The organism is Vibrio sp. 970 (assembly GCF_033339075.1).
The window spans coordinates 57,672-114,486 of sequence record NZ_JAWOTW010000014.1; the positions used below are offsets into that span (position 1 = coordinate 57,672).

63 protein-coding genes and 4 pseudogenes (2 of these 67 only partly in view) are annotated in these 56,815 nt (G+C 42.9%); 35 read left to right on the top strand and 32 right to left on the bottom strand.

Going from position 1 to position 56,815, the window contains the following annotated elements; all coding sequences use genetic code 11:
* From R7Q11_RS18770 to R7Q11_RS18790, 5 genes are all read right to left on the bottom strand, one after another.
* Positions 1-233: the 5' portion of a hypothetical protein gene (locus R7Q11_RS18770; RefSeq protein ID WP_158159328.1), read on the bottom strand. The gene continues 181 nt to the left of window position 1, outside the view; the window shows 233 of its 414 coding nt (coding positions 1-233); the start codon lies at positions 231-233; its stop codon lies off the left edge, out of view.
* 73 nt (positions 234-306) lie between these two features.
* The gene (locus R7Q11_RS18775; protein ID WP_069516203.1) at positions 307-639 is read right to left on the bottom strand and encodes a hypothetical protein; all 333 of its coding nucleotides are present in this window, start codon (positions 637-639) and stop codon (positions 307-309) included.
* A 289-nt stretch (positions 640-928) separates the two neighbouring features.
* Entirely contained in the window at positions 929-4,015 is a 3,087-nt protein-coding gene (locus R7Q11_RS18780) for a type I restriction endonuclease subunit R (RefSeq protein ID WP_158159329.1), read from the bottom strand.
* An 82-nt stretch (positions 4,016-4,097) separates the two neighbouring features.
* Positions 4,098-5,429: a restriction endonuclease subunit S gene (locus tag R7Q11_RS18785; protein ID WP_158159330.1), complete on the bottom strand. Its 1,332-nt coding sequence runs from the start codon at positions 5,427-5,429 to the stop codon at positions 4,098-4,100.
* Entirely contained in the window at positions 5,419-6,960 is a 1,542-nt protein-coding gene (locus R7Q11_RS18790; RefSeq protein WP_158159331.1) for a type I restriction-modification system subunit M, read from the bottom strand. The genes R7Q11_RS18785 and R7Q11_RS18790 overlap by 11 nt, the downstream gene beginning before the upstream one ends.
* A 539-nt stretch (positions 6,961-7,499) precedes the next feature.
* Between R7Q11_RS18790 and R7Q11_RS18795 the strand changes: the two genes are divergently transcribed.
* Positions 7,500-8,831 carry a Fic family protein gene (locus tag R7Q11_RS18795; RefSeq protein WP_213869207.1) on the top strand — a complete coding sequence of 444 codons (1,332 nt, stop codon included), beginning with the start codon at positions 7,500-7,502 and terminating at the stop codon, positions 8,829-8,831.
* Positions 8,832-8,896: 65 nt separating this feature from the next.
* On the opposite strand, the gene R7Q11_RS18800 is transcribed toward R7Q11_RS18795, so the two are convergent.
* From R7Q11_RS18800 to R7Q11_RS18870, 15 genes are all read right to left on the bottom strand, one after another.
* Positions 8,897-9,394, bottom strand: coding sequence for a hypothetical protein (locus R7Q11_RS18800; RefSeq protein ID WP_042522736.1), 498 nt, complete (start codon positions 9,392-9,394; stop codon positions 8,897-8,899).
* Between the two features lie 13 nt (positions 9,395-9,407).
* Positions 9,408-10,016: a hypothetical protein gene (locus R7Q11_RS18805; RefSeq protein ID WP_017635635.1), complete on the bottom strand. Its 609-nt coding sequence runs from the start codon at positions 10,014-10,016 to the stop codon at positions 9,408-9,410.
* A 9-nt stretch (positions 10,017-10,025) separates the two neighbouring features.
* Positions 10,026-10,694: a hypothetical protein gene (locus R7Q11_RS18810; protein ID WP_104968932.1), complete on the bottom strand. Its 669-nt coding sequence runs from the start codon at positions 10,692-10,694 to the stop codon at positions 10,026-10,028.
* A 21-nt stretch (positions 10,695-10,715) separates the two neighbouring features.
* Positions 10,716-12,290, bottom strand: coding sequence for a hypothetical protein (locus R7Q11_RS18815; RefSeq protein ID WP_225466628.1), 1,575 nt, complete (start codon positions 12,288-12,290; stop codon positions 10,716-10,718).
* Positions 12,283-12,714, bottom strand: coding sequence for a DNA-directed RNA polymerase subunit alpha C-terminal domain-containing protein (locus tag R7Q11_RS18820; protein WP_054577210.1), 432 nt, complete (start codon positions 12,712-12,714; stop codon positions 12,283-12,285). Before R7Q11_RS18820 ends, R7Q11_RS18815 begins: the two co-directional genes overlap by 8 nt.
* A 46-nt stretch (positions 12,715-12,760) precedes the next feature.
* Positions 12,761-14,410, bottom strand: a complete 1,650-nt coding sequence (locus tag R7Q11_RS18825; protein ID WP_053307363.1) for a hypothetical protein — start codon at positions 14,408-14,410, stop codon at positions 12,761-12,763.
* A gap of 281 nt (positions 14,411-14,691) precedes the next feature.
* Entirely contained in the window at positions 14,692-15,042 is a 351-nt protein-coding gene (locus R7Q11_RS18830) for a hypothetical protein (RefSeq protein ID WP_033905455.1), read from the bottom strand.
* On the bottom strand, positions 15,042-15,593 hold the full coding sequence (locus R7Q11_RS18835) for an N-acetylmuramoyl-L-alanine amidase (RefSeq protein ID WP_050550060.1): 552 nt from the start codon (positions 15,591-15,593) through the stop codon (positions 15,042-15,044). The genes R7Q11_RS18830 and R7Q11_RS18835 overlap by 1 nt, the downstream gene beginning before the upstream one ends.
* A 233-nt stretch (positions 15,594-15,826) precedes the next feature.
* Positions 15,827-15,988, bottom strand: coding sequence for a hypothetical protein (locus tag R7Q11_RS18840; protein ID WP_155396901.1), 162 nt, complete (start codon positions 15,986-15,988; stop codon positions 15,827-15,829).
* A 230-nt stretch (positions 15,989-16,218) separates the two neighbouring features.
* On the bottom strand, positions 16,219-16,974 hold the full coding sequence (locus tag R7Q11_RS18845; protein WP_033905458.1) for a hypothetical protein: 756 nt from the start codon (positions 16,972-16,974) through the stop codon (positions 16,219-16,221).
* A 9-nt stretch (positions 16,975-16,983) separates the two neighbouring features.
* Positions 16,984-17,268, bottom strand: a complete 285-nt coding sequence (locus R7Q11_RS18850; protein ID WP_033905459.1) for a PAAR domain-containing protein — start codon at positions 17,266-17,268, stop codon at positions 16,984-16,986.
* A 6-nt stretch (positions 17,269-17,274) separates the two neighbouring features.
* Positions 17,275-18,045, bottom strand: a complete 771-nt coding sequence (locus R7Q11_RS18855; RefSeq protein WP_033905460.1) for a hypothetical protein — start codon at positions 18,043-18,045, stop codon at positions 17,275-17,277.
* Positions 18,042-19,019, bottom strand: a complete 978-nt coding sequence (locus R7Q11_RS18860) for a hypothetical protein (RefSeq protein WP_213892705.1) — start codon at positions 19,017-19,019, stop codon at positions 18,042-18,044. The genes R7Q11_RS18855 and R7Q11_RS18860 overlap by 4 nt, the downstream gene beginning before the upstream one ends.
* Complete coding sequence (locus R7Q11_RS18865) at positions 19,012-19,773, bottom strand: hypothetical protein (RefSeq protein ID WP_213892703.1); 762 nt, start codon at positions 19,771-19,773, stop codon at positions 19,012-19,014. Before R7Q11_RS18865 ends, R7Q11_RS18860 begins: the two co-directional genes overlap by 8 nt.
* 2 nt (positions 19,774-19,775) lie before the next feature.
* Positions 19,776-20,315 (bottom strand): hypothetical protein, encoded by a 540-nt coding sequence (locus R7Q11_RS18870; protein WP_213892701.1) that lies wholly within the window; start codon positions 20,313-20,315, stop codon positions 19,776-19,778.
* A gap of 547 nt (positions 20,316-20,862) precedes the next feature.
* Here R7Q11_RS18870 and R7Q11_RS18875 point away from each other — a divergent pair.
* Complete coding sequence (locus R7Q11_RS18875; RefSeq protein ID WP_170890808.1) at positions 20,863-21,753, top strand: LysR family transcriptional regulator; 891 nt, start codon at positions 20,863-20,865, stop codon at positions 21,751-21,753.
* A 4-nt stretch (positions 21,754-21,757) separates the two neighbouring features.
* Here R7Q11_RS18875 and R7Q11_RS18880 read toward each other — a convergent pair whose 3' ends face one another.
* Complete coding sequence (locus R7Q11_RS18880) at positions 21,758-22,168, bottom strand: hypothetical protein (protein WP_017065034.1); 411 nt, start codon at positions 22,166-22,168, stop codon at positions 21,758-21,760.
* 52 nt (positions 22,169-22,220) lie between these two features.
* Complete coding sequence (locus tag R7Q11_RS18885) at positions 22,221-23,894, bottom strand: amidohydrolase (RefSeq protein WP_213892699.1); 1,674 nt, start codon at positions 23,892-23,894, stop codon at positions 22,221-22,223.
* A gap of 211 nt (positions 23,895-24,105) precedes the next feature.
* Between R7Q11_RS18885 and R7Q11_RS18890 the strand changes: the two are divergent.
* From R7Q11_RS18890 to R7Q11_RS18915, 5 genes and pseudogenes are all read left to right on the top strand, one after another.
* Positions 24,106-24,273 (top strand): annotated as a pseudogene (locus R7Q11_RS18890) (IS481 family transposase); the annotation flags it as partial.
* A gap of 124 nt (positions 24,274-24,397) precedes the next feature.
* Positions 24,398-25,069 (top strand): hypothetical protein, encoded by a 672-nt coding sequence (locus R7Q11_RS18895; protein WP_033905380.1) that lies wholly within the window; start codon positions 24,398-24,400, stop codon positions 25,067-25,069.
* A gap of 1,370 nt (positions 25,070-26,439) precedes the next feature.
* Entirely contained in the window at positions 26,440-26,652 is a 213-nt protein-coding gene (locus R7Q11_RS18905) for a cold-shock protein (RefSeq protein ID WP_053307303.1), read from the top strand.
* 278 nt (positions 26,653-26,930) lie between these two features.
* Positions 26,931-27,080, top strand: coding sequence for a hypothetical protein (locus R7Q11_RS18910; RefSeq protein WP_193838005.1), 150 nt, complete (start codon positions 26,931-26,933; stop codon positions 27,078-27,080).
* A gap of 13 nt (positions 27,081-27,093) precedes the next feature.
* Positions 27,094-27,297, top strand: a complete 204-nt coding sequence (locus R7Q11_RS18915) for a hypothetical protein (RefSeq protein ID WP_054579159.1) — start codon at positions 27,094-27,096, stop codon at positions 27,295-27,297.
* Positions 27,298-28,088: 791 nt separating this feature from the next.
* Here the strand turns inward: R7Q11_RS18915 and R7Q11_RS18920 are convergent.
* Positions 28,089-28,298, bottom strand: a complete 210-nt coding sequence (locus R7Q11_RS18920; RefSeq protein WP_017634146.1) for a hypothetical protein — start codon at positions 28,296-28,298, stop codon at positions 28,089-28,091.
* A gap of 160 nt (positions 28,299-28,458) precedes the next feature.
* Complete coding sequence (locus R7Q11_RS18925) at positions 28,459-29,520, bottom strand: LacI family DNA-binding transcriptional regulator (RefSeq protein WP_017634145.1); 1,062 nt, start codon at positions 29,518-29,520, stop codon at positions 28,459-28,461.
* A gap of 231 nt (positions 29,521-29,751) precedes the next feature.
* On the opposite strand from R7Q11_RS18925, the gene R7Q11_RS18930 reads away from it, so the two are divergent.
* The 9 genes and pseudogenes from R7Q11_RS18930 (at position 29,752) to R7Q11_RS18970 (ending at position 41,290) form a co-directional block, all read left to right on the top strand.
* On the top strand, positions 29,752-31,854 hold the full coding sequence (locus R7Q11_RS18930; protein WP_017634144.1) for an alpha-galactosidase: 2,103 nt from the start codon (positions 29,752-29,754) through the stop codon (positions 31,852-31,854).
* Positions 31,855-31,984: 130 nt separating this feature from the next.
* On the top strand, positions 31,985-33,706 hold the full coding sequence (locus R7Q11_RS18935; RefSeq protein WP_017634143.1) for a solute:sodium symporter family transporter: 1,722 nt from the start codon (positions 31,985-31,987) through the stop codon (positions 33,704-33,706).
* A 128-nt stretch (positions 33,707-33,834) separates the two neighbouring features.
* Positions 33,835-34,845 carry a UDP-glucose 4-epimerase GalE gene (galE, locus tag R7Q11_RS18940; RefSeq protein ID WP_053307373.1) on the top strand — a complete coding sequence of 337 codons (1,011 nt, stop codon included), beginning with the start codon at positions 33,835-33,837 and terminating at the stop codon, positions 34,843-34,845.
* Between the two features lie 83 nt (positions 34,846-34,928).
* A complete protein-coding gene (locus tag R7Q11_RS18945; RefSeq protein ID WP_017634141.1) occupies positions 34,929-35,981 on the top strand; it encodes a UDP-glucose--hexose-1-phosphate uridylyltransferase in 1,053 nt (350 codons plus the stop codon).
* Between the two features lie 112 nt (positions 35,982-36,093).
* Complete coding sequence (gene galK / locus R7Q11_RS18950; RefSeq protein ID WP_017634140.1) at positions 36,094-37,254, top strand: galactokinase; 1,161 nt, start codon at positions 36,094-36,096, stop codon at positions 37,252-37,254.
* A gap of 771 nt (positions 37,255-38,025) precedes the next feature.
* Positions 38,026-38,928, top strand: a complete 903-nt coding sequence (locus tag R7Q11_RS18955; protein ID WP_053307308.1) for a homocysteine S-methyltransferase family protein — start codon at positions 38,026-38,028, stop codon at positions 38,926-38,928.
* On the top strand, positions 38,915-40,450 hold the full coding sequence (locus tag R7Q11_RS18960; RefSeq protein WP_017634138.1) for a BCCT family transporter: 1,536 nt from the start codon (positions 38,915-38,917) through the stop codon (positions 40,448-40,450). The genes R7Q11_RS18955 and R7Q11_RS18960 overlap by 14 nt, the downstream gene beginning before the upstream one ends.
* A gap of 274 nt (positions 40,451-40,724) precedes the next feature.
* A pseudogene (locus tag R7Q11_RS18965) lies at positions 40,725-41,007 on the top strand (type II toxin-antitoxin system Phd/YefM family antitoxin).
* A pseudogene (locus R7Q11_RS18970) lies at positions 41,004-41,290 on the top strand (type II toxin-antitoxin system RelE/ParE family toxin). Before R7Q11_RS18965 ends, R7Q11_RS18970 begins: the two co-directional pseudogenes overlap by 4 nt.
* A gap of 127 nt (positions 41,291-41,417) precedes the next feature.
* Here the strand turns inward: R7Q11_RS18970 and R7Q11_RS18975 are convergent.
* Together R7Q11_RS18975 and R7Q11_RS18980 are read right to left on the bottom strand one after the other, a co-directional pair.
* Positions 41,418-41,735: a CcdB family protein gene (locus R7Q11_RS18975; protein WP_017634137.1), complete on the bottom strand. Its 318-nt coding sequence runs from the start codon at positions 41,733-41,735 to the stop codon at positions 41,418-41,420.
* A complete protein-coding gene (locus R7Q11_RS18980; RefSeq protein ID WP_025998575.1) occupies positions 41,735-41,980 on the bottom strand; it encodes a type II toxin-antitoxin system CcdA family antitoxin in 246 nt (81 codons plus the stop codon). The genes R7Q11_RS18975 and R7Q11_RS18980 overlap by 1 nt, the downstream gene beginning before the upstream one ends.
* Before the next feature lie 180 nt (positions 41,981-42,160).
* Between R7Q11_RS18980 and R7Q11_RS18985 the strand changes: the two genes are divergently transcribed.
* From R7Q11_RS18985 to R7Q11_RS19020, 8 genes are all read left to right on the top strand, one after another.
* A complete protein-coding gene (locus tag R7Q11_RS18985; protein ID WP_213892697.1) occupies positions 42,161-42,502 on the top strand; it encodes a type II toxin-antitoxin system HigB family toxin in 342 nt (113 codons plus the stop codon).
* Complete coding sequence (locus tag R7Q11_RS18990; protein WP_025998577.1) at positions 42,468-42,881, top strand: type II toxin-antitoxin system HigA family antitoxin; 414 nt, start codon at positions 42,468-42,470, stop codon at positions 42,879-42,881. The genes R7Q11_RS18985 and R7Q11_RS18990 overlap by 35 nt, the downstream gene beginning before the upstream one ends.
* Before the next feature lie 26 nt (positions 42,882-42,907).
* Positions 42,908-43,324 carry a hypothetical protein gene (locus R7Q11_RS18995; protein WP_054579164.1) on the top strand — a complete coding sequence of 139 codons (417 nt, stop codon included), beginning with the start codon at positions 42,908-42,910 and terminating at the stop codon, positions 43,322-43,324.
* A 319-nt stretch (positions 43,325-43,643) separates the two neighbouring features.
* Positions 43,644-44,819, top strand: coding sequence for a HEPN-associated N-terminal domain-containing protein (locus R7Q11_RS19000; protein ID WP_225466629.1), 1,176 nt, complete (start codon positions 43,644-43,646; stop codon positions 44,817-44,819).
* A 134-nt stretch (positions 44,820-44,953) separates the two neighbouring features.
* Complete coding sequence (locus tag R7Q11_RS19005) at positions 44,954-45,430, top strand: GNAT family N-acetyltransferase (RefSeq protein ID WP_225466630.1); 477 nt, start codon at positions 44,954-44,956, stop codon at positions 45,428-45,430.
* A gap of 148 nt (positions 45,431-45,578) precedes the next feature.
* Positions 45,579-46,082 carry a hypothetical protein gene (locus tag R7Q11_RS19010; RefSeq protein WP_146441433.1) on the top strand — a complete coding sequence of 168 codons (504 nt, stop codon included), beginning with the start codon at positions 45,579-45,581 and terminating at the stop codon, positions 46,080-46,082.
* Positions 46,083-46,095: 13 nt separating this feature from the next.
* Positions 46,096-46,221, top strand: a complete 126-nt coding sequence (locus R7Q11_RS19015; protein ID WP_257969135.1) for a hypothetical protein — start codon at positions 46,096-46,098, stop codon at positions 46,219-46,221.
* A gap of 122 nt (positions 46,222-46,343) precedes the next feature.
* Entirely contained in the window at positions 46,344-47,006 is a 663-nt protein-coding gene (locus R7Q11_RS19020) for a hypothetical protein (protein WP_104034889.1), read from the top strand.
* 170 nt (positions 47,007-47,176) lie between these two features.
* On the opposite strand, the gene R7Q11_RS19025 is transcribed toward R7Q11_RS19020, so the two are convergent.
* Together R7Q11_RS19025 and R7Q11_RS19030 are read right to left on the bottom strand one after the other, a co-directional pair.
* Entirely contained in the window at positions 47,177-47,476 is a 300-nt protein-coding gene (locus tag R7Q11_RS19025; RefSeq protein ID WP_015296889.1) for a type II toxin-antitoxin system RelE/ParE family toxin, read from the bottom strand.
* 7 nt (positions 47,477-47,483) lie between these two features.
* Positions 47,484-47,726: a type II toxin-antitoxin system Phd/YefM family antitoxin gene (locus tag R7Q11_RS19030; RefSeq protein ID WP_213892749.1), complete on the bottom strand. Its 243-nt coding sequence runs from the start codon at positions 47,724-47,726 to the stop codon at positions 47,484-47,486.
* A 230-nt stretch (positions 47,727-47,956) separates the two neighbouring features.
* Here R7Q11_RS19030 and R7Q11_RS19035 point away from each other — a divergent pair, with 230 nt between their 5' ends.
* The 5 genes from R7Q11_RS19035 (at position 47,957) to R7Q11_RS19055 (ending at position 52,453) form a co-directional block, all read left to right on the top strand.
* Positions 47,957-48,610, top strand: a complete 654-nt coding sequence (locus tag R7Q11_RS19035; RefSeq protein ID WP_213892753.1) for an AbiV family abortive infection protein — start codon at positions 47,957-47,959, stop codon at positions 48,608-48,610.
* A gap of 218 nt (positions 48,611-48,828) precedes the next feature.
* Positions 48,829-49,353 (top strand): hypothetical protein, encoded by a 525-nt coding sequence (locus tag R7Q11_RS19040; protein ID WP_005487922.1) that lies wholly within the window; start codon positions 48,829-48,831, stop codon positions 49,351-49,353.
* Between the two features lie 483 nt (positions 49,354-49,836).
* The gene (locus R7Q11_RS19045) at positions 49,837-50,232 is read left to right on the top strand and encodes a hypothetical protein (RefSeq protein ID WP_213892757.1); all 396 of its coding nucleotides are present in this window, start codon (positions 49,837-49,839) and stop codon (positions 50,230-50,232) included.
* 215 nt (positions 50,233-50,447) lie between these two features.
* The gene (locus R7Q11_RS19050; protein WP_213892759.1) at positions 50,448-51,362 is read left to right on the top strand and encodes a hypothetical protein; all 915 of its coding nucleotides are present in this window, start codon (positions 50,448-50,450) and stop codon (positions 51,360-51,362) included.
* A gap of 164 nt (positions 51,363-51,526) precedes the next feature.
* A complete protein-coding gene (locus R7Q11_RS19055; protein ID WP_213892761.1) occupies positions 51,527-52,453 on the top strand; it encodes a hypothetical protein in 927 nt (308 codons plus the stop codon).
* Positions 52,454-52,580: 127 nt separating this feature from the next.
* Here R7Q11_RS19055 and R7Q11_RS29850 read toward each other — a convergent pair whose 3' ends face one another.
* Together R7Q11_RS29850 and R7Q11_RS19060 are read right to left on the bottom strand one after the other, a co-directional pair.
* A complete protein-coding gene (locus R7Q11_RS29850) occupies positions 52,581-53,072 on the bottom strand; it encodes a transposase (RefSeq protein WP_346014765.1) in 492 nt (163 codons plus the stop codon).
* Positions 52,954-53,772 carry an IS4 family transposase gene (locus R7Q11_RS19060; protein WP_346014764.1) on the bottom strand — a complete coding sequence of 273 codons (819 nt, stop codon included), beginning with the start codon at positions 53,770-53,772 and terminating at the stop codon, positions 52,954-52,956. The genes R7Q11_RS29850 and R7Q11_RS19060 overlap by 119 nt, the downstream gene beginning before the upstream one ends.
* A 156-nt stretch (positions 53,773-53,928) precedes the next feature.
* Here R7Q11_RS19060 and R7Q11_RS19065 point away from each other — a divergent pair, with 156 nt between their 5' ends.
* The 3 genes from R7Q11_RS19065 (at position 53,929) to R7Q11_RS19075 (ending at position 55,033) form a co-directional block, all read left to right on the top strand.
* A complete protein-coding gene (locus R7Q11_RS19065) occupies positions 53,929-54,324 on the top strand; it encodes a DUF3465 domain-containing protein (RefSeq protein WP_017634120.1) in 396 nt (131 codons plus the stop codon).
* Between the two features lie 192 nt (positions 54,325-54,516).
* On the top strand, positions 54,517-54,771 hold the full coding sequence (locus R7Q11_RS19070) for a type II toxin-antitoxin system Phd/YefM family antitoxin (RefSeq protein WP_017634119.1): 255 nt from the start codon (positions 54,517-54,519) through the stop codon (positions 54,769-54,771).
* Positions 54,764-55,033, top strand: coding sequence for a Txe/YoeB family addiction module toxin (locus tag R7Q11_RS19075; RefSeq protein WP_005464459.1), 270 nt, complete (start codon positions 54,764-54,766; stop codon positions 55,031-55,033). The genes R7Q11_RS19070 and R7Q11_RS19075 overlap by 8 nt, the downstream gene beginning before the upstream one ends.
* Before the next feature lie 158 nt (positions 55,034-55,191).
* On the opposite strand, the pseudogene R7Q11_RS19080 reads toward R7Q11_RS19075, so the two are convergent.
* Together R7Q11_RS19080 and R7Q11_RS19085 are read right to left on the bottom strand one after the other, a co-directional pair.
* A pseudogene (locus tag R7Q11_RS19080) lies at positions 55,192-55,469 on the bottom strand (type II toxin-antitoxin system RelE/ParE family toxin).
* The gene (locus R7Q11_RS19085; RefSeq protein WP_136976191.1) at positions 55,466-55,750 is read right to left on the bottom strand and encodes a type II toxin-antitoxin system RelB/DinJ family antitoxin; all 285 of its coding nucleotides are present in this window, start codon (positions 55,748-55,750) and stop codon (positions 55,466-55,468) included. Before R7Q11_RS19085 ends, R7Q11_RS19080 begins: the two are co-directional and overlap by 4 nt.
* Before the next feature lie 245 nt (positions 55,751-55,995).
* Here R7Q11_RS19085 and R7Q11_RS19090 point away from each other — a divergent pair, with 245 nt between their 5' ends.
* The 3 genes from R7Q11_RS19090 to R7Q11_RS19100 all read left to right on the top strand — a co-directional run.
* Entirely contained in the window at positions 55,996-56,253 is a 258-nt protein-coding gene (locus R7Q11_RS19090; RefSeq protein ID WP_017634117.1) for a type II toxin-antitoxin system Phd/YefM family antitoxin, read from the top strand.
* Positions 56,241-56,543 (top strand): type II toxin-antitoxin system RelE/ParE family toxin, encoded by a 303-nt coding sequence (locus tag R7Q11_RS19095; RefSeq protein WP_182033403.1) that lies wholly within the window; start codon positions 56,241-56,243, stop codon positions 56,541-56,543. Before R7Q11_RS19090 ends, R7Q11_RS19095 begins: the two co-directional genes overlap by 13 nt.
* A 168-nt stretch (positions 56,544-56,711) precedes the next feature.
* A protein-coding gene (locus R7Q11_RS19100; RefSeq protein WP_170960352.1) for a hypothetical protein crosses the window boundary here: on the top strand, positions 56,712-56,815 show its start. The gene runs 382 nt beyond the window's last position; the window shows 104 of its 486 coding nt (coding positions 1-104); it begins with the start codon at positions 56,712-56,714; the stop codon falls past the right edge of the window.

The window sequence follows — 56,815 nt, forward strand, 5'->3', positions numbered from 1 at the left end:
TCTTTTCCAAGGGGCATATAGCTCTTTATAGTATTAGTCTCCGTTTTTCCGTATCCAGAGATATTAATTTTACTTCCAACCTTAGATATCATTTCCTTTTTTGAGAATGTGGTATCTGTACATGTTAGGTAAAAATCTTCAGTAAGGAATTCATTGGCATAAGAACATGGTATGGAAACTATTGTCGCAACTAGAAGTAACACTTTATTCTTAATTTTTTTCACTTTATTCATACGACTATCTGTTTTGTTGTGAAGCAGCTACAGGTTTAAGCTTGCGGTAAGGATACAGTTTAATGAATTGCTATTACTTCTTACAATCGACCTGATTTGCTCTCATTAAAAGACCATTTTCAAATTCTGCCGAATAAGCAACCGTCTTATCTAAATGAGTCTGGTTCCATAGCCTAACATGAATCTCTACGTTAGCTACTGGCTTAAATACGCCTGTTACAGAATAGCTATCTTTATCAACCACCTTAAATTTGACTGGTTTGCCTCCCATTTCAGTAACTAACCAATCATCAATTACAAACATTGTTCCATTGTCAGTTTGACACGATAAGGGGGTATTATTATCTTTAGCTTGGGTGTGCATCGCCGTAAATAACGCCAATGCCAACACAATGATTATTCTCATGTTTTTACTTTCAAAACCAACCTACAAGCCTATTGAGTCATCATAATCGCATTAGGTTTAATAAGTCAAACTGTAAAGGATGGTACGGTTGTAGTCGGAGACCATGGCATGCACTGGTGCAGAAACGCTTTAGAGTAGTAGCACTAAGTCGCTTTTGTCCCCAAGCTAGGCGTCGTGAGACGTCTCTGGACAATTATCATTTGCCTTTTTAGATAATCTGGCTGATCACACATGAGATAAATTATTGCACCACCTTTGTAGGACCAAGGTGGCACTCATTAATAATTGCTTATGGGTTTACCAGCTCTGCTTGTTCTAAAACAAGCTCGACAGCTTCCGCCTGTTCATCAGGCGGGTAGCCAGTACGTTTAAGTATCTGCTTAATCTTGAGGCGCATCTTGGCTCGAAGGTTTTTTCGCTTGGCCCAGTCTGGTTGTGCACTCTTACGAATTTCCTCAGCAAGCTTTCTAGCAATAGTCAGAATGTCTTTCTGCTGCATTGCTTCACGAGCAGAATCATTAGCGATTAGCGCATCAAAGAAGGCCAGCTCCTCTTTGGTTAAATTCAGCTCTTCACCGCGATCTGCTGACTCCCGTAACTCCTTAGCCAGCTTAATCAGCTCTTCAATAACTACGCTGGTCTCAACCGAACGGTTACGGTATTTATCAAGGGAGTTACGTAGCATCTCAGAGAACGTCTTGTAAGCGACAGCGTTCTTAACCGTGCGCGTCTTTATCTCATCTTGAATGAGCTTTTTGAGCATCTCTACTGCTAGGTTCTTGTGCTCACTTTTTTCGACTTCTGCAAGGAAATCGTCATCGAGAATGCTAATGTTTGGCTTGTTCAATCCTGCGGACTGAAAGACATCTACAATCTCACCAGAAACGATAGTTTCAGACACAACTTGCCTCAATGCCGTTTGAACATTTTCATCAGACATGCGCTGTTTTGAGGTGGTCGATTTCTTAATGGCTGCGCGTAGTGTTTCAAAGAAGGCGATCTCTTCTTTGATATCTTTGGCCTCATCCATGCTGCTACATAGGCTGAATGCTTTAGATAGAGACAGGGCCGCTTTATCGAACCGTCTCTTACCATCTTCAAGGTTAAGAATGTGGTTCATGGCACCTGCAAGCAAGCCAAGAGTATTAGTTCGATAGTCGCTGTAGTCGAAGCCGTGCATGATCCCACGGCAAATATCTAGCTTGGTCATGGTCACAGCCAAAGCTTCAGCTAGGTCAATTGTCGGAGAGCCGTTACCGCTTGCTGTGTAGTTCGCAATTGCATTGCGAAGCTCAGGCGCGATACCTAAGTAATCGACAATCAAACCACCTTCTTTATCGCGGAATACACGGTTAACACGAGCGATAGCCTGCATCAAATTATGGCCTTTAAGCGGCTTATCGATATACATGGTATTCAAACAAGGCGCATCAAAACCTGTCAGCCACATATCGCAAACAATGACCAGCTTCAGTTCATCTTCAGGGTCTTTAACTCGCTTAGCGATCTTCTTCTGAATTGGTTTTTTATGGATGTGCTTTTGGTACTTGGCTGGGTCATCAGATGTGCCTGTCATGATGACTTTCATGCAGCCTTTCTCTGGGTCGTCGTTTGCCCAATCAGGCTTGAGTTCAGCAATCTTATCGTAGACCTGAACACACGCCTCACGACTAATACAGACCATCATCGCTTTTGAAAGAGACGTCTCTTCGCGAGAGGCAAAATGCTTCAATAAGTCGCGAACCAGGCGATCTACACGGTCTTCAGCACAAACTAGAGCCTCTAATGCCGCATTTCGAGTTTTGGCCTTAGCTTGATCATCTTCATCATATTCAGCAACCAACTCATCAACTTTGGAGTCTACGTCTTCCTCATTTGTACTCTTGCTCATATCAAGCTTGATTAGACGGCTCTCATAATAAAGCGGTTTGGTTGCACCGTCTTTTTGGGCCTGCTCGATGTCATAGACAGAGACATCGTCACCAAAGACGACACGAGTATCCTTGTCTTCCATTTCAATCGGCGTACCAGTGAAGCCAATGAAACCTGCATTGGGTAAAGAGTCCCTAAGGTGCTGAGCGTAGCCATATTTCATTTCACTAGTTTTCTTGTCTACACGAGCTTTTAAACCATACTGTGAGCGGTGTGCTTCATCTGCTGCAACGACGATGTTATAGCGATCTGTGAGTGGCTTACAGCGAGTCTCTCCCTTGGGCGGAGCAAATTTCTGCATGGTTGTGAAGATGATGCCGCCAGATGGGCGATTATTTAATAGCTCTCTCAGTTCATCTCGATCTTTGGCTTGAACAGGAGTATCACCAAGTAGCTCTGCATTTTCAGCAAATGTTTCGAATAGCTGCTCATCAAGGTCATTACGGTCAGTCACGACAACTATTGTTGGGTTGTTCATCGATGGCGATGCCATCAGCTTGGCGCTGTAAAATGTCATCGAGAGTGACTTACCAGAGCCTTGAGTGTGCCAGTAAACACCGCAACGTTGGTCGCCATCATGGCGAGTCGCTCGAATCGTACTTTCAACAGCAGCGCGAACACCATGAAATTGGTGATAACCAGCGATCTTCTTAATGACCTTCTCATTATCGACTTCGAATGAGACATAGTATTGAAGATAATCGAGAAGAAGCTCTTGATTGAAGAATCCACGAACCATCACCTCAAGGGCCAATGTATCGACAGTGTCATCACGAGAGCCGTCAATCGTTCTCCAAGGAGTAAATCGGTCTCTATTGGCCGTTAGTGAGCCAATGTAAGCTTCAGTCCCATCTGAGATGATTAGGGACTCGTTAAAGACAAATAGATCTTTGATGGCTTGCTTGTACGTCTGAACTTGATTGTACGCTCGCCATACATCGGCTTTGGTATCGGCAGGATTTTTGAGTTCAAGAAGTGAAATAGGTAAGCCGTTTAGAAATACGACGATGTCTGGTCTGCGGTTATCGATCTCACCATTGGTGACACCGTTGACTGAAAATTGCCTTACGGCCAACCAGTTATTGTGCTCATTATTGAAATCAACCAGCCTGACCTTATCCCCTACAGGGTGCCCACGTTCGTCTTCATACTCAACTTGAATGCCTTCGATGATTTGACGATGGAATGTGTGGTTAGCACGTTCAACAGACGGAACTGTATTGAGCAAGATACCAATGGCGGTATCGATACATTCTTCTGGCAAGTGTGAGTTGATATTCAGCAGAGCTTGGCGGAGCCGAGGTTTGAGAACGACGTCAGAGAGCGACTCTCGCTCTGGTGTACTACCTTTCGGTTCTAACTCACTGCCGTTTAACGTTTGGTAGCCGAGGCTTCCAAACCAGACCATACAATGGTCTTCTAGCATTTCTTCCGTTATTTTCATTTTATATCCATTCTTATTTATTGTTTTTGTTATGAATATGATTAAGCCAGTCCGAACCCCAATGCAGGGCTCGGACTTCCAGTTATACCGCTTCTGCAAGCTCCTGTGCTACTTCACCTACAGAAATTTGACCAGAGACCAACTTCGGCAATAGCCTGTCACGTAGTCTCGTTAACGTAATGTTCTGTCGAGCATTTATTTCGCTCTTTTCAAGTAGAGGGGCTATTAGCTCATTGTATGCATTGGCTATTTCGCTTCCACTGAATGCAAAAGAGTAAGTGTCAAAGGTGTTAGTCGTAATCGTATCAAAAACAGCACCATGAACATTTTGCTTTAATGTCGAAATCGCTTGTTTGAGGTTGAAGTAATTAAAGTAATCACCTACTTCAGTTCCTCTTACCCCATAGCAAGATTGATTCATACACATATCGGTTGCAACTAAGGCAAGCTTACCAACAGTACCACGAGCGGTGATAATTGTAGTTCCGCGAGGAAGTAGCTTTGTCGAAGATTTTTGCAAGCCAAGTTCAGTAATTTTCTCTTCAGTATCAATAACAAAAACCTCTCCATTTTCTGGAGCATCTTTCATTGAAAACCAAGGTATTTCACCGTTCCAATAACTAGGTTCAGAACGCTTAGGCGTTCCACCTCCAGTCAGTTTCACTACTTTTGAAAGCGGAGTTACTTCCCACCCCTTCGGAATCATCCCCAGCTCAGAATCTTCAAACTCGCTTGGGAACAAAGCTTGGATTTCAGGCGACAAACCATCGAAAGGCAGACCTTCCTTGTTCGCCTTCACTGGATCAAAATCGATAAACCAAGACTTAAAGATGCGCTGGGCGAGCTTTTCTAAGGTCTGGTTCATGGCTTTGTTGTTGTTTATTTTTAATTCAAGATCATAAAGATAGCCAGCAATTTTTTTTTGTATGTTGATTGGTGGAAGATTAACAGCGTAGTCCATAATTTTTGTTGGGGAGGTATGCTTTACGCTTGTCCCTGTAGATGAGGCTAATACTTCATGTCTATATGATGGTGTTCTCATCAGAAAATAAAGGAACAGCTTGTCTATTTGTTTCTCATCTTTGATATCAACTAATCCAATTCGCTGGTTATGCAAATAGGTAAAACCGTCGTCAGGAATTAATGCAGAATAGCCAAGGGTGTCACTATCTTTACTCAAGTCAGTCATGGTGACTACTAGCTGACCAGGAGAGAGCTGATAACCTTCAGGTATATCTCCTGAATGAAACTTCAATTTTGATGATTTAAAGCCTCCACCAATTGCAAAGTTGCCAGGAGTAACCAGTATTTCTGATGTAGGGTAATCAACCATGGAAGAGCCTTTGAAAGCATAGCCATGCTTGATCGTTATTAATTCACTTAGCTTTACTTTTTTCCCGCATTCAGATTTCATAGCCAACCTCCTCAAGAGATTTGGCAATTCTTTTATCAAGAGTAATTGATGTAGCTATCTGCGCTGAAAGTTGCTCTGTTAGTGTTGCCATATCCTCTTGGTATGACGCTTCATCTTCTTCTACTTCAGCGGCTCCCACATATCTACCAGGAGATAGGTTAAAGTGCGCTGATTCTATATCTTTCAATGTGGCTGATTTACAGAAACCAGGGATATCTACATAAGACTTTACAGAAAATTCTGTTTTAGCCCATGCGTGGTAGGTTTGAGCGATCTCATCGACATGTTCTTGATCGAAAACTCTTTGTGCACGAGACTCTAGACGGCCCAGATGACGAGCATCGATGAAGAGAGTTTCACCTTTACGCTTCTTGTTCTTGTTGAAGATAAACAGACATGAAGGAATCTGAGTGTTAATGAATAGCTTCGGCGGTAGAGCAACCATACACTCAACCAGATCATCTTCAATGATGGCCTTACGAATGTCACCTTCAGTATTCGCTGTAGATGTCATGGCACCATTCGCCATGACCACACCTGCACGACCAGTATCATTTAGGTGGTAAAGCATGTGTTGGATCCAAGCATAGTTAGCGTTGCTATCTGTTGGCGTTCCCCACTTCCAACGAACATCATTTGCTACTTTGCTTGCGCCCCATTTCTCTTGGTTGAACGGCGGGTTCGCCAGGATGTAATCTGCACGAACATCTTTATGTAAATCGTTCAGAAGTGTATCGGCATTCTCAGCCCCCAAATCGAAATCGATACCACGGATAAGCAGGTTCATCGCTGCCATCTTCCATGTGGTGTATGTGTATTCTTGGCCGTAAACGCTGATGTCACCGCGCTCACCACCATGGCTTTCCATGAACTTTTCAGACCATGCAACCATGCCGCCAGAACCAATCGCTGGCTCGTATAGAATACCTCGCGTCGGAGCGATGATTTCAACAAGAGTTTTTACGATGGACTCACATGTGAAGAAGGCACCTGCATCTGAACCTTCTGCAAGAGCAAATTTACCCAGGAAGAATTCATACGCCATACCTAGAACATCAGCAGAGCGATGCTCTTTGTTGTTAAAGCTCAGAGTGCCAAGCAGGTCAACTAGCTCACCCAGTTTGCTTGATGGGATTTTGAGTAGACCAAACCCACGGTAAAGCATGCCTTTTAGATCAGGGTTGTTATCTTCGATTGCCTTAGAGGCATCATCCAAAATCTTCGCAAAGTTTGGCTGTTTTGCATTGGCTACAAGATATTCCCAACGAGCCACTTCTGGAACCCAGAAGATGTTTGCTGCTTCATACAGATCAGGATCGTCGATATCCATTTCGAAGAACTCGTGGTCTTCGTCTTTAATCCATTCTTGAGCATCGCTGCGGAACTCGCCAAAAGAGTCACTTACGTACTTAAAGAAAAGAAGTGCCAGTACAGGGTGTTTGTATTCTGATGGTTGCAACGCACCACGCAACGCCACGGCTGATTCCCATAGCGTTTCAAAAAAAGCTTTATCGCCAACATTTCTAACCATTTTTCTTGTTCTCATCGTAATTTGGTATTAATCAATTATCATACCAAACCCTACTTTTATACGCCATTTACAAGGCAAACCAGAATGAAAAAGTAACTACTCAAAGAGTTTCAAACTATGGCGCTGGGATACTGTATCCATCCTCTTGATAGGGATGATTAAAAAGAACTAACTTAGCTGGCTCTAAGTACATCATTTATCATTAGTAAGACTAATCGAAAATTTATCCTATCCAAACATAGGTAGTTTCATTCGAAAATGATAATGGGGCACTTAGAAGTGTTACGAAGTGAATTTGAGAGTGACTTCCTGAAAAGCCAACTATTCGAAAGGTTTTGAACTTTACTGTCTACCGACAGTTGTTGATCACTGGCAGAGAATATTGATCGATTGGGATGGAAGTTAAGGGGACAACTGTATTATTGAAAGTATTCAGCAAAGCATTGCACCCCTTGTAACTACCAGATAGATAAGCGATTGACTCCCGCTGCCTGTGTGTAATACTGGATTCATTAAACATTTTGAAAAAGTTTCACGGCATGAGCAAAAAGATTGCGGGGGTTAGCCTCCCACCAGCAAAACCTACTGATTTTATTAAAGTAGTAGAGCTAATCGACAAGCTAGACCCAATTAAATACGGGTTTGATAGTAGCGGTAATTACTTGCACTGGAATGACTTCCAGTACCGTTCAAAAGAGTTTAAAGGCGACCAAAAGAGCTACGCTTGGCATGCCCTAAAAATCAGACGTGGCCTTAACGACATTTCGCTTGTTGATGAAAAGGGCAATCCGTTCCAGCTTAGTGCCGCCAGTCTCGACGCTAAGCTATTCCGCATCGATAAACAGCTTAAACTAGAAGATTTGTCGCTATCTGCTCAAGATAAAAAGGCACACCTAGTGAAAAGCGTGATTATGGAAGAAGCCATTAGCAGCGCTCAATTGGAGGGAGCGGCCACAACGCGCAAGGTGGCCAAGGAAATGCTTGAAACAGAACGTGAGCCGCAAGATGACTCCGAACGGATGATTATCAATAACTGGCGTTTGATCATGATGGCCGATGAACTTAAGGATGTAGAGCTCACACCAGAATTGATTAGCGGGTTTAATGGCATCGCCACCGATGGAGTGTTAGAGAATGAGCACGTTGCTGGCCAATACAGAACGGATGCAGTCATGGTTAGGGACGTGGCCACTGGCGATATTATTCATGAAGCGCCAGAACATGAGCACGTTTTGAAGCTCATTGAGCAACTATGTGACTTCGCCAACACCGACCATACCACCAGCACCAATTTTATTAACCCAATCGTTAAGGCTTGTATTCTGCACTTTATGATTGGCTACATTCACCCATTCATGGACGGCAACGGGAGAACGGCTAGGGCGCTTTTCTACTGGTTCATCCTTAAGCGTGGTTATGAGAACTTTAAGTACGTCTCGATCTCTGCACCACTTAAGAGCGCGCCAACCAAGTACATTAGAAGCTACGTTTACACCGAAACGGACGACAATGACTTAACGCACTTTGTGGACTACCAGCTAACGGTCATCATCAATGCGATTGAGCGCTTTAACGAGTACATCAAATCTAAGATTGAAGATACGAGAGAGGTGCGCGAGCTGCTAGACGAGTCCAAGCTTAAGAGCGTGTTGAAACTGCCGCACATTGTGATTCTGGCCAAGGGATTAGAAACAGCCGGACGTGTCTTTTCTGTTAAGGAAATCCAGTCTGATTTTGACGTGTCTCATACCTCTGCGCGCAAGTATCTTGAGAAGCTGGTGGAGCTGAAATTGCTGTTCAAATCAAAGGATGGCAACGAGAATACCTACATTGCACCAGCCGACTTGAAAGATAGGCTAACCAAAGCTTAAGAGCATCAAAAAAGCCGCCAAACTGGCGGCCTTTTTGTAGGGAATAGAATAGGACTGGTTGGCGATTAGAAATCTACCCAGTTGTATTGCAGTGTGATAGCTGGCTTAACAAGTGCTGCTGAATCTTCTGTCGATAGGTCGATCACGTCTGAACGTACTTTTACGTGCTCCAAGCGGAATCGATGCGAGGTTGCACCCTTACCCTTAGTTGATTCAGGCGTAGACTCGATAACGACAGTGACCATTTTCTTTTCACGAACGATCTCACGTAGCATTTCTAGCACTGTACCTGTGATCGTTTCTACGCACGTCACCGCGATTTCGCCTTTGTTCTCAAGCGCACCATTTTGGATGTAGCCCAAGCCCATTTGGCCAAAATCTTCTACGTCTGCACGACCCATTGCTGGAAACTGAGTAGAACGCACCAAAACGCTAAGATTAGGGTATTCTTCGATTTTCATCTCGAACTCTGTACCCATCATCTTTTCGCCAGCTTGGACGTTCTTAGTGAATTTCTGTTTTAAGAAATTCATATCGCCTTTTGCGTTAAATGCTCCGGCCATAATTACACCTATTCTATTGGAAGTGATTCGGAATCTGTGACTGATTAATCATTTGCTTAGGAGCGGCAGTAATAGTTACCGTATTGTAAGCGAAATTCCCGTCTCGCGTCTTAGGTGCGTTAATGTCATAACTCACCTCGCTAATACGCATAGGTAGATTGAGCGCTTTGCCAATCTTGAATCTCGCATCACTTGGAACACGGCCACCAAGGCCATCGGAACTGACTGGAACAGTATTTTGCAGCTCGGGACTTATCATCTGAGCCAGGTATTTAATGGGATCATTAACCTCTGATTTGGCATTGGTGAACGCGACAAATTTCAGCGTTGCTGTGATTTCTGGCGGTTCGTTTCCTTGCCAAACTTGTTGACTGTTCCATAGTGTCTTACTCGTCTTATCCGACACGGTTTGCGCGACTGAGGACGTTTTATCTAGGGCATTGATGTTACCCACGGAATCGCCCTCAAACGGCGCTTCCCATATCGCTCTAAAGGCAAGCTGACACTCATCAGTCATGTAACCAATGACCGTAACCTCTTGACCGCCTATGACTTGTGTAATGGCGCATTTATTGTGGATAGATACGCCATCATCATTAGGTACGCCGACAATTACAGCCATTGCTTACCCTTACTTGTCCATACCGCGAGAATCGCGCATGCGGTTAGACTTTTTGCGAGCTGCTTTAGCCGCTGAGCTGTGAGCTTTCGCGCGCGCTTTCTTAAGTGCTGCTTTTTGTGCTGCACTCATACGGCGCTTACGGCGATTGGTTTTGATGTAAGTTACCTTGCCGTCACGGATCACTTTCTTAAGCGCTTCGAGCATCATTGATTCACGAACGGCGAACTCTGCGATCGCTTCGTCTGAGTCCACGTTGTCTAGGCCACGCTCTAGGGATTCAAAGATGCGATCTGCCGCTTCTGGATCTTCCAGTGCCTCTCGCATGTCGCCATCTTTAGGCTGGCCAACTTGAGCAATAAACTCACTAGCCGCTTCCTGTAGCGATTCGTAGAGCGCTGCTTGGCCATCGGTTAGCTCGGTATCGTCATCGCCACCAGCCATGCCAAATAGCATTGCGTCTAGGTTGTCGATTGAGCTGTCACCACCATTAACCCACTGAACACAAGCCGCTGCTGCGTCTTGGCGAGCAATGATGGTTGATGCACGGTTGATTGACTCAAGAAGTTGGTCTTCTGTTACAGACTCAAAAAATGCAGTTTCAGTTTGTTCCTGCTCGGCCACTTGTGGCATCACAAATGGGCGAGCAAGAACAGAACCCTCAGAAAACATTGATTTCATTCTATTCTTGCTCTTTGTTCATTAACGGATTAGTACAGGTTCACCAAGGATTCGACGTGCGGAGCCAGTTGGACAGAACGACCAAGTGACTTTCCAGTAGTCGATTTCGACTTGCTTGATTTCCAGTGTCCAAGCGCTTTCGCCGTCTTGATCTGGATTACGAGGTGTCACTAGCGCACCAACGGCTTCATAGCCCTCTAGGATGCTGGCCATACCGTCAGTTAGCCCCTCAAGCGTTGCACCGTCAGGTTGGTGTTTTAGGCGATTACCTAGTGCGTAGAAGTCGCGTGAGATAGCGTCAGCAATAGACACGATTTGCTCAAAACGTAGGTAGTTTTCAGCCGCAGATGACGTTAGAGAGTCATCAATGAATAGGTTGCCGTTTTCGTCTGTGCCTAGTTTGTTTAGACGTGCCTTGTACATTTCTTGGTAGTTAGGCTCGCCAGCACCTTGGATTGGTTTTAGGCTAGTACGCTGAATAACAGCACGCTCAACACCTGCTGGTGTGTAGTGCCAACCGCCGACTGGAGAGGTTTTAGCAACACCAAGCGCTTTAGCTGCAAAGCCGATACCCGAGCCGCCCCATACCGCCATGTTGCCGTAGAAACGACACTTAGCGAGGTAAGGCATATGCACGAATGAAGCGCGATGGTTGTTGAAGTTCAGACCTTTTTTGAACTCCAATGCCGCTTCGTGCGTTAGGCGAGGATCAATATCGAAGTAGCCAGAAATGCGTTTGTCTTTACAGATTTGCGCTAGGTCAGTGATTACCGCTGTTTCGTAGCAGCCCAAACCACAAACGTAGTTATAGCTGTAAACGGTAGTGCGTAGTGCTTTCACTGCTTTCTGGTAATCGTCAGCCGTAATGTCGCTAATATTGCCGTTGGTCGCGCCTGTGAATTTGGTTTTCGCAATTGTAGTAACTTCGCGTTTCGCTACTTCTGCATCGATGCGACAAGTTAGGTACTGCGAACGTTCTTCAAGAACAGTCTCGATAAACGCAGCGCTACCCATTTGGTCTACTGCTGTAGGCTCTAGGGATACAACCCATTCTTCTAGCACTACAGAGCCACCAGCCGCCTGTTCTTCCTCTAGGGTAAGAGTGAACATGCCAGCGCCGTAAGTCGCTTCGTCTGCTTTCGCAAGCGTGATAGAGCGGTTATCGGATTGCGCACCGTCTTTGATAGCGATCGCTAAAAATTCGCCATCTTCAAGTGACAGGTCAGCCGAGTAGTTGATCGCTTCGTTAGTGATCGTCACTTCGTCTGCTGGTTTGGTTAGCTTGATAGCTGGATAGGTTGCCGTTTTTGGTACGACACGAACCACAAGGCCATTACCGCCGCGCAAGGCTTCATCAAGAACGCGCATGCCGTCAGCCAATTTGCCAAGGCTTGAGTGGTAAGGCTTACCTAGCTTGTCTAGGAAGTTAGCCGCCGTTACCGGAATCACTTCGAACGGCTTACCTTTTTGAGACACAATCACACCGCCAAACACTAGCTGGTTAGAGCCAGTGCCTTGCTTAGTTGTCGAGTCAACGTTAATTGGCGAAACCGCAACTTGTGAGACGTTATCCATTGAAAATTCAATCTTACTCATCTTCTGTCTCTTTCAGCGTTAGATCCTGTGCTGCAAGCTGGTCTACAATTTCTTGCAAACCCGCTTGAGCAATACCTTTCACCGCAATCACGTTGTCTTTCGTCATTTCGGTTAGTTGCTCAACCGTTGTCACACCGTGGTTAATCAGTGCTTTTTCAACGCTCGCGCTAAGCTCAAGCGCGGATAGCGCTGTGCCTTTGTCGCTGGTGGCTGTGTCTGGTTTCGTTTGAACTTCTGGTAGAACCGTTGGCTCAAGGCGAACCGAAACGAGGCCGTTTGGATAGGCCGCTTCCACTTCGTGTTTGAAGCGGTTCACGTTGAAAACTGAGAGAGGGAAATCTTTGGCCAGTGGCGGCATAACGCGACCCTGAACCGTGATTTCCTTTGGTGTGTGGTTGGTGATTAAAACGATCGTTTCTTTCATCGAATCCCCCAAGAGCGGCAGCCCGTAAGACTGCCGCTTACTTGCCTTATGCCGCTGCTGCTACAGGAGCTTCATCGATAAGTTTCACGCGGTAGAAGTAGTCTTCTCCGTCGAATGGATGGATTTCGCCGTAGGCCAGTTCGTATAGCGTGTTAGACGCTACTAGACCTTTACCGATTGGATGCGTGTACATGGTTGCTGCGATTGCATCACCTGCTACGTAGCCCGCTTCTGAGTGAGAAGAACCGCGACCGTAACAAAGCATGTCGTTCGTACCGATCACTACCGGACACTCGAACACTTTCCACATGCCGAACAACTTACCTGCGTAGTGGATAGCGTTTTTCTGTTGGTAGTTAGCCGGAGCTACGAAATATGGAGCACCTAGTGACTTAAGGATTGTTGACGCGCCAGTACCAGCAAAGATACCTGTCATGCCAGTTGTGCGAGTCGCTTGTAGGATCTTCGTAGAAACGTTTAGAAGAACTTCGTTTAGACGTTCACGATGTAGACGCCAATCTTCACCAGCCGCTACGTAGATATTGAATGTTTCTTCGCGCGTACAAGCAAAGTCCATATCTACTAGGTGGCGAGTCGCTTTTTCCGATGCCAATGTGTTGCGCATGTGGCTCATCTGTAGAGATTTCAGATCTTGGCCAAACTCGCGTTGCATTGTGAACATCGCTTGAATAGTCGCGTCTGCTGCGATTGCGTTTTGACGTGGGCGCAGTATACGAGAGTCCATATCATGGTCGATCGTTGGGATAAGGTCAGGGCGTCTTTCAATGTCTACTTCGAACTCGATGTGCAGAACCGTCCCTGCTGGTAGGGCTGATGTTGGAGTGACGGTAACTTTGCCTTTTGCATGGTCTATCTGACAGTTAATAACCATACCATTGTGAGTACCTGTCATTATTTGACTACCGTTGCTGTCTAGGTCGCGAGCCACACGTTTATGGTTAATAAATAGGGAAACAGATGTCTTCGTGAATGGGATTTCAAACTTGGTGTGTTGTAGGTCAGTCTTAGAGTCAAAGACGTGAGTTGTCTTAGTACCGTCAGGCTGTTGTTCGTCTGCGAACTTGTAACGTTGACGCATTGATGAGTATTGGCCAACCGTTGCTTGGTCGATCTCAGTACCCGCTGCGAAGTCACCGAAGTTTGAACCAGTGCGGCGGTACACTTTGAAGATCTCAACTTCGTTAGCGCCCGCAGGGATCATCGTTACAGCGTCAAGTGTTGCTGTCTCAAGAAGAACTGGAAGCACTAGGCCAACCATCTTCGCACGGATTTCAACACCCTCAGATGTTGATAGAGATTGACCGATCGACTCAAGCATCATTGCGCCTGTTGAGCCATCACGCTTAGCACCCTCTAGCATCATCATGTTACGCATAGTTGCGTGAGCTGATGCCATTAGCTCATCGCTAGGTAGGTGGCCGTAAGTATTTTCGTATTCACGCACCGCAGACTGCATGCCTGATACGATGCTAACCGCTGTTTCTTGAGACACTGACTCGAACATAGGCTCATTCGCAATGGCTGACAAAATAGCCGCGCCACGAGAATCGTCGTCAGTTAGAAATATGCCTGTTTGTGAATCGAATTGGGATTCGACACACAGATTATGCATTGCTTGAGCGCCTAAATGAATCGCCTCAATGCGTTTGTTGAAGTTAGAACGTTTATCTGCCATGTAAATAAACCTTAGTTATTAATTGAGTGTGTTCGGAATAGTTAAGCCGCAGGAAAGCGGTAAAAATTCGCTCAATTTCGGATAGTAGTTAAGATTTATTGCGAAAAAAATAGGGGTAAAATTGCATTTAAATTATTGTTATATAATGAATTTATTTCTTTTTGTGTGCTTTTGTGGGAATGGTAACGACAGGGGATTTCTATGTCGTTGATCGTGCATCTTTTTTGAGAGAAAAGGGGATAGGAAAGGGCATCTAAAAAAATTTAAAAAATTTTCAGTTGTTATAGGGTTCCTGCCAAAAAGCCGAACACGTTGCTTAGTAGCTCTTGTGTGTCAGTCTCTAAGCATGGAAGGTCAACACCATAGAAAACGGCCAAAAAGTCACGAACAATGAGTTGATAAACGACCACCAGCGCGATGCTCCATATCATCGCGGCGCGTCCAGTACGTACCAATGTGTTAGAGCTGGCCGCTTCAAGCTCTGCCAGTTTGTAGGCAAACTCTTTGCGTTCTTCGTCACTGGTAAACACACGATCACCAAACTCGGTCAGTTCGTGGATAATGCCACCTACTTTCTCGCTGGTGGCGCTATTAAATAGACTACTTGTAAACACTTTTGCTAGTCCCATCATTAGTTGCTCTCTTTAATGTGTTCTGCGAACGCTTCTGCCAGTGCTACGGCTAGCTTTTCGCGCAGTCCCAATCCCTTTTGTAACGACTCGTCGTTAGACAAAAAGAACGGCTCCAAAATCACGGCTGGCATTTTGGTTTTCATCAAGAAACGCCAACCGCGAGTATCAGTACCAGTGTTCGAGATAGGCTTAAGGCCACGATCACGCTGTCCGATAAGTCCAGCCACCGCTTTTTGTAGGCGCTGAGCAAGTGCTTGACTCTTGTCCGACTTATGCCAATGCAATGTCTCTGAACCTTGAACTGACTTATTGGCCACGCTGTTACAATGTAACTCGATGGCATAGTCAGCGCCCGATTCGTTCACATCACCGATCATCCGTGAGTAGGTGTCTCGATACATGATCACTGGAAGAATGTCTCGCTTATGTAGCTCGGCGGCCAATAAGCTGGCTAGGGGATGATTATAGCCATACTCATTCATTCCGAATGTTTCGTTGTAAGCGCCGCCATCTTTAAAACTATGGCCAACAACAATACAGACTTTTTTCATTTTATAAATTCCCAAACTTAGCTTAACTAATATGTACTTAGGTATTGACTATGTTCGGAATAGGAAATATATTTGCTTTACCAGATCGGCATCCCAATCGACTGGTGTCAACTAACGTTGAAACTTCATTTTTAACCTTTGTAATAGCTTCTTGCGCCGCGAACACTTACCTCGCGGCTTTTTTTTGCCTGCAATTTAGAAAAAAACCAGCGCGAACGCTGGCTTTGCTTGGATTATGGTCGGTTTTGAACGGGCTCTATCTTGTTTGATTTGAAGTAATCAAGAACAGGATTAACTCGATAGGGTTCTACGTGGAAGCTGGCCATCACCTGATCTTTACGCATCAAGTAAAACTGATTTCCGCTGTATCGCACCGCATCAAATATCACGTTCATTCTGCACCCATCGTACATGTACTCTCCCTCAACACTGAGGCTTTTGCGTATCACAAAGGATAGTCGCGCCTTGGTGGATTTAAGCTCGTTTCGAGTTCTAAATAGGTTAATTGCTAGTACGATGATAAGCGACATTAATCCGCATAGTTCATATGCGTTTAAATAAACTGAATAACTCATTTTGTCTTTTTTCTAGTGCGAATAGGAAAGAGATTATCAACAAAAACATTCTACAGTCTAAATACCTCCGCTGTCGCGTCTTTGATGCTCGTTTTTTTCGTCTGGTTGCTACAAATGGTAAATGAAATCGCCTTAGTGAAGTAGCCTAACGCTAAGGTGCGTTCCTCTTTCGACGCAATGATCATTGCGTCAATCACCGTGCTTGAGCTGGTCACGCCACCAGCAAGGGGAGACATGATCTCGTTTAGCGCATTCGCTTGGTTTTCTAGTTCCGGCGGCAAGTCTGGTGGCGGTAAGGTTGCACCGTTATCTGACTCACTGCCGCTTGTTGGTGGCGTTAATGCAGTATTGATTTGCGCCATAAGAGATACGGCTGCATCCACATGGCCGGAAAGACCGTTGATCACTGCCTCAAGCGCTTTCAGTTCTTCCTTGCTGGTAATTGGCAAGATACTCGGAGCGGGTACGTTGTCCTCTGTACCATCAACCTTGTGTTTGATGTTCACACCAATAGACACTTGTTCGAGGTCGGTTGGATCGGTGATCAACACTAGGTGCTCATTCCATTGCGTTAACGTGGCCACCGTTGCGCTCACTGAGTCATTCAAACCCTTAAGCGTTACCACTAACTGCGATGCGCCTTGGTAGTCCTCAATATCCTCGCTCACGCAGCCTGATAGCTTCCCTGACAAACTTTCACACTTCACCTTAAGGGATTTGCCTCGGGTAAGGTTCTCCGCTTCCTTAAGGCCGCCTACGTCTAAAAACTGGCGAAACTGTTCGATTTGCTCTTGTGTGTCTAACATCAAATTGCCTCAATCAATCGTCACCAAGTCGTTACCGTTTACCAGCGTAGCGCCACACCCAAGGGCATCGCCTACCACGGCGACCGGAACGCCATTAACAGTAAGTTTTGAACTACCAGTAATAACGCCTACGTGCGGCGGGTTATCTGGTTTTACGTGCATGACGGATATATCGCCCGTACCTAATACATTGATTCCATTCACGGTCAGTAGTGGCTGGCCAGAAACAAAAACACCTGGACTAAAGCCACCATGACCACTATCCACACTCCCTACAATTCCTACGGCTGGCATAGTGCATTACCCTAATGTAAATGGAGCTGCGGCAGCCTTAACAGCGAACTGGCCACCAGCATCGATATTGACGTTACCACTCGCTTTAATGGTCACTTCATTGCCCTCTAGGTTGGCTTTACCGGAGGCTTTTACGGTTGCATTACCACCCGCTTCGATGTTCGCATCGCCTTTCACTTTGATAGTTAGTGCGCCTCCGATTTGCTCCAATGTGTTCCCTGTTGAGCTGCGAAACGCATTGCCCTCGACGTGGATAACACATTGGCCATCTGGTGTGATTTCAATGGCCGTGCCGCTTTGGGTATGCGTTACTGAGTAGCCGCCTTGATGCGTGATGAGCTCGCGCAAACCAAATCGCACAAAGAGCGCATCTTTGCGGTCATAGGCTGGTGGCTCGGGTTCACCCTCGGCTCGTTTAGGCTGATAGGCTTCTCCGTTCACCTCGCTTGGTAGGTACGACTCATAGTTAGGCGCGTAGTAAAGCGATCCGGTAATACGGGGATAACGGGTATCACCATTACGAGGAAAATCCACCCAAACCAGATCCCCTTTTTCCACTGGCACTGCATGGCCACCACTCGGTTTTGCACCTAATGGCAGTAGAAACTCGGCAAAAGGTAAATCCTTATCGGGGATTGCATCCCAATAACCAAGCAAGCGAACGGATACCATGTACAAGCCTTTCGGATGGACAGGATTGACCACCTCGGCCTGATAGCTACCAAACAAGCGGTTAGTGACGTTGGTGCGTGTTCTGTTCTCTGACGAATCGCTCATAGGTTGCGTACTCCCAACTCGATACGACACTGATACCGGTTCCCACGTTGGCAATGGGCGACACGGTTCATGATTTGTTTCTCTGGCATGGACTCATCCAGCTCGGTAGCGGGTAGCCGTTTATGGAATAACACTGAGCACACTGAAAGAGGCGCAAAGGCGGTATTTCCGGTGAGCTCCACATCCAAAATAGGGATGATGGCCATGTGTTGATTATTCAGCGCCTTGGCTTGTGGAACGCTGACCATGACCATAGCGCCCGAACGTTGGCCACCTTGGAAGCCCTCGACGGTATCCCACGAGGCATAGTTACGGTTAAGAACGCGCTCAAACAGGGCTTCCTCTCCGATAATGGAGTAGTTCGCAATGCTGTGCTCTGCTTCCTCTGGATTCGACTGTTCCAGCTTGAATTGCTCGCTCATATCCATGTTCTTGAGCGACTTAAAGTGCATAACACCACGGCAGATAAACGCCACTGAGCCGTAATCTCTGGCCATTGTTCGAATTAAGCGAGACTTAGTACCACCAGCATTTAAATGGTACGTAGCGCCACGCTCAAAGCTGTCACATTCGATTTTTAGCTCGGGTAACAGCTCGGCCAGAATGTCTTTAGGCTGCATTTCAACAAAGAATCGAGGCGTTGTGACTGGCTCTTTAAGTAGGTGCGCATCCTTTTGGAATGCTTGAACGGTAAGCATACCGTCAGCGCTGGTGGACTTGGCCACAATGAATTTTTCAATCCAAACCTGATCGCCTCGCTCGTTCACATCGGCCATCGTGACCTCGATCTCTGAACCGCGCTTAATCCCGTAGTCATCCCGATAAACGGCAGCCTGATCCATGATTTCCATAACTAGCTTGTTGCCGTCCATCGAAGCACACTCAATGTAGGTAAACGAATGAATGTGCTCGATAGGGATGTCATTTTCGTTGGTGACAACTTTTTGGGCGAGAAAGTATTCTTTATTACTCAATGACTCGGCCTCCCATACCAATCGCGCCCCGACGGACAGTGATCGACTCGGCCTCATAAACCTCTGCAATCACTTCAAAAGAGATTGAGGAAGCAAACAGGCGAGTATTTTCATGGTCTACTTCGGCGGGTTCGGTCATCGCATCTTTACGGCCACGTATCTCGATGCTGATTTCCATTTCAGTACCCGCGAGCATGGTTTTCGCTCTGAATACATGCTTACGCTTGCCCTTGGTATGACGTAGCCAAACCATTAAACCTAGCGCTAGGCGGCTAAGGGTAGACTGGTTCCAAGTTAGGGCATTAATGCGGTAGGTAAGCGCGACAAAGGACTTATTAATCACGGCATAAGGCTGGCCTTGTTCATTGGCCAGTTCGCCATAGTCAGCAATATCGACGTACTCCGCGCCATCAACAAACCCAATCACCGGATCGCGCGTGATATAGCAAACAGGCAAAAGCTCATTACGGTTTGCTTTCACCTTGCCGCCTAATTTGGCTGTTAACTTAGATAGGAATGACACTGGATCGGTAAAGTTGCCATAATAAATCTTTCTCGACTTATCACGGCCAACAAAGCGAGAAAACTCACTGTTCTCTCGCCGTTTAGTGTCAGTCACAAGTAAAGAATCAAGCACGTTCTGGAAAAAGGCAGCCACCGCACGGTCAATGTCGGTTAACTCTGTGTGTTCCACCTTGCCATCGAATGTCACTACATCGCATGGGATTTCAAAGAACGTCTCATCCAGTTGCATGATTAGTCCTCCAAATCGTCCAGCTCGTAATACTTACGGCCTTTAACGATAGTGATGCACTTATCGCTTCGGTGTAAGGTCACATCGAACTTGTGGAAGTTGCTCGTTAGGATAGGTAGGTAAGCCGATACAGGCTCATTGCGTTGGTAGCCGTCTCGCGTTTTACGGCCTTTACCGGAACGGTTGCCCTCATAGATTTGGATGACCGCGCAATCAAAATCAATCTTGGCCATGTCTGCGATCGCTGCATCAAGATCTTTGTACATGTTAAGTACGTTCGCACACAACATGACGCAAAAACGGCGCTTTGAGCTGTCAATTTCGGCAATATTGTTCACTACGCCTTTGGTTTTTGAGTTCGGGTCAAAGTGAGTGACCGTCATGCTCTGCTTGTGGTAGTTAGTAAGGTATTCTTCTGTTAGGTCTGGAAACTTACCGCAACCAAAGTTAAGAATGTTGTTCGCGTATGACCAGTTAGGTGTCAGTTTTCTCAGGCGCTTTGCACTGACTGGAACTTGCTTTCGGCTAGTCTGTAATGTCATGCCCACTCCATGATTGGAGCGGCGCTTTAAGGATGGGGTGGAGTAGGGCTAATATTAACGTTAAAGCTCGATTACGTCACTGTCTTGTAACGTTTCTTTGGATTCTAGCTCAGGCGAACTTTATGGTAATGTTTATCTGTACAATTCAAGGTAATTAGGGGGCACAATTTGGTTAACTCATTACTGCCCCAAAACAATTTAGAGTGTTTGCTTAGTTTAAAAATGTTATTGGTGATTTACTTTATCTTTTTTCATATATGTCTTTAATACATTCTTTTTTGGGTTAGAACGGTATGCTTTCTTCGAATAGGGCTTGTTTTTCGGGTGCTACGCGCTGAGCATAGTAATTCAAGATAGGTGGGCGCGGAGAATTTTCTATTAATATTTTTTTATCTTCGAGTAGAATTATTAATTCTACATATGTCTTAATTGAGAAAGAACAAGGACTTATTGTGTAATTTGGCTGAGCTGAGATCTCAAGAAATGAGTCACGCATTGAATACATACAGGAATTAGTCAAAGCACCATCAACTCTAAGTATTGGTCTATGAACACACTTCATCTAAAAGCACTGTTATTAGCCGTAGAAACTGGATCGATTTCTGCCGCGGCACGTAAACTGGGTAAAAAGCAATCTCAGGTTAGTCAATGGATTTCTGATCTGGAAATCGATCTAGGGGTTAACTTCTTTGACCGAACAGGAAATAAAACCACTTTGAGTAAAGACGGGGAACGTTTACTTCCCCATCTTACTCATACACTGAGCCACCTTGATAAGTTTGTCCAAGGTGCTGAAATGCTTATGCAAAATGAGCCGACTGTACTGACCATAGGGATTGAAAACTACATCCCTGACATTGTGTTTACGCAACCTCTAGCCTCTGTTTTAGATTTACCCCATTTGAGTGTTGAGGTCTATCGCGATGAAAGAACCCAACTGGAGCAAGACTTAGGCGATGGTCATGTAGACGTCATAATTACCCATGAGTCGGAAACTATTCATCACAAGCATTTCGATTATTGCCGTCTAGGGTACTATAGAGAAATTCTAGTCTGTAGTCCTGACCATCCACTGGCTCAGTTATCTCACGTTACCAGTAAGGACTTGAGTGAATACCGCGAGTTAGTATGGGGTGAAGTAAGTAGCGAAGACAACGATGGTTTTAGCCCGTGTTACTGTGTGTTCTCAGATATCGATCCCCTCATAGCTATGCTCAAACACAATAAGGGATTTGCGTTTTTACCAGAGGAGTGTGTTAGCACGCAAATCGAAAACGACCTACTGGTTGCTCTCAATTGCGACTTCGAACTCTCTGGCATTGACCGAAAAGTTGAGCTGTGTTGGCGCAACGGACTAACCCTTTCTGAGGGTGGGAGTATGGTAATTAAAGCCTTTAAACACTACCATCTTCTGCCCCAGAAACACCAATACAAGTAGCGAATTAGTCAGACGCTGCGATAAGCGCATCCCACCAATCATAGATATACAGGGAGGCGTAAATAGGTAATAGCGCCCATAGCAATGGATCGTCCCATACCGTTGATGTGGTGCCAATAGCCGCTATCGCCAAGATCATAAGCTCAGAAATACCAGTAAAGAGAAGTAGCTTAGTGAAGTGAACCAGAATTCGCTGAATCTGATTAGCAAGCTGAGTTTTCTGGTATGTCGCTTCAAACACGCCAATAATACCAGCAGCCATCATGAGCCCAATAACGGCTAAAATCGCCGACTGATTACCATGTTCCATATCGCGCATGCTATCGAAGGTGCAGCTAAACAGTACCGGGACAAGGATCACCAGCAGTATTAGTTGTTTCAGGCTCACTTCAATATAGAAACGTTTACGTAGCACTCTTACCTCCGTGGAAAAAATAAGGTGCCGGAAACATCCTGCACCTTTTTAGTTACTCTTCTGAGTCGAAAACTATATCACCCTGTAACATTGTCATTAAGATCTTAGTGTCGGCAATCTCACCTACCCGCAAGCGGGTAATATCATGTTCCAAAATGGCAAAGTCTGCTGATTTTCCGACTTCTATCGAACCTGTAATATCACTGATTCCCAAACTTTCTGCGGCGTTGGTTGTGTACGCATCAATCGCTGAATGAATATCCGGCAATCCCGTTTTACCCATTTTAAGGCTATTGGCGATACCAACTAACGGATTGATATCATGCACATTCCAGTCACTACTCAAGGAGACGTTAGCCCCTGTATCAAAGATGGCTTTCAGGTTCATCATGGCTCTGGTGCGTTTAGCACCAAGAAAAACTTCTGCCCATTTGTGATCATGGTAAGCCACATAATCAGAGCCAACCTGAAAATCTGCCGTTACATTCAGCTTGGCAAAACGCGGGACATCTTTTGAGTTCACCAGCTCCACATGAGTTAGTGTATAAGGTTTATCTGCGCCTTGACTGCGAACATATTCGATAGCATTCAGTGACTCACGAATACCTCCATCACCTATAGCATGAATATGAGCGCTATAACCAATTTGATTTAACTCATCAAGCCAGATTTTCATTTGCTGCGGTGGAATATAGTTGATGCCGTATGGCTCGTCAGGAATATAGGTGTCTAGATACGGAGCCAGTGTTTTTGCAGTTCCGTTAATGAAAATACCATCGCTATACATTTTCACCTGATCCACCAGTAGCAAACGAGATTTGTCGCTGGATTGAATTTTCTTTAAAAATGTAAGCTGGGGTTCCATGGAGTCGGCCGGGTAAATCCACGGGCGAAGCGATACACGAGCCGTTAAGTTTCCTTTTTCTTCAGCTTGTTTCCACACTTCATACCAGCCACGTTTCCAATATAATCGACCGTCACCAATTGTGGTTATACCATGAGCGGCCGCTTCTTCAAGGCCTGCCATTAAGCCTTCGTAACTTTGATCAAATTGGCTCTCTAAGCTGTTCCATGCTATCTCCATAACAATATCGCCCGCATTATCAAGCAAAATGCCATTGAGTTCTCCAGTTTCATCGTCTTTAAGAATCTTGCCGCCTTGCGGTTCTTGGGAGTATTTGGAGATGCCTGCTTGCTTAAGGGCTGCTGAATTCACCCACATGGAATGGGAAGTCTGCTCCATAATCACCACTGGTTGATCCGGGAAAATACGGTCAATCACTTCTAAAGGTGTATAACGGTTGTCTTCACTTAGGATTGCATCAAGAGAAAAGCCATAACCCATTAGCCATTCGTTCGACTTAGCTTGCTTACGACACGCTTTTAGATAGGGGGTCTGCTCTTCCAGTGAAGCATCCATATTCAGCTCACAATTGCCCCCTGCCTCCGAAGCCGCTTCAAACACATGGTTGTGGTTATCGATAAAACCCGGCATCACAAAAGCTTGTTCAACATTGATAATGTTAGTTGTCGAGGTCCGATAGGCATTGACTTCGGGTGTATTACCAACATACAAAATATTACCATCGTAAATCGCGATAGCATCTGCATCGTCGTAACCGTAAATCTTGGCGTTAGTGATAATCACATCCGCTTGTTCAGCAGCAAGAGAAATTGGACTCATGGTTAAGCTCGCTATTAATGCAAGTGAGTAAACTCGGTTCATATATTGATCCTTTAATGTCCCACAATATCTGTGAGTATAGGAAGTAGGTGGTTTGAAGAAAGTCTACAGTAGTCAAAAAATAGATGAAAAATAGTGAGTATTAGAATCTTGGGATAGTCTGCACAAATCAGATTTCAAGTTACTTATTCTTATATATTGCACTCTTGTTAAAGCAATTAATCTAACAAAGTATTGTCCAAATAACGTTTAGAAAAAACTGTATGGTTCGATGGAGGAGTTACAAAAAGATCTGGACGAATGGATGGACTACAACAATCATCGTACTTATCAAGGAAAAATGTGCTGTGGCAGAATGCCAATAGAAACATTAGAGGATGGGAAATCAATCTGGGCTAAAAAGAATTTAGCCCAGACGTAATTTGACAGGTACTGAATCGAAAAGTGGGTAACTGTCAGATCATGTCTGAACTATTACAGTTTAGTTGATCACTACAGTGCTAGCTGTTACTTTCCTTCTATTATTCCTGATTATGGTTTTTTTGTTGAAAACAGTTCTGTCAATTATTGCCTTTGTCGCTTCCTTATTTTCATCCGAACTCTTGGCCGCTGAAGTCGCTATAGGCATACAAGCCACAATGAATAGTATCGATATTCAAGAGTCCAAGGATAACGAAAAAACAATTGCCCGCATGACCAGCGACATAAAGTATTATCCGACGGTATCACTCCTGTCGGACGAGTACTATTTTAGCAAAGATTCTAACGTTGGTGTTCAATTACAATTTGATTGGAGTATATTCAAAGTTGATAAGCAAGAAGTCGGCGGGAATGATACTGGCATTGATTTGGGAACATCCATATCGGGCTACGCCCTATCGGGTGTACCGGTCCTCTTTTACCACTTTAACCGGCACAACCGTAATGAATGGAATGTAAAGTTAGGAACAGGATTGGGACTTGGGTATTTAAAGCTCAAGGGGGATTATCAGATCACAGATGTGACACATCCCGATTACAGTAAGAAAAAACAAGTAAGCATGGATGAAGTAGGGCTTGCGGTCGGTGTCTACCTGGAAGCAAATAAAGGAAATCATGTTATCTCGGTTTACAACTTTAGTCCTGTTACCCAAAGTGGTACCTCACAATTGGAAGAATATAATTTTTTCTTATCTTATAAGTATCGCGTTAATATTGATGGCCTACTTTACCCCTGAACTGCCACAGTCAGACTGGGCACTTCATCAAGCGATATTTTGCTGTTCAGTGTCAACTGGGTTTAAGCACTCTGTCTTTTCGTCAGATTATAATCAACCGTAATGTACTCAAAGGCCGTTTACCTTGTCTCATATCTGAGCGGTTCGTATTGGATCGCTTCAACTTTGATCGAATGGAAGAAACTCTCAACATTAGCTGAACAGCTTGTTTTTTTCTGCTGAGATGTTGTTATTTGGAATATGGAATAGTCTGAGTATGAAAGTTCTCTTTATGCTCATGGTTCGGAGAGCTTTAAGCAATTTAATGAAGAACTGGGGGAGAAGAGTTTTCGTGAATGATTGAAATGGTTTTTTGAATACTCGGTGCGAGAATCCAAAAGTTCACGATAGTTCCATCAACAATTGTTCAGGATTTTCACGGTACTAAAGTACGCTTCATTACACGCTCTCAAGTGAGTGAGTTTGTTGCGGAAACAACATGCTAACAAACTTGTTTAAGAGCGATTCGCAATGTGTAGCATTTTTCGTTTGCTTTGGCTGTAGTGTGTACGGCACAGTATTTTAGGTTAGTGGTCTGCATTACTCACCACTTAACACGGCGTTATAAACCCGAATGCTCCACGTTTAGTAGACACTTTACTAAGTTAGATCTAGGGTCTACTTGAGAGGTGATTTACGGCTAAACAAATCGCAGCGCTCTTCTTTTCAACAAATATACACAGGGGTAGGTTTTCATTATTGATCCACATACAAACTGTCCAAATTCCTATTAACAGGTGTGATAATAGTAGAAACTTAACCAACGAAGAATGTATGGTCGTCCACTCATCGGTTGAACTGCTATAATTTCCTTTAAAATCAGACAAATAAAGTCTAGTTTAATACTCGATTCTTGTGCTCATATGTTGGATAGACTATCGCTAAGTAGCGCATGATGGTACACCAATTACTAGCTCTATTGACTTCTGCAATTCATTCTTTGCCTTTAAGTCAATAAGGTTCGTGTTGACTTGTTTATGCCTCTTTCAAAGTTAAAAACAGGCTTTATTGTTGTATCGAATATCTGTTTGCAATAATTACTCTAATGATACCATAGATTTTAATCTGACGTACCATTTTTCACTATGATTTTTCCGTTAAGTGATTGATTTAATACATAATAAAATTTATATCAAGAAATGCATATCTATTATGTACACATAGTGTATAGTATCCGAAGCTCAAACAGTGAGCTATTGATAATACATTTAGTTCAAGATCTTCTCAGTTTTTATTCGATTAAGTTCGTCATATCTATCCTGCGATACCTTTTTCTTCATTCCTTATTTAGTAGCTTTCTTTTTTATTAATTCAATGTATCGAGATATATTATGTCAAATAAAACAACTGGATCAGTAAAATGGTTTAATGAAACTAAAGGTTTTGGATTCATCACTCCAGATAACGGTGGTGCTGACCTTTTTGTTCATTTCAGATCAATTTCTGACGAAGGTTTCAAAACATTATCTGAAGGCCAAAAGGTTTCTTTTAATGTTGAACAAGGTAACAAAGGCCCACAAGCTGACAACGTTACTTTAGTATAAGAGTTATTTAAAAGATCTCTTCGTTAGTCGAGGTCTTTTTTGTTTAATTTTAATAATCAGCCCGATGACTCTAAAAACTAATCTAAAATAATATTGGTATTTCTTGGTCTGCTACCAGAAAATAGGTAAACAATGATGTACTAAAAATCCATGCTCTTACTAGGTTAAATACCAGCTTCTTTGACCTCTATTTTCATTTTTTGAACTTGAAAATCAAAGATTCATACGTGAGGTTTTGGAGGCATTTTCGTACTCATATCAAAGAAGGAGGATATCCTTTGAAAAAACCATCGATTAAGAGTAACTCAAGAATGATGAAAAATAAAAGCTCTAGTACAAATGATAATTATAATAGTATTCATAAAATTAGAAAAAAAATTGAAGATATATTGTTAGAACGAGAAGAAAAGAAACTTTGGGATTTATAAGGTAAGTAGTTATATGAGAAAACCAGTAAGAAAGAAATCGATCAAAAAAACGCAGAAAAACAACTTCGAAGAACGATTTTCTATGATGGTAAAAGAATACCAAGAAGCTAAAGAAACGCTAGAATCTATGGAAGAAGGTTCAAAAGAATATATGGTTCAAAATAAGTTATGCGATAAATTATTTTCAAATGCTGAACGATACATTAATAAAAACTAACCATTTGAAATAGTTTCTTCTACTCTATATCAAATTTACCCAAACTTTTTCTAATAATAATTACGATCTATCTTACCTCATTTGGTATCGTGTCTTCAGTGTTACATTGTGTTGAACATAGAGTTGGCTTTGTTACTAATTTATAAAGAAGGGTTGTTGCCTCATCAGTGCAGGTTACTTAATCGGCGGGGTCTACCACGTTTGTCTTGCTTCCAGTTAGTTATTTAATAACCGGAGGTTAATGAGTGTAGTCGATCACAGCGTAGCTTCTTGATTGAGATCCATCAATTTAAATAACAAAGTCTTGCGATACTTACAATAATTAATAATGTGCTAATTTAACTAGTGCCGTTACTCACTTTTGTCTATTTTATGCTGACCTATGTAGTATCATCGTCTCTTTCATAGTCAGCATGGATAAGGTGCGAAATTTAGTTAACCATCAAAATAGGATTATATATGAGTAAGCTATCCAAACCGATACAAAAGCAGAAAAAACCTGTTCTTAATCCGAAAGGAAAAAGGGCTAAGGAACAAAAGAAGTGGGATAAGGAATGGTGATTGTGAGTTCAAGAAACCTTTCTGAACTTATAAATACGACACTCCTCATACATTCTGAAAAACTGAGTAACTTGGACAGAGATATGCTTTCAGGTTTACTCGATCAACTTAACCGTAAACAGGCTTTGACAGACAAACAAATTAAACTGTGTCAAAGGCTAATACGAAAAACTAATCAAGCCTGTGTATTTATTGATACATCTCAAACGAACTTTGATTGTTAGGCAATATCAGTTTTCAATGTTATCAAGCCAGCTTTCATCTAACGTTAATCGAGTTAGGACTTGATCCATTAAATCTTTGATTTCAATTTGGTCAGTCCCCTTTGGCGCATGATGCTCTGCCGAGCGTTTAGCGTTGGTTAGGTTTTTCATAAATATCGTTTCTTTATCTATCACGGTATGTTTCTCGTTGAAGTAAGTAACCAGGTAGGGTGGCATAGTGTTATTCCTTCTGTGGAGGAATGATGATATGAGGCTTTCAATATAGCATTTTTTCAGTGCTACTTCTTTGAGATAAGAAAAAGTGAGACTTTTCTAACATTTCTTATACTATCGGCTTAATAGCAACATAAAAAAGATGGCTAAATAGTTCTACTAATTATGGCAGTAGGTGACGAATATTTTCAAGGCAAGCGAGCACCTCTTGCTTATCATATGAAGTATCTGCTTTTTCACTTGTACTTTGTCTGACGACTAAATTGACGGGCAGCACCTCAGAGATTGTTCCCTCTGGTTTTTCCATTTGGCTGAGCATTAATTTAACGGCTTTACGGCCCAACTTGTCGAAGTCTTGTTTGATCGTGGTTAAAGGCGGTGAAAAATATTGACTGTCCTGAATACCATCAAACCCAATGACAGAAACCGTCTTTGGCACATTGATGCCTGCTTCAGACAGAGCGCATAAAACACCGAGTGCCATTTGATCATTGGCGACTAGCACCGCATCAAAGTCTATACCTTTTAGAACAAGGTCTTTAATCGCTTTGTGGCCACTGGCTGCTTGCCAATCACCTTCATAACAAGCAACTTCTTTGGCTCCATGTTTTTGGAGTTGTGTTTGCCACGCGTCGTAACGAATTTTAGAGGCGGTCGATTCAGATGGGCCAGAAATACACACGAAGGAATCGCGTTTTTGTTCAATCAAATGTAATACCGCTAAGTTTGCTCCTGTATGATGATCACACCTAACATGATTGACAGGGGTCCCTTCAGGAACATCAATGAATACCAATGTTAGTTGACTGAACTGCTCAATCAGACACTGTGCGATGTCTTGATTTACGGGGGCGTTGATAATAATAGCATCGACTTGTTGTGCAATAAGCTCTCGAATCGCATCGCGAAATTCATCAATAGAGTTGTTTGCTAGCACGGTTAACGCTGTCCCGTAGCCCATCTCATGCGCTTGGTTACGAATTCCGTTGGCAATCAGAGCCACACCGTGCAGAGAGATATCCAAGGAAACAATACCGATGATCCGAGACTTAGCTCGGCTCAGCATTTGTGCACCTTTGTTTGGTACATAGCCAAGCTTTTTTATCGCATCGTTGACGCGTTTTCGCGTTGCTTCCGCGACGTTATCTGCGCCATTGGTTACGCGAGATACGGTTTGAGTTGAGACCCCAGCTAACCGCGCAACATCTTTAAACGTGACTGCCACTGCATTCTCCTATCCAGATTTGCTATTCATTCTACCATATTCATTCAAATTTCCTCGTGATTAATGTCGTAAAAACATGAAAAAATGTTTTCGAAAACACAAGATCGACCACACAAAAAATACCTCTTTAACATGATTTGAGTCACATTTGTTAGGCTTTTTTGTCGTAATAAAGCTGAATGTGCGCATCATTATTTATAGATTAAATGTTTGCGAAAACAGAGAAGCAGAATGCAAAAATTTGTTCACTTAAAGTCTAAGAATCACAGCATGATCATTAAAGTGGATCGTGTTCCTGAAATCCTTCATTGGGGAGCGAAAATAGCTCAGATTGACCCTGATTTAATCCTCTCGACCGAGCGGCCTATTTCTCAGGCTCGTCTTGATGTCGACGTGCCGTTATCACTATGCCCAGAGCTTGGTAGTGGTCACTTTAATGCGCCTGGTATTGAAGGACACCGAAATGGCGATAATTGGGCGCCCGTGTTCATAACCAAATCTATTGAGCAAAATGATGGTAGTGCAACATTTATACTTCAAGACGACATCGCTGGGCTTGAGTTGGTCATTGAGCTGCACCTTGATTTCAATAGCGACGTGGTGCAAAAACGCATCTCAATAAAGAACATCGCGTCAAGCGAGTATTGTTTAGATAAGCTTTCTTCCACTTTACCATTACCTAATCATGCCAACGAATTAATGACATTTCACGGACGTTGGTGTCATGAATTTCAAACTCAACGCTTGCGCTTTGAACATGGTGGCTTTATGCAAGAAAACCGCCGTGGCCGAACCTCTCATGAAAATTTCCCTGGTCTGTTCGCTGGCACGAATGGCTTTGGCGAGCAATTGGGTCACGTATGGGGCTTTCATCTTGGTTGGAGTGGTAATCATCAACTGCGCGCTGATGTTCGTAGTGATGGTCGCCGCTTTGTTCAAGCCGGCGAGTTGTTACTCTCTGGTGAAAAGCGTTTAAAAAGTGGTGAGACATACCAGTCCCCGTGGCTTTACGCAACATACAGCAACTCGGGTTTGAACGGTATTTCACAACGATTCCATGAGTTTGTTCGCACCAATATTATCCAGTTTCCAAGCAGTAAACCCCGCCCGGTTCACTTAAACACATGGGAAGGTATCTATTTTGATCATAACCCTGAGTACATCATGCAGATGGCAACCGAAGCCGCTGAGATGGGGGTCGAGCGCTTCATTATTGATGATGGTTGGTTCGTTGGTCGTGATGGCGAACGTGCCGCGCTTGGTGACTGGTATTTGGATGAAACGAAGTACCCAAATGGTCTTGAACCAGTGATTGAGCACGTAAACAACAAAGGTATGGAATTTGGTCTTTGGGTTGAACCCGAGATGGTCAGCCAAGACTCAAATCTATATCGCCAACACCCCGATTGGGTGTTGAGTCTGCAAGGCTACCATCAGCCTTCAGGTCGTTGGCAATACGTGTTGGATTTGCAAAACAAAGATTGCTTCAACTACCTGTTTGATCGTTTGAATGACTTACTAACTCGCTACAACATTGGCTACCTAAAGTGGGATATGAACCGTGAACTGGTGCAGCCAGGTCATCAAGGTAAGCCAGCTGTACATGGTCAAACTAAAGCGCTTTATCGTCTGTTAGATGAACTTTATGCGGCACATCCTGAGGTCGAGATTGAGTCTTGTTCTTCAGGTGGTGGTCGTATTGATTTTGAAATCCTTAAACGCACTCATCGCTTCTGGGCTTCTGATTGTAACGATGCGCTAGAACGTCAAGCTATTCAGCGCGGTATGAGTTATTTCTTTCCGCCTGAAGTAATGGGTGCACACATTGGCCCTGCGGAATGTCATTCAACTAACCGTCGCCATGCCATCAATATGCGTGGAGTGACGGCGTTAAGTGGTCACATGGGCGTTGAACTCGATCCAGTAAAAGAGAGTGCTGAAGAAAAACAAGCCTTCGCCCATTATATTCAATTGCACAAACAGTATCGCGACTTGCTTCACTCTGGGCGTGCTTTCCGTATTGACCCAGCAGATCATAGCCAGAACATCTATGGTGTTGAAAACGGGAAAGAAATGCTGATTACGGTCTGCCAGTTGGCCATGCCAAATCACGCGCTACCATCTCCACTTCGGGTGAGTTGTGCGGATGAAAAGGCCAGTTACGAAATCAAGATTGTGGAAATGCCACAGACCAGTTTTCAATTGATGAAACAACGTCCGAAATGGCTAGACAAAACTCTGACTCTAAGTGGTGATAACTTAAAAGAAATTGGGGTGACACTCCCGATCCTCGATCCCGAATCAGCGCTTATTGTTCATCTTAAAAAACGTTAAACCTCTACCTGCCTCCTCTAGCGACCAGTTTCAACTTACGTTGTTCCTGATAAAACACTCCTATACTCGCTAGAGGGGCACCCTACAACCAACAAGCAAGTTGAATTGCTTAACTTGTTAAGGAAACAAAATGTCTATTACAGTATTACTTTCGTTTTTGCTGTTTACGGGCTTTGTTGTGGTGTTCACTTACAGCAAAGTTAAAAATGATAAACACACCTCTCAAGATGGTTTCTTCCTTGGAGGACGAAGTTTGACGGGCGGACTGATTGCCAGCTCGCTAATTCTTACCAATTTGAGTGCAACCAGTTTTGTCGGTATGAGTGCTCAAGCCTACACCCACAATATGAGTGTGATGGGGTGGGAAGTTGCCTCTGGCGTTACTCTGGTTGTCATTGCGCTGCTGCTTGTACCGCGTTACCTCAAGCAAGGTATCACCACCATTCCAGATTTCTTAGAAAGCCGTTATGACATGTCGGTGAAGAAGTTCGTTACTTTGTTGTTCTTGTGTCAATACGTCATCAACATTCTTCCTACTACTCTTTACGCTGGCGCAGTGGTACTAGGCGAAATCTTCGATGTACAAGGTTTATTGGGTATTTCTGAATTTAGCTCCATCGCACTGATCTCTGCCACGATAGGTTTGTTAGGTTTCTTTTACGCTATTTATGGTGGTCTAAAAGCTGTCGTTATTGCTGATACCTTCAATGGTGTAGGATTGATTCTTGGTGGCCTAATGATCCCTGTATTTGGCCTGATGGCATTAGGCGGCGGTAACTTTATAGAAGGTTTGGACGTGTTGCTCACTGCCGCACCAGAGAAGCTGCAATCCGTAGGTAAAGAAACGGATCCACTGCCATTTTCTACTCTGTTCACGGGCCTATTATTGGTGAACTTGTATTATTGGGGCACCGACCAATCCATCATTCAGCGTGCGCTTGGCGCAAAGAACCTGAAAGAAGGTCAAAAGGGTGTCATTCTCGCAGGTGCAATTAAGGTTATCTCTCCATTATTCCTTATCATTCCCGGCATCATTGCCTTCCACATGTTTGGCTCTGATGCAGGTAATCCCGACACAATGTATACGCGCTTAGTGAATGAAGTGTTACCCAAGCCTCTTGTTGGCTTCTTTGTTGCGGTTATGTTTGGTGCCATATTAAGTACGTTTAATGGTGTGTTAAACAGTTCTACGACACTATTTGCATTGAACGTTTATAAGCCATTATTTGGTAAAGATAAGTCCGATGAAGAGTTAGTCGGTAAGGGGCGCCTATTCGGAGTCATCATTGCCATTATCTCTGTTTGTATTGCACCGTTTATCCTATATGCACCAGAAGGTTTATTCCAATATTTACAAATGGTTGCTGGCTTTTTCAGTGTGCCTATCTTCACCATTGTGTTCGTTGGTTACATTTCAAAACGTGTACCAGCTATTGCAGCCAAAGTTGCACTAACGATTTTTGTGAGCTCCTATGCTGCGATGCAATTGATCTTTGACACCCCAATCCACTTCTTACATCAATTAGCGATTTTATTTGTAGTTTGTACTTTACTGATGTTTGCGATTGGTCATTTTATGCCACGTGATACGGATTATGTGATGCCAGTTAATGAAAGCATCGATGTGACGCCATGGTCTTTCCGCTTTGAGGCGTCCGCAGTCATTCTCTATATGGTGCTAGGTGCATATGTAATGTTTTCGGACGTAGGTTTTGTTTCAAACGACCCAACGGTCATGCAAGTGTATGGTTTTTGCGGTGTTATCTTAATGCTTGGTGTGACCTTTAACTATTTATTGAAACGTAGGAAAAGCAAACAGGTAACCAAGCTGAATGATATGTACATGCCGTAATCAAACCACACTAATTATTTAATCATTAAAAACGGACAGCAAGTAGATAGATCGGTATGCCCGAATATGCGCATGATGCGGGTATACCTGATCTAGAGATTTTTACGTTGAAAGGTGGAAAAGTATTTATGGCAGTTCTTGTCACAGGCGGAATGGGGTATATCGGTAGTCACACATGTGTGCAGATGATCAAAGCTGGTATGGAACCAATCATCGTAGACAACCTATGTAATTCCAAAATAGAGGTATTAAATCGTATAGAGGCACTAACAGGGCAGCAACCAGCTTTCTATCAAGGCGACATTCGAGATGAAGACTTTTTAGACTCAGTATTTAATAAACATGATATTCAAGCTGTGATTCATTTTGCAGGTCTAAAAGCCGTTGGCGAATCCGTTATAAAACCATTGGAGTATTACGATAATAACGTTAATGGTTCATTGGTGTTGGTGCACAGTATGCGCAAAGCGGGTGTAAAAAGCATTGTATTTAGCTCATCTGCAACGGTTTATGGTGATCCTAAGGTTGTGCCTATTACGGAAGAGTCACCAACAGGTGCAACCACTAACCCTTATGGTCGCAGTAAATACATGGTGGAAGAGTGTTTGAGTGACCTGTTTCAAGCTGAACAGGATTGGAGTGTGACTTTGTTACGTTACTTCAACCCCGTTGGTGCACACCCGTCGGGCACCATGGGCGAAGATCCACAGGGGATCCCAAACAATTTAATGCCGTTCATCGCTCAAGTCGCGGTTGGTCGTCGAGAAAAATTGTCGGTATTCGGTAGCGACTACTCCACACCGGATGGCACTGGTGTTCGTGACTACATCCACGTAATGGATTTGGCTGACGGCCATATCGCAGCCCTGAAATCGGTCGGCGAAAAGGCCGGCTTGCACGTGTACAACTTAGGCACGGGCAAAGGTTCGAGCGTACTTGAAATGGTCGAAGCGTTCTCAACGGCATGTGGTCATCCAATCCCTTACGAGCTTTGTCCTCGTCGCCCTGGAGACATTGCAGAATGTTGGGCCAGTACGGAAAAAGCACAAAGAGAGCTCGGTTGGAAAGCTACCCGCAGCATTGCTGAAATGACGGCAGATACGTGGAATTGGCAATCGAGTAATCCTGACGGGTATTAATGTACTCGAAACTTCTTTTAAACAAATTGATGAGTTTGGTGTGTGCCAAATCGAAGACAGACTAAAAAAGATGAGCAAGTAATATGTCAAATGTTGAATTCAATCCAATAGATCACCCACATCGCCGTTACAATCCATTAACCGGGCAGTGGGTTTTGGTCTCTCCTCATCGTGCTAAACGTCCTTGGAGTGGGGCTGATGAGAAACCAGAGATTAACGAACAACCAAGCTACGATGAGAAGTGCTTCCTTTGTCCAACTAATGCGCGTATTTCAGGGGATGTTAACCCAGATTACCAAGGTACATACGTATTCCAAAATGATTTTGCAGCATTGGTGGTGGACTCACCAGATGCACCTAAGTCAGATAATCCGCTATTCAAATCTCAGGGTGTGCGTGGTTTGAGCCGCGTCATCTGTTTCTCGCCTGATCACAGCAAAACCTTACCGGAATTGCCAGTTGATAAAATTCGCGGCGTGATTGATACATGGAATGATCAAATCGAAGAGTTAGGCAAAGACTACATTTGGGTTCAAGCATTCGAAAATAAAGGCGAAACCATGGGTTGTTCTCAGCCTCACCCACACGGTCAAATCTGGGCGAACAGCTTCTTACCAAACGAAATTGAGCGCAAAGAGCGCAACTTAAAAGCGTATTACCAAGAACATGGCAGCAACTTGCTGGTGGACTACGTGCAAGCTGAACTTAAAGACGGTTCACGTACAGTGGTTGAAACTGAATATTGGATTGCCGTTGTACCGTACTGGGCTGCATGGCCGTTCGAAACCATGCTTCTTCCGAAAGTACACATACGCCGCATGAGTGAGCTAACCGATGAACAACGTGATGACCTTGCAGTTGCTATCAAAAAGCTGACGAGTCGCTACGACAATTTATTCCAATGTTCTTTTCCTTACTCGATGGGTTGGCACTATGCACCATTCTTTGAAGAAGGCACCGATATCAACCATTGGCAATTACATGCGCTGTTCTACCCACCATTACTTCGTAGTGCCACGGTTCGCAAGTTCATGGTGGGTTATGAAATGCTCGCAGAAAATCAACGAGACCTAACAGCGGAGCAGGCTGCACAACGTTTACGCGATTTAAGTGATGTGCATTATAAAGAGTCATAAACTCTCGAGAACTATTGATAGCGAACAAAATGGGGAGTACCACCTTGCGATGAAACATGAGGCTCAAAGTACTTCCCCAACACCAAATTTATATCTTAAGAGAACGCCACCTATGTCTGATTTAATCCAAAATGTTGAAAGCTCTTTTGAAGAATTGCTGGGCTATGCACCGAGCCATATTATTCAAGCTCCTGGCCGTGTAAACCTCATTGGTGAGCATACTGACTACAACGATGGTTTTGTGCTGCCATGCGCAATCAATTACCAAACGATAGTCGCTGCTGCGAAACGTGAAGACACTCTAGTACGTGTGGTATCCGTGGATTATGGTAATGCAATTGATGAGTTCGATATCAGTCAAGAGATTGTATTCCAATCTAACCAAATGTGGGCGAACTATATTCGCGGGGTAGTCAAAAGTCTTCTTTCTCGCGGTTACCAATTTACTGGAGCGGATATTGCGGTTAGTGGTAATGTTCCGCAAGGAGCAGGTTTAAGCTCATCGGCTGCATTGGAAGTGGTGATAGGGCAAACGTTTAAAGTACTGTTTAATCTGGAAATCAGCCAAGCAGAAATAGCCCTAAATGGTCAGCAAGCAGAGAACGAATTCGTTGGCTGTAACTGCGGTATCATGGACCAAATGATTTCGGCAGAAGGTCGTGAAAACCACGCCATATTATTGGATTGTCGTAGTTTAGAAACCGAGGCGGTCCCGATGCCAGAGGACATCGCGGTTGTGATAATCAACTCGAACAAAAAACGTGGCTTGGTAGACAGCGAATACAACACGCGCCGTAAGCAGTGTGAAGAAGCGGCACGCACCTTTGGTGTGGCAGCGTTACGTGATGTTACCATTGAGCAGTTTGACGAAAAAGTGTCTGAGCTGGATGACATGGTTGCGAAGCGAGCTCGCCACGTGATCACAGAAAATGACCGCACTGTTAAAGCGGCGCAAGCACTTCGTGCGCACGACATAAAGCGTATGGGCGAACTCATGGCGGAGTCACATGCGTCAATGCGTGATGACTTTGAAATCACAGTTAAAGAAATCGATACTTTAGTTGAAATTGTGAAAGATACGATTGGTGACCAAGGTGGTGTGCGAATGACTGGCGGTGGTTTTGGTGGTTGTGTTGTTGCTCTGGTTCCTATGCATTTAGTCGAAAATCTAAAACTCGCCGTTAAAAATAAATACGAATCTGCAACTGGCCTTAAGGAGGATATATACGTCTGTAGAGCAACCGATGGCGCTGGAGTCCTTAAAGGAAAATAAGCTACAGGGCTGTTCATCTTATTTGTATGCTCGCTCAAAAGCATATGGAATATGCTGACATAGCAGAAAGGAGACGAGTCAAGTAACTGAAATTGGACTTAGCTGATTTTTTAGTTAGTCGTTTTTATTTTTACTCTGTTGTTTCTTAACCTTACATTTTCAAATGGCCTCAGGTGCTCCTAGAGGCCTTTTTTCTGAGCTTTAGGCTCGTATACTTTGATGCTCTCAAGGCTTTAATATCCATAAAAATAATCAATCCTAATGGATATCTCTTGACCAGATTTTGAAGATAGCCATATAAGGATATTTAATAACATAAAATTATAAAAGTATCTCATAGCCGAAGGTGTACCAATGTATAAGTCTTATGGCATCTCGAGTTATCTTTTAGCATAACAACAATAAGACTTGATCTTAACGCCTTTGTGACCAGGACTGAAGGCTGTTGCGGTATTGACACAGGAGCGATGTAACCGCTTGGTTTTATCCTTGGTGATGGACTCTTTTATGGCGGTTAAACTCACGGCTTATTTTCTTGCCCTATGAACTAAATAGGACTGCGTCTATTTATTTCCTTTCCCAACTCATTACAGAGTGGTGCGTTGTGCTGATGGCGGAAACTCATACGTAGTCTTTGTCATTAAGACATCTGCACAGCAATTCTTCTACTCATATGAATTTTCTTCATATTAAGAGTGAGAAAATATAACTTTCACTTACATCATATTGTGATTGAATTGCCATATGGATTTTAGCAGTATGGAAGTCTAAATGATGAATCTTACAATATTGGATGGGGGCATGGGGCGCGAGCTAAAACGCATAGGCGCACCGTTTTCTCAACCTCACTGGAGTGCCCAAGCACTTATCGAATCCCCACAACATGTTACGCAAGCGCATCAGGGTTTTATTGATGCAGGAGCACAAATCATTACCGTCAACAGCTATGCCTGTGTTCCGTTTCATCTAGGTGAAGATTTGTATGCCGAGCAGGGACGCGAGCTGGCAGAGAAAGCCGCGAAAATTGCTCGTGATGTCGTGACCGTGTCACAAAAAGAAGTGCTTGTTGCCGGAGCGATACCTCCTGCCTTTGGTTCTTATAGACCTGATTTATTTGAAGAAAAGCGTGCTTACGACATCAATGTGACTCTATTTGAAGCGCAAGAGCCACATGTAGACATTTGGTTGGCGGAAACCGTTGCAAGCCTTGGTGAAGCGCGAGTGATCAGCAAAGTTCTGTCTAAAAGCGACAAGCCAGTTTACATCTCGTTCACGTTAGAAGATGAAGTCAGCGAAGTCTCGCATCTGCGCTCTGGTGAGCTTGTCACTGACGCCGTTGAGGCGCTTCTTGATACTAATGCGACCGGTATTTTTTTCAATTGCTCAATTCCTGAAGTGATTGAACAAGCGATCAAAGATGTGAATCAAGTGCTGAGACGAACAGGGAAAACGTTAACTATTGGTGTCTACGCAAACAGCTTTGCACCAATTAAAGCGAATCACCAAGCGAATGAGTCATACCAAGGGCTTAGAAACTTCTCTCCAACAGAATATCTAGAATACGCTAAAAAGTGGTATCGTTTAGGGGCGAGTATCATTGGTGGCTGTTGTGGCATTGAGCCTAGTCATATTGAAGAACTCACAGCATGGAGAGACAGCCTTGAAGAATCTTAATCTCGGACTCACCATTCCTGCGATTGGCACTGTCCTGCTCATTTTACTTGTCTCTTCGATGTTCCCTGAGCAGTCTCAAGCTATGGCGAACAACGCAATGACGTTTGTGACTGATTGGTTTGGCTGGTTGGTGCAAATCTGCAGTCTTACTCTTGTTGGCTTTCTACTGTGGTTAGCGTTTTCCAAGTACGGTGACATTCGATTAGGGGAAGGAAAGCCTGAGTATTCGAACTTCTCTTTTGGCGGTATGATCTTTACGGCTGGTGTTGGTGCATCGCTCATTTATTGGGGGATTGGAGAACCGATGTACTACCTGCAATCTCCACCGCTATTTGCCGAAGCGAACAGCTACACTGCAGCGGCGTGGTCAGTCACTTATTCAATGTTCCACTGGGGAATTACAGGGTGGGCGATCTACTGTTTCCCTGCGATTCCTTTTGCTTACGCTTTCTATGTACAAAAACGCCGTACATTGAAGCTCTCCACACTGTGTGAACCCGTATTGGGTAAGAATCCAATCGTGGGCAAATGCGTCGACCTTTTGGCCATCTTCGGAACACTCGCGGCCTTTGCTAGTTCATTAGCGTTAACCGTTACTCTGCTTAGTACAGGAGCAGCAGAGTTATTTGGGATAGATAATAATTTGTTGCTTCAAGGCTGCATCATTTTCTTGTTCGTATTGGTTTTATTCGCAGTGACGCTGGTGGGCTTCAACAAAGGCATCAGTAATGTATCCGATTACACGGTCATCACTGCGATTATCTTTGCCTTATTTGTGCTGTTTTCATCAAATGCACAATTTGTGCTGAACAACGTGACGGATTCACTCGGTGTCATGCTCGATAGTTTCTTCCGCATGTCTCTTTGGACAGACCCGGTGCAAAAGAGTGGTTTCCCTCAAGCATGGACTCAATATTATTGGTTCTGGTACTACGCGTACCTAATCATGATGGGGTTGTTTATTACGCGCATATCGAGAGGCCGCACTATCCGTGAAGTCATCTTGTATACCATCTCTATGGGCGCTCTGGGATGCGCATTCTTTATCTCAATCTTTGGGGGCTATGCGGTTTGGGCGCAGTTATTAGGTGGTTATCCCGTTCAAGAGTGGATGAGCAATGGTGGATTGACGTTTGCCGTCGTCTCGTTGATCAAAACCTTGCCAGCGAACAATGTGGTTCTTGCGGTCTTTTTGGTGATTCAGTTCTTCTTGATGTTGACTACGATGTCGAGCGCTAGCGTGGCCACCTCGATGCTGACGACGAATCAGCTGTCCCTAAACGGAGACCCAGATAACAAGGTCAAATTGATGTGGGCAGGGGCGATCGCACTTATCAGCTTTAGCGTATTCCTCACGGGTGGTGGTATCAATACCATTAAATCCTTGTGCGTGGTCGCGGGACTACCGATGATGTTTATCTACGGAATTTTGGTTAAACAACTCATGATGGAACTGAAAGGTAAGGCAGCTTCGCAAGCAGAGTCGGAAGCCTCTGTGGAAGCACAAGAACTGATTGCTTAACCTTAAATAACAAACCCTCTTCATGTTTAAATTTGAAGCGTGTTACCTTTTTCTTCGTAGAGAAATCTCAATAATGCTTATAAGATTGTGCCTGAATTTCATTACGTTAGTGAATGGGTAAAGTTAGTTAAGTTTTATTTATCTACTACTTCATGTTATTGCCTTGAAGGTTGATGAGGTATCTAAGGGTGTTATAACGCAGAATCGACTTCTTTCTCATAACGGTTAGTTGAACTACTATTTGTACATTATTTTGTACCAGATGGAGTTCAGTATGAGTCGTATTCATTTCGATCAAGACATTCAACCGTTGTCTGAGTTTCGCGCAGGTGTAGCTTCTTACATCAAACAAATCAATGAGACTCGCCGTCCATTGGTAATTACACAACGTGGCAAAGGTGTTGCTGTTGTTCTTGATGTTGCAGAGTATGAAGCAATGCAAGAAGAAAATCGAATTGCTGGAAGAAATGTGTACAGCGGAAGCTCAGTTAGCTTCAGGTCTTGGCGTTTCCAAAGATGATGCGCGTGCTCAAGTTTTGGGGCGCATTAAAAAATGAAAGTAATTTGGTCTCCATTAGCGCTTCAAAAGTTAGGCGATACAGCGGAGTTCATTTCTTTGGATAACCCATCTGCAGCAGAAAAGTGGGTCAACGAAGTTTTGATAAAAGTGAACTACTTGGCAGTATGCCTGAAGTGGGGCGCTTTGTTCCTGAAATGTCTCATACGAATTATCGTGAAATTATCTTTGGTCACTATCGTATTATCCACAGCTTAAGTCATGAAATCCGCGTACTAACAGTTCGTAATTGTCGTCAAATGCTGTCGGAATATGATGTGTAAAACTGCGTTTTAACAAAGCATTTAAGAGTGATTCCCAACGCTTGGCATTTTTAGTTTGGATCAAGTTTAGTGTTTACTGCGTCCAAGTTAAGTGTCGTGGTTGCGTGGCTCACCACTTAGCGCGGCGTTATATGCCCGTAATAAGAAAATCGATAGCAGAGATGATCTCGTCTCTAAAAGTGCTTAGATTGCTTACAGGCTCTCTTAGAATTTTGGTTGGTACACTTGCCATTTGATGCGTCAGAATTACGAAGTCACCTTCATCAATATGGATTACGGGACATAGATGACTAGGTGCTTTTTTCTCTAACAACTCAGTAGGCGTCAACGGAATAACTAACCGAGTGTTCAATGTATCCAGCAATCCACTTTGAACGTCAACAAAGTATGGGTATGCGGTTGCTGTGTTTTTATCGTTGTTTTTGTATAGCGAGAATTGTGACATTAGAATACTCGGTAAGAATCAGAAAATAGTCCATGATTTTCAGTTAGCTCGTTACAAGCATTAATGCCCTCAGCATTTTGCTTTAACCATTCAGCCTTAAGGCGTTGACGTACTTCTTTTTCAAGTGCCTTTTCCATTGTTGCCGAAAGGTTTATATTTAACCGTTTAGCCTCCGCAAGTAACTCACTGTTTAAGCTTAAGTTTGTAGCTTTCTTTGGTGCTTGCGTACTATATGCATTTCTCATAATAGTAACCTGTGCGTATTGTGTGTGCGCATAAATTATAGGCGCACACACAAGCATATAACAAGCATTTCGGACTGCTCACTCCATAAAGGCTCAATTAATCAGGTCTTTTTGTTTACATATTGTAAACTTGGTGTGAGTGTCCTATAGTGTTTACATGATGTAAACAAGAGTTAGGAAATGCACATAATTAAACGAGAGCCTTTTGAAACGGCAAAGCGACTATATCCGCAATGTGCCGAGGCACTAGACTCAACTTTCAAAACGCTAAAAGCAACAAAAGCAAAAAGACCAGAACAACTCAAACAACTTTTTCCGTCATTGGATAACTTTAAATACGTAGACAAGTGGTATGTCATCGACATTGGCGGCGGTTCATTAAGGTTAATCGCCTTTATCGAATTTACAGGTGGGAAATGCTTCGTTAAATACATCGTTACCCACGCAGAATACGACAAGATAGCAGACCAACAAAAAGGGGGTAAGCATGAACATTCAAGCTCTAAAAACCCTATCAAATGAAATTCACACAGCGATGCCTTGGTTACAAGGCATCCGTGACCATGAGCAATATCTAGAGCTTATGGAACTCATGGATACGCTAGTAGAAGACTACGAGGAAAACCATGTCTTGATTGACTTGCTATTCCCTGTACTTGAACGCTACGAGGAAGAATCAGAACACTTCCAAGAGTTTAACGCGCACATTGATAGCCTAGATACTGGTATCGCCACTCTTCGCGTTCTCATCGACCAATACCGTCTAACTCTAAGTGATTTACCTGAGATTGGTGGCAAGTCGCTAGTATCGCTAATCCTAAGCGGTAAACGCCAACTAACCGTTGGACACATTAAAGCGCTATCGGAACGTTTCGGCGTACCAAAGCATATGTTTATTTAGCAGAACACCACCAGCAAGGACACATCATGAATAAAGGCATCGACTTAGACCGCATCCTAACTACCATGAAGAGAATGAGCCCGGAAAAGCTAGAGAAAACCTTTGAAGATTTTGAACTGGTTAAGGCGAGAGCAGCCGCCAAGGAAGCCGACGAACAGGCAAAAGAATCTGGTATCGAGCGCATCACGTTGTTCTTTGTTGGTGGTCAAACTGCCCTACTGGCTAAGCCAAACTCTATGACGCAAGCTTGGCTATTTAATCTGTACGGCAATGGCACGATCACCATTCCAGAGGAAGCTATGGTTAACTTTGAGGTAAGAAGTCATTTTGGCGAACTGCATCGCTTTTCTATGGAGTATAACGAGCTGACTTACTGGAACGACTTGATTGATAGCAAGATGGCCCAAGAGCTTGCAGAGTTTCTTGAGTTACCAATGGTGTGAGTAGAATAAAGTTTCGTTACTAAGTAATAAGGACTCATAACGATTAAAATATCACACCAAAAAGGCAGCGATCATGTCGATACACTGCCTTTTCCAAAACATTTATGCTCTATTGTTGGTTAGCACTGGCGCTAATTAACTTCATTTAGATAAGAGTTTTCCTTACCTATATAGCTATCCGTCATTTTGCAATCTAATACCCAGCGCCTTTCATTAACCTATTGATTACCAATTGAACTGTAATTGGAAAGATTGCATGATATGAGTATGAAAGACAGCTAAAACCCGTATAGAAAGCGTTAGCAATCAGGAGGAAAATGTGGGATACCATTCAGAATTAATGATTTCAATGTGGGAGTCACCACAACTCAGTGGGCTTGACAAAAATGTATGTGCTGACTGTGTTGTAGATGAATCGTTGGCTAGTATAGTCACGGCTAATTTAAGCTCAAATTCATGTTCCTATTGCGGTGAAGAAAATGAAGAAGGTGAATTAATTGCTGCTCCATATGATTTGATCATGGAGCGCGTGTATGAATCAATATTCCAATATTACGCAGATGCACAAGATGTGGACATGCCATGGGTTGAAAAAGAGTGGTTAATGTCAGAAACCAATATATGGGATGTTATGGGAGAATTTGATCCAGGCTGGAGTGGTGAGCTTTGTGAGGACTTGATTGACAGCTCTGATGCAAGCCTTTATCTGGTTGAACATGTCAAAAATGACTGGTCTGTTGATAGTCCCTCATCTGCATTATCATATGGTTGGTCGGCATTTAAGGACCAAGTGTTATATAAGACACGGTATTTATTTTTGTCTGAACCAGAAGATGAATTTTCCTCCGGTAGACCTGATTACATTCCAATTTCAAGTATGCTTGATGCTCTCGGAGCTCTTTGTAATACAGAAGAACTTGTTACTACGATTCCTGCTGAAACCGAATTCTATCGCGTTAGAGTGAACCAACAAGATGAAGAGTTTACGGACTTTTCTGATATTGGCGTACCCCCTGAAGGAAAAGCTAGCGCTGGTCGGATGAATCCAGCCGGTATTTCATATTTTTATGTCGCCTATGATCAGGAGACCGCTGAAAAAGAAGTTATTACAGACGCAACAGAATGGTCAATCGCAAAGTTTAAATTGCTGAAGGACATCAAGGTAATCGATTTTGTCGATCTACCAAAAACACCAAGTGTTTTTGAACCTGAAAAGTATGATGCTAGGCAGAATTTATCGTTCCTCCGCGCGTTTGTGAAAGAGTTAACTTTGCCAGTATCAAAAGATGGTCGAGAGCATGTTGAATATGTGCCAACCCAAATCATATCTGAATATTTTAGATTTAGATTCAAAACAAAAGATGACCAACCTATTTTGGGGTTGCGTTACCGAAGCGTGAAGAATCCAGAGGGGATAAATATAGCAGTGTTTGACTCAAATAATGAGTCACTGAACAAGTGGTTTGAGCTGCTGTCTATCGAAAAAAATTGCTAACAAACTGTTTAAGAGTGATTCGCAACGCGTGGCATTTTTACTATGCGTTGGTTTTAGTGTTTAAGGTGGTATGCGGTAGCATCGGTATTGCGTTGCTCACACCTTAACAGGGCGTTATACGATTAAGGAGAAAAATGAAGCCTGATTTACACGGAAGTAGGGTTGTTTTGAGGTCAATTCAAATGGATGATTCTGATGACTTGTTTGAAATTTATAGTGATATTCAAACAATAGAATTTGCCTCAGATCCGGTTTTTCCATCGAAAGATACGATATTTCAGATGTTGGAAAGCGTCGTCCAATTAGAAAAGTTGGGTGAATCGTTGGAATGGGCAGTTTTAGAGCAATCGACCAACAAAGTTATCGGAACTTGTGGTTTACATAGTTTTAGTGATTGTGGTCATTCATGTGAGGTTGGATGCTTACTTAATTCATCATATTGGCGACAAGGCTATATGTCGGAAGCCCTCAGTTTGTTATTTTCTCACGCAAAATCTTTGGGTATTGAAATATTGTATGCAGACATTGATAAAGGTAACTTTCGGTCTAAAGCTCTGTTTGAAAAATTAGGTTTCAAAGCCCAAAATGGTCAGTTTCAGCGCTCGTTGTGAGAAATCGTATAACAAATTGTTCAAGAGGGATTCGCAACGCGTGGCATTTTCACTATGCGTTGATTTTAGTGATTAAGGCGTTATGCGGCGGCATCAGTATTGCGTTGCTCACCCCTTAACAAGGCGTTATAAGAAATAGGATAATTTCGTGGGTGATTCAGTTTCAACAGAGCTAGCTTACAATTACGCGAAGATGGCACTTGATCAAGAGCTAAAACGCTTTGATTCATTAGATAGTAAAGCTAATAAATTTCTTGGCTTAATATCGGTTGTCCTTGGGGTTCTAGTGAGTGTAATCGGATGGGGTTTTGAAAAGTTTTTCCCTCCAGTAACAAGCCTGCAATGTCTGATAGTTTTTTTATTGTTTTTGATTATCCTTAACTTATCCCTTGCATGGCACTATTTGTTTAAGTCGATAAAAATATCTGACTTTCCTACTTTGAGGCTTGACCAAAATGTTTCCTCACAGCTTTGTACCTTCGAGGAAGAAAATATCAGAACGATAATTATCTCTTATCAACAACTACTCGAAGTACACAAAAATGTAATGCTACTCAAGGAAAAGTATGTTGAAAAAGCATATAAAAATATTTCATATGGGGCAGGAATTACACTAATTGCTCTATTCTTTATCATGGTATCTCAACTCTAATTGGAAAGTACAAATGGCAAATGACAACAAGCAACAAGAACAACGCCCAGAACCTTCAAAGCAAGACAACGGTACTGGTTTTGGTGTGGATTGGTCGAAGAAATCTGAAGATGATAAAACATCAGAAAAACGTGGCTAATTTCTTATAACAAAGCATTTAAGAGTGATTCGCAACGCTTGGCAGTTTCGCTTCGCTCAAGTATAGCCAAGCGTCGCTCACACCTTAATGCGGCGTTATAACGCAATGGAGAGATAAGCGAGTTGTTCAAGTTTTTTGAAAGTGATCGTTACATTATGTGGGTATGTGTAGTTGCCATATTTTTGAGTGGCTCTGCATTCTCTTTAGTTTTCTTAGGCACTGATTTATTGGCAGTGTTAGGTGCATTGGCGAATGTCGCAACTATCTTTGGTACATTGTTTGCGGTAACAGCATTTCTGCGTTGGAAACGAGATCGGCATGCCAACGAGATGCATGATCAACTTATGGAGTTAGCAAAAGCAGTAAGTAATAGCAATGGGCTACTTTATCTAATTCCCATTTCACTTAATCAGAAAAGTAGGGAACGGTTCTCTGGGGCTGCACGTCAGATATTAGATACTTATTATCAACTGTCTTCATTTGAACGAAGCTTGTTCCTTTACACAACAAAGCGTGAACTTACTTTTTCAAGTTTAGGTTGTCCATATACAGCAAAAACACTTGATCACTTTTCAAAACTTATCGGCTTAATTTCTATGCGAGAACAACGCGAAATTGGGGAGCAAGCCGACTATGTAGTTGAGTGGTATGATGCAGTGCTTTCAACAGATAAAGATAAACAGTTTATTGATCAACATATTAAAACATTGACTAATCAACTACCGCATTTACATACAGTTGCACACGAGCTTAAATCTATAGATGTGTCAAAAATTGCGTTATAACAAATTGTTCAAGAGTGATTCGGCACGCGTGGCATTTTTACTATGCGTTGGTTTTAGTGATTAAGGTGGTATGCGGGAGCTTCGGCATTGCGTGCTTCACCCCTTAACTGGGCGTTAGTTTGCATGGATAAACTCTCACCCCAGTTATTATTTCTAGGGTGAAAGTCGTGTTATTTCAGATGATTCTGGGGTAGCTGTGATTGACCTAAAACAGCAACGACTAAGATAAAGTCATCTTCTTTGGTGAAATAAGCTGTGTGTTTTCCAATCGGAAAATAAAAGCCATTTGGGTATATCTCGTCACAACTTCTTCCTAAACCTGGATTATCAGCTAGCATCTGAAACCCCGATAGCAAAGTGTCTTTATAGTTGCGCCACTGTAATTCAGAAAAGTTTTCAACAGTGTAGTTTTTGACCTTGCGCAAGTGAGATTGTGCTAAGTTACTTAGCTTGTATTTGTTCTTTTGCATAAGTGAGTTACAGCGAATTTAGAAAGCTTTCACCATCAACAGTGTTTCCATAGTTCAAGTCTTCTTTAGCTGACTTAAAGCAGTGTTTGAGGTACTCAACTTTCATAGCTTCTAGCTCTTCAAAGTCACGAATGGACATGACAACGACAGTATCTTTACTGTTTTTGCTGATTTTTACTGGCTCGCGTTGTGCGCTCAGAAGTAGTTCGCCGAAATTTCGTTTGGCATCATTGGCTGTTAATGTATGCATGGTCAGTTCCCAATTGAGTGTACAGTTAGATTATAATGTATCGCATGAAATGTTCAATTTAATTAAATCGTGCGATTTGTGTGAAATGCAAACTAACAAACTGTTCAAGAGGGATTCGCAACGCGTGGCATTTTTACTATGCGTTGGTTTTAGTGGTTAAGGTGGTATGCAGAGGCATCGGTATTGCGTCGCTCACCCCTTAACAGGGCGTTAGTTGCTACGAGGATAAAATGAAGAAAAATAGTGGCATTTCAAAGTACAAATTGAATAAACTGGCGACGGAGTCACTAAGAAATGTTGTGAGGTTACACTTTGATTCAGTGCTTCTTTACGACAATGGGTCATTCCCATCTGCATTTCAGTTATCTGTCTTAGCGATTGAAGAACTATCGAAAGCTAACTGGATTGACCATTATATATGGAGCAGTGAAACTAACTCTGGTTATCCTGATGCGGAAAGTGAGCATGAGTGGCTCAAATTATTATATCTGCACCCTAAGAAGCAGTGGAACTTTGTAGCACGAGACCCACAGTTCTTTTCTCCAAATTTCATTGAGCTAATCAAAACTAGAAAACTTGAAGAGAAAAAACAAAACTCGATTTACGTCGGTTTGAAACGACTAAAAGGAAAAATCGACGTAGAAAGCCGAGTCTCAACTCCATGGAAGATCAAACAAGATGATGCCAAGCAAGTCATCTCAATGGTAAACGCAGAGTTGTTAAGGTATTGCCAACGGATTGAAAGTGATGAGTTTTACTTCGAGGGTGCTCGTGAAATGGACGAAGTGCTAAATTATCAAATTTACTCACAATTATTAGCCTGGCCGCATAAAAGTGGCTTAATGAATGATAGTTGGGTTAGTAAAAATCAGAAACGCAACTAACAAAGCATTTAAGAGTGATTCGCAACGCGTGGCATTTTTACTATGCGTTGGTTTTGGTGTTTTAGGTGGTATGCGGCGGCATTTGTATTGCGTTGCTCACACCTTAACAGGGCGTTAGCTTTCTAGAGGTTGATCACATAGATACCGATGATAAATAGGTCATTATTTCTTCTGATTGTATTAATTACTTTCGTCTATTTATCAACGGAATGAGAGCAATGAATAACGTCAGTCGTTTACCTTATAAACTACCTAGTAACCAAGCTGATGCGCTAAAATCTTTAGCGAAGATATTAAATATCCCACTACACTTAGTTCAAGGCGATCCTGTTAAAGTCTCGCAAGCTATGTCTGGAACAATCATGTACCGTCAGTTGGATCGTAATGCGAGACAGCAAGTTATGGCAATTATCCACGGACTAAGTAGTGGTCTATTGAAGAGTTGTCTCATAACAAGAAGTACAGATGTGTTGGTAAACCCTCAATGGGGAGAGTGGTCATTGACCACTGAAGAGCTAACAGAGATTTTAAAATTTCATAATGACTTTAACCGATGGTCAAGCATCTTGGGAGCAAACCCTGGTGCTTATGGAGCAGGGGGCGCAGCATGGAGTATTATTAAGCAAGGAGCCAGTTCTGGTAATATAGCGGTTTTGATTGCATCAATTGCTTTAGTGGGAATACATGAGTTTTCTTATAGTGAAATGCAAAAGTACACTGCAGAGTTAGAAAGAAGAAGATGATGTTAAAATATACAATTTTGTCGGTATTTAGCTATCTCGTACTAATCTCTTTTGCTATATACTTGGGTACAACACTACCAATTCCGGCTCTTCAAGGGAATAACATTATAGCATTACTGTTACCTGTTATCGCTTTTAACTATAAGTTGAATATTGATAAAGGCTTTAGCAGGACAAAAGTGTTCATTGCATTTGTTGTTTCAATAATCTATTGCTCTGTTTCTAGTGCCGTTTCGTTCATTCTGCAAGCGAAACTTCTTGGTACGTTAGAAATCAGTTTGGTGATTTTGTTTCCTTTTGTCTTACTATGTATATTAATGGCTGCAAAACGCATATAAAGCTAACAAACTGTTTAAGAGTGATTCGCAACGCGTGGCACTTTTGCTATGCGTCGGTTTAAGTGATTAAGGTGGTATGCGGAAACTTCGGCGTTGCGTTGCTCACACCTTAACAGGGCGTTAGGCTATTGAGGAGAGTTTGAGCTTGAAAACAGTTTGCGTAGCTCTAAGTATGTTGCTTATTTCATCGCTTGCATATGCAGCAGTCGTTCCTGGTTTTCAGGGGCATTATGAGCGGTATAACAATGATCAATTGGATACTGACACTGCCTTTATTGACTTAACTAAGGTGGGTTCGAACACATACGAACTATCAGGGACAGCAGTTTGGGTAGGAGACTCTTCTTCTGGCCTTGTAAATTTTGGAGAAATCGACGGAATTGTAACGTTAAAAGGTAATCAAATAGGCTATGATGTTGACGGCTGCACTCTCCAAATTTTATTAGATCAAGATACCCTCGTAGTTAGCAAAGACAACGGTTGTGGCGGGCTAAATGTCACCTTCAATGGGACGTACGTGAGAACCTCAGAGAGTCAATAGCCTAACAAACTGTTCAAGAGGGATTCACAACGCGTGGCATTTTCACTATGCGTTGGTTTAAGTGATTAAGGCGGTATGTGGCGGCTTCAGTATTGCGTTGCTCACCCCTTAACTGCGCGTTATACGTAATCGCAAGTCTCAATAATTGTTATTTTTAATTCAACAAGTTGCTTATTGGTGGTAAGTTCTAATAACTTTAGTTTATGAGTGATGTTGTGATGGGCAACTATAGTATTACTTATGCGATTTATAACCCTAAATGGACTTACGGGATAGACGAAAGGCTCTTAAAAATAGGAGCTTCTGAAGTTACACCTGAAGAATACGAACAATACATGCATGGTTCCATCTTTTGCCCCAAGTGTTTTACTCCTTTATCTAGAAACCCTTCGAAAAAGAACGTGTCTAAAAATGCTAAAACAGCACACTTCCGACACCTCCCAAGCTTTAAGCACATTCCATGCGCGTATCACACTACTCAGCAAGATGGCTTTAACTATGTCAATGACGAACTGACAAGTGAGACAGAGGAAGATGGTCAGTTCAAACGCGTTAAAGAATGGGCAAAACTACCTCCTGAAGAGTATATGAAAGGTGATAAAAAAATCACTTATAATGGCATTAATCACGACCCTGAAGGTGAAATAACCGAAGAGGCGATCCCTCGCCACAATGGAAATAAGGTAAAGGTAGGTTCAAACATAGAAACAGTGCAATATATTTGCTGGAACTTAGATTCTTTGTTGAATGTCGGTTTCTCTTTGCCAGGCAAACAAGTTACCTTGCCGTTAAAGGACTTGCTGTACAATACGCAAATGTTGCGCAGAGATATCAGCGAGGAGCCGCAGCTCTTTTACGGTAAAATGAAAGGTTTTCACTACCAAACCTTTAGTAATCGCACAAAAATACAATGTCATGGTAGCAAGTTCATGTACATCTATACAAAAAATGAACTTGATGAACGTCGAAGTTTTGGTGCTGATAGTATAGGGCGTTACGTTATGTTTTTCGGTTCAGTTAAATGGGACGAAAGCAAAAAACCATATGTAATGTTAGATGAATGGGGTTCCTATGCTGTTGTACCTAGAAAGTTAGAGCCTTATCTAGAGAAAGTAACAAGCCACGTATAAAGATTACGTATAACAAACTGTTTAAGAGTGATTCGCAACGCGTGGCATTTTTACTATGCGTTGCGGTCAGTGGTTAAGGTGGTATGCGGTGGCATCGGCATTGCGTTGCTCACACCTTAACAGGGCGTTATATGCTTTGGCATCAATATTAGGAATCGAGATGAATGTATTGGCTTAGATTTTTACCATATTTGAGTTTGGGTGTAGCGACTGTTCTGTGCTTTCTTGGTGCTGAGTTTGTGAAAAGTGAAGATTTCAGCTCTGTCCTAACTTCAGTGGCATCCAACGGCGTATTTTTCTTTGTAGCTTATCTTTTTTATGACGTTATTCGTCAGCAGGTGCTCAGAAAAGAGCAGGGTTATATTCATGAGCATATAAAGCGTCAATTGGCAGGGTGCATTTTTAACTACCTGTATTTCATTAAAAAAGTCATATATGGGTACAACCTTGACACAAATACTCTCGATAATATCTTAGGGATAGTAAAACTTGAGCAACGTGAATTAAAAAATCATGTAGCAAATCAAAGCTACTTGGGATTTCAGATATTCAAGCTAACAAATGAAGTACGCAATTTGTTTGATGAAATTAGTGGTGATGCTGTGTTTCTCAAGTTCTCATCGCATTTGGATTCAGTAAATCTGCTAAAAATATCCAATAATTTGCAATCATTGGAGCGTATTTATCGTGAGCCTAGTAATTTTACGTTGTGCGCTGAAAAGGGCATCGAGTTTAAGGTTGTCGATGGTAGAACACTTAACCCTGAAAATGATGACAAGTTACTACTCATAAAAACGACTGCACATGAATCTCGCTTTGTTGTTTACGATAGCGGGTACTTTGAACAGTCAGATCGTGAACTTCTATTAAATCGTTACGTTTTAAAAAACAAAGCTGCTGACGAAATTTCTAACTTAATGGAAGCAACTTTAACTCTTATGAAGCCTTGGTTACCCAATATTGGTTCTGTCCATAGTACTGAAAGAAAGTTTCGTATTATCAAAGGTTTCTTTAGCGAGAAAACGAATGTGGCAAATAATAGTAGTAACCTGTATGTTGCTGATATCATTGAAGCTAAAAAACGCATATAACAAACTGTTTAAGAGTGACTCGCAACGCGTGGCATTTTTACTATGTGTTGCGTTTTGTGTTTAAGGTGTTGTGCGGGCGCTTCAGTATTGCGTTGCTCACACCTTAACAGGGCGCTGGCGGATCCCCTCATAATTCTCCCAACCCACAGGTATGCGTTAGGCGCTGATATTCCACCATTGCCCAGTGATATTGGGACTCTTGTATTCGGTACCTCCGATGACAACGTACTTCCTTACCAAGCCTAGGAATTGAGAGCACCCGACGATGCTTGATGGTGTTGGCTTGGAAGTCGTAATGCCAATTGGCCTGCATGGCGATTAAGCCATTCCACCACATGATGATTTCGGCCATCAATGCCATAAGCAATAAGATATCAATGCGTTTGGTGCAACGTGTTCGATTATGACGGAGCGCCAACCCGTAGGCTGGGCTTTTTAGATCTCGGAATGACTCTTCAATTTGCATTCTTTTGGCGTACAAACGGGTTACTCTAATGCTGTTAAGTACATGATTGGGGATGTTCGTGACCAGAAGCCAAGGCTCCTTTGTGGAACACTTTTCCTGCCGAGTGTTTTTGGCACGTTCGGCTGTGTCGATGGGCTTTTCTGCCTTTGGGATGACTCTTGTATAAGTAAGCAAAGCACTTAAGCGGTGAGCGTTTAGCCAGTTGGCTTTCCCCTAAAAACTGCGGCTTATCTGTTGCTTGAGGGTAAAACGCTTTATTCCATTGCCAAGAGTGTTCACCACATTTAATCGAGACTTCGCCACGTACACGTCCAAGCCAGAACCAACCTTTGTTGGCGACTTGCCGAAACCAAGTATTTCTAAAGCCTGCGTCGGAGACAATGATAGATGTGCAACCTTCTGGGAGCAAAGACTGAAGCTTATCGAGAAAGTGCTGATGGCTCTTCGGTGAGTTATAGTTTTTGTACTCAAATGCCTGCTCATAAAGCGTGACGGCGCGTCCTTTAACAGATACCGAAGCGCGTAATGTTATATAGCGCAGTTGCTCTCGAACATCAGACCAATCAACCAGGACCACGGGAAAAGGATTAGCACGGGTAATAAAGGAGGCATGCCATTTATATATGGACTCTTTTTCACGGTGTAGATTGCGATTACCAAGTAGTCGGTCGATACGCTTGATGGCATGTTTCACGGTGGTATCAGTGTCGAGAGCTCTTCCAATTTTAGTGAGTGTTAGATCAGAGCCATCCAGAACCGTTTTGGTTGCAAGTATCAGAGATCTAAGTCGTTTTTTGTGAATTTCAGGGCATTGATTCTCAATCGTTTGCTGTAGAATTTGAATGTCGCGCATCGTTAGGGCTCCCTATTAAATCCATTTAATCAGGTGTGTTTTTGGCGAAATTCATTAGATCAGAATGAGCGATGTGCGTCTACTCATTGTTTTATATAGAAATTATGAGGGGATTCGTAAGAACAGGGCGTTATGTGAATTGGAGAAATTGACTATATGAAGAAGTTTATCGCTATATTTATAGCTCTCTTTTGTCTAGCCTCGATTGGTGCTCAAGCTAATGATCATCAGTTAAAAACAGCATATGATAATCATCAAAGTGATGTTCAAGTTCAAGGCTCAGGCACAGTAAGTCGCTTGCTACGTGATGACAACGAAGGAAGTAGGCATCAAAAGTTTATTTTAAAGTTGGACAGTAAACAGACCTTACTTGTTGCTCACAATATTGATTTAGCTCCTAGAATTCCAAACCTAAAAGTGGGCGATCGAGTTCAGTTTTACGGTGAATATGAATGGAATAAAAAAGGTGGTGTTATGCACTGGACACACCATGACCCAAACAATAGACACCCGCACGGTTGGTTAAAGCACAAAGGTAAGACGTACGAGTAAAAATTCACATAACAAAGCATTCAAGAGTGATTCGCAACGCTTGCCAGTTTCGCTTCGCTCAAGTATAGCCAAGCGCCGCTCACACCTTAATGCGGCGTTAGTTTCCTTATCAATATCGCATGTTCAATTTACTGTACAAGTAGAGTGGTGAAGACTATACTTGTTCCATAAAACGTACATGTGGAGGTTCTTATGAGAATCGTATCTTTTACTGAAGCTAGAAATAGTCTTAAAGCTGTTTTAGACGGTGTAGTTAATGATGCTGATACAACAGTTATTACACGCCGTGATTCTGAAGATGCAGTGGTTATGTCTTTAGACTACTACAATAGCCTTATGGAGACAGTTCACTTACTACGCTCTCCTCAAAACGCTGAACACCTAAATCGTTCGATTGCACAGTACCGTGCCGGTAAAACAACAGCACAAGAGTTAATTGATGAGTAGTAGTCAACGTTTACTGTCGTGGACTGATGACGCTTGGGATGACTACCTGTATTGGCAAACTCAAGACAAGAAAACACTCAAGCGCATCAATAAACTCATCAATGATGTTAAACGCTCTCCATTTGAGGGCATCGGCAAACCAGAGCCGTTAAAAGAGAACTTATCTGGTTTTTGGTCTCGCCGTATTGATGACACTAATAGGCTTGTTTACGCAGTCGATGATCAAGCGATAACGATAATTTCGTGTCGTTACCACTACTAAATCAGGTTTAGCGATCTGGCATCTAACAAACATTTAAGAGTGATTCGGCACGCGTGGCATTTTTGCTATGCGTTGGTTTTGTGATTAAGGTGGTTTCTTTGGCATCGGTATTGCGTTGCTCAAACCTTAACAGGGTGTTAGTTCCTCAGAGGAAGCAATCAATCCATAGGAAATTTTTGTTTCTGGTGGAGTACGCGCATGATTCGGATAATGTCGCCTTCGATCCAATAGGAGACGATCATCGAAATCTCAGGAATTATAAGTAATCGTCCACGAACACCGTCTCGCTGTACACCCATAAGAGACTGCTCTAGCAAGTTTTCTACCTTTGCTTCAATGGGGTTGTCAGTTTTTTCTGCCGCATCAGGGTTAAAGTCATAGATAAACTCAAAGATCTTTTCACGATCATTAAGTGACTCTCTTCCCATAAAATCACTGCTTACCTCGATTACGAATTCTGGCTTTGCGTTCTTCCATTCGAGATTGAGCATTTTGGTGCTCAACAAAAACGGATTTTCCTGAGTCAAACTTCTCAAATGCTAGGTTTACTTGTTCAGTTAGCCACGCATCGTGAGATAATGTTTTTCTTTGTTGTTCAGCGAGTTGCTCAGTAAGTTCACGGCAAGCATCACTTAGTGTGCGACCTTGGCTCTCAGCCATTTGTTGAGCTAGGCGTTTTGTTTCTTCATCAACACGAAATTGAATTCTAGTGTCCATGATGTATTCCTTTTTGGTGTGTGTACAAATGTTAGCGCTAGCCTTTACGATGGGCAACTAACTGTTCAAGAGGGATTCGCAACGCGTGGCATTTTCACTATGCGTTGAGTTTAGTGATTAAGGTGGCTTGCGGAAGCTTCGGTATTACGTTGCTCACTACTTAACGCGGCGTTAGCCGTCATGGAGCTTGCTATACTAAAAGTGATAGAATAGTATCACTTTAGTATTCCTTTGGAGCCGCTCTCATGAAAGTAGAACTAGTTACATCACTTAAACGTCAAGCAACTAAAATCCTCGCCGATCTCCACGACACCAAAGAACCAGTGTTAATTACTGAACATGGTAAGCCATCGGCATATCTGGTTGATGTTGATGATTACGAGTTTATGCAAAATCGCTTGGCGATTCTGGAGGGGATTGCACGAGGTGAACGTGCATTAGCTGACGGTAAAGTGGTGAGTCACGATGACGCCAAGGACAAAATGTCAAAATGGCTGAAATAATCTGGACTGAGCCAGCGTTATCTGACCTCAATGATATCGCTGAATATATCGCACTTGAAAATATCGTAGCTGCAAAACAATTGGTTCAAGCGATCTTTTCTAAAGTCGAGCGCTTAGAGGCTTTCCCTGAATCGGGTCGCATTCCGCCTGAACTAGCACATCTAAGTTATCGTGAAGTTGTAGTTAATCCATGCCGTATTTTCTATAAACAAGACGGCGATAAAGTATTTATTCTGTTTGTTATACGTGCTGAGAGAGACTTACGTAAGTTCCTATTGAGCAAGCAATAACCTTTGGGAATGAGCGGCTAACTGCTCAAGAGGGATTCGCAACGCATGGCATTTTAACTATGCGTTTGTTTCAGTGGTTAAGGTGGTATGGGAAGCTTAGGTATTGCGTGCCTCACACCTTAACAAGGCGTTATGTGTTTTGGCGAAAGTCTCAAACTTTAGATGAGCATGTCTGTTAATCTTGGTGTCGGCAACAATAAACTATCAAGGACTGATTTAATGTTTAATTGGACAAATCCTAAGCAAATCGATCTCACTCAACCATATCTGTA

Bases quoted from the DNA above. Each gene is read 5' to 3' on its own strand.
- R7Q11_RS18775 (WP_069516203.1), bottom strand. From the start codon at position 639: ATGAGAATAATCATTGTGTTGGCATTGGCGTTATTTACGGCGATGCAC.
- R7Q11_RS18780 (WP_158159329.1), bottom strand. From the start codon at position 4,015: ATGAAAATAACGGAAGAAATGCTAGAAGACCATTGTATGGTCTGGTTT.
- R7Q11_RS18785 (WP_158159330.1), bottom strand. From the start codon at position 5,429: ATGAAATCTGAATGCGGGAAAAAAGTAAAGCTAAGTGAATTAATAACG.
- R7Q11_RS18790 (WP_158159331.1), bottom strand. From the start codon at position 6,960: ATGGTTAGAAATGTTGGCGATAAAGCTTTTTTTGAAACGCTATGGGAA.
- R7Q11_RS18795 (WP_213869207.1), top strand. From the start codon at position 7,500: ATGAGCAAAAAGATTGCGGGGGTTAGCCTCCCACCAGCAAAACCTACT.
- R7Q11_RS18800 (WP_042522736.1), bottom strand. From the start codon at position 9,394: ATGGCCGGAGCATTTAACGCAAAAGGCGATATGAATTTCTTAAAACAG.
- R7Q11_RS18805 (WP_017635635.1), bottom strand. From the start codon at position 10,016: ATGGCTGTAATTGTCGGCGTACCTAATGATGATGGCGTATCTATCCAC.
- R7Q11_RS18810 (WP_104968932.1), bottom strand. From the start codon at position 10,694: ATGAAATCAATGTTTTCTGAGGGTTCTGTTCTTGCTCGCCCATTTGTG.
- R7Q11_RS18815 (WP_225466628.1), bottom strand. From the start codon at position 12,290: ATGAGTAAGATTGAATTTTCAATGGATAACGTCTCACAAGTTGCGGTT.
- R7Q11_RS18820 (WP_054577210.1), bottom strand. From the start codon at position 12,714: ATGAAAGAAACGATCGTTTTAATCACCAACCACACACCAAAGGAAATC.
- R7Q11_RS18825 (WP_053307363.1), bottom strand. From the start codon at position 14,410: ATGGCAGATAAACGTTCTAACTTCAACAAACGCATTGAGGCGATTCAT.
- R7Q11_RS18830 (WP_033905455.1), bottom strand. From the start codon at position 15,042: ATGATGGGACTAGCAAAAGTGTTTACAAGTAGTCTATTTAATAGCGCC.
- R7Q11_RS18835 (WP_050550060.1), bottom strand. From the start codon at position 15,593: ATGAAAAAAGTCTGTATTGTTGTTGGCCATAGTTTTAAAGATGGCGGC.
- R7Q11_RS18840 (WP_155396901.1), bottom strand. From the start codon at position 15,988: ATGAACGTGATATTTGATGCGGTGCGATACAGCGGAAATCAGTTTTAC.
- R7Q11_RS18845 (WP_033905458.1), bottom strand. From the start codon at position 16,974: ATGTTAGACACACAAGAGCAAATCGAACAGTTTCGCCAGTTTTTAGAC.
- R7Q11_RS18850 (WP_033905459.1), bottom strand. From the start codon at position 17,268: ATGCCAGCCGTAGGAATTGTAGGGAGTGTGGATAGTGGTCATGGTGGC.
- R7Q11_RS18855 (WP_033905460.1), bottom strand. From the start codon at position 18,045: ATGAGCGATTCGTCAGAGAACAGAACACGCACCAACGTCACTAACCGC.
- R7Q11_RS18865 (WP_213892703.1), bottom strand. From the start codon at position 19,773: ATGCAACTGGATGAGACGTTCTTTGAAATCCCATGCGATGTAGTGACA.
- R7Q11_RS18870 (WP_213892701.1), bottom strand. From the start codon at position 20,315: ATGACATTACAGACTAGCCGAAAGCAAGTTCCAGTCAGTGCAAAGCGC.
- R7Q11_RS18875 (WP_170890808.1), top strand. From the start codon at position 20,863: ATGAACACACTTCATCTAAAAGCACTGTTATTAGCCGTAGAAACTGGA.
- R7Q11_RS18885 (WP_213892699.1), bottom strand. From the start codon at position 23,894: ATGAACCGAGTTTACTCACTTGCATTAATAGCGAGCTTAACCATGAGT.
- R7Q11_RS18905 (WP_053307303.1), top strand. From the start codon at position 26,440: ATGTCAAATAAAACAACTGGATCAGTAAAATGGTTTAATGAAACTAAA.
- R7Q11_RS18915 (WP_054579159.1), top strand. From the start codon at position 27,094: ATGAGAAAACCAGTAAGAAAGAAATCGATCAAAAAAACGCAGAAAAAC.
- R7Q11_RS18920 (WP_017634146.1), bottom strand. From the start codon at position 28,298: ATGCCACCCTACCTGGTTACTTACTTCAACGAGAAACATACCGTGATA.
- R7Q11_RS18930 (WP_017634144.1), top strand. From the start codon at position 29,752: ATGCAAAAATTTGTTCACTTAAAGTCTAAGAATCACAGCATGATCATT.
- R7Q11_RS18935 (WP_017634143.1), top strand. From the start codon at position 31,985: ATGTCTATTACAGTATTACTTTCGTTTTTGCTGTTTACGGGCTTTGTT.
- galE (WP_053307373.1), top strand. From the start codon at position 33,835: ATGGCAGTTCTTGTCACAGGCGGAATGGGGTATATCGGTAGTCACACA.
- R7Q11_RS18945 (WP_017634141.1), top strand. From the start codon at position 34,929: ATGTCAAATGTTGAATTCAATCCAATAGATCACCCACATCGCCGTTAC.
- galK (WP_017634140.1), top strand. From the start codon at position 36,094: ATGTCTGATTTAATCCAAAATGTTGAAAGCTCTTTTGAAGAATTGCTG.
- R7Q11_RS18955 (WP_053307308.1), top strand. From the start codon at position 38,026: ATGATGAATCTTACAATATTGGATGGGGGCATGGGGCGCGAGCTAAAA.
- R7Q11_RS18975 (WP_017634137.1), bottom strand. From the start codon at position 41,735: ATGTCACAATTCTCGCTATACAAAAACAACGATAAAAACACAGCAACC.
- R7Q11_RS18980 (WP_025998575.1), bottom strand. From the start codon at position 41,980: ATGAGAAATGCATATAGTACGCAAGCACCAAAGAAAGCTACAAACTTA.
- R7Q11_RS18985 (WP_213892697.1), top strand. From the start codon at position 42,161: ATGCACATAATTAAACGAGAGCCTTTTGAAACGGCAAAGCGACTATAT.
- R7Q11_RS18990 (WP_025998577.1), top strand. From the start codon at position 42,468: ATGAACATTCAAGCTCTAAAAACCCTATCAAATGAAATTCACACAGCG.
- R7Q11_RS18995 (WP_054579164.1), top strand. From the start codon at position 42,908: ATGAATAAAGGCATCGACTTAGACCGCATCCTAACTACCATGAAGAGA.
- R7Q11_RS19005 (WP_225466630.1), top strand. From the start codon at position 44,954: ATGAAGCCTGATTTACACGGAAGTAGGGTTGTTTTGAGGTCAATTCAA.
- R7Q11_RS19015 (WP_257969135.1), top strand. From the start codon at position 46,096: ATGGCAAATGACAACAAGCAACAAGAACAACGCCCAGAACCTTCAAAG.
- R7Q11_RS19025 (WP_015296889.1), bottom strand. From the start codon at position 47,476: ATGCAAAAGAACAAATACAAGCTAAGTAACTTAGCACAATCTCACTTG.
- R7Q11_RS19030 (WP_213892749.1), bottom strand. From the start codon at position 47,726: ATGCATACATTAACAGCCAATGATGCCAAACGAAATTTCGGCGAACTA.
- R7Q11_RS19035 (WP_213892753.1), top strand. From the start codon at position 47,957: ATGAAGAAAAATAGTGGCATTTCAAAGTACAAATTGAATAAACTGGCG.
- R7Q11_RS19040 (WP_005487922.1), top strand. From the start codon at position 48,829: ATGAATAACGTCAGTCGTTTACCTTATAAACTACCTAGTAACCAAGCT.
- R7Q11_RS19055 (WP_213892761.1), top strand. From the start codon at position 51,527: ATGTATTGGCTTAGATTTTTACCATATTTGAGTTTGGGTGTAGCGACT.
- R7Q11_RS19060 (WP_346014764.1), bottom strand. From the start codon at position 53,772: ATGCGCGACATTCAAATTCTACAGCAAACGATTGAGAATCAATGCCCT.
- R7Q11_RS19065 (WP_017634120.1), top strand. From the start codon at position 53,929: ATGAAGAAGTTTATCGCTATATTTATAGCTCTCTTTTGTCTAGCCTCG.
- R7Q11_RS19070 (WP_017634119.1), top strand. From the start codon at position 54,517: ATGAGAATCGTATCTTTTACTGAAGCTAGAAATAGTCTTAAAGCTGTT.
- R7Q11_RS19075 (WP_005464459.1), top strand. From the start codon at position 54,764: ATGAGTAGTAGTCAACGTTTACTGTCGTGGACTGATGACGCTTGGGAT.
- R7Q11_RS19085 (WP_136976191.1), bottom strand. From the start codon at position 55,750: ATGGACACTAGAATTCAATTTCGTGTTGATGAAGAAACAAAACGCCTA.
- R7Q11_RS19090 (WP_017634117.1), top strand. From the start codon at position 55,996: ATGAAAGTAGAACTAGTTACATCACTTAAACGTCAAGCAACTAAAATC.
- R7Q11_RS19095 (WP_182033403.1), top strand. From the start codon at position 56,241: ATGGCTGAAATAATCTGGACTGAGCCAGCGTTATCTGACCTCAATGAT.